Below are 40533 nucleotides of genomic sequence, written 5' to 3'. Positions count from 1 at the left end.
GGCACGTTCTGGAGCGCGAGCAGCGTCTGGAACAGCGGCGTGTGGCTGAGGCTGCGCGTCGGCTGCAGGACCTCCACCAGCTTTTCGAACGGCACCTCCTGGTGCTCGTACGCGTCCAGCACCGTGGCGCGCACCTGCTGAAGCAGCGCCTGGAAGGATTGGCCCTCGTCCACCTTCGCGCGCAGGACGAGCGTGTTGACGAAGAAGCCGATGAGGCCTTCCGTCTCCGCACGCGTGCGGCCGGCAATGGGCGAGCCCACGCTGATGTCCTGCTGGCCCGTGTAGCGCGACAGCAGGCCCTGCCATGCCGCGAGCAGCACCATGAAGAGCGAACCGCCTTCACGGTGGCCCAGGCTCCGCAGGGCTTCCGTCAACTCACGCGACAGGGTGAAACCGAGGGTCGCACCCGAAGTGCTCCGGACCGCAGGACGCGGCCGGTCCGTGGGCAGCTCCAGCACGGCCGGAGCGCCGGAGAGCTGCTCTTCCCAGTAGGCCAGTTCCTGCCGCAGCGTCTCGCCTGAAAGCGTGCGGCGCTGCCAGTCCGCGTAGTCCGCGTACTGCACGGGAAGCGCAGGCAGGGGCGACGGCTGTCTCGCGGAGAAGGCCGCGTAGAGGGCAGTGACTTCACGCACCAGCACACCCAGCGACCAGCCGTCGGAGACGATGTGGTGCAGGGTGACGACGAGCACGTGCTCGTGTTCGGCCAGCTTGAAGATCAGCGTGCGGATGAGCGGGCCGGTGCGCAGGTCGAAGGGCCGGCGCATCTCCTGTTCCACCTGGAAGCGTGCCTCGGGCTCGCGCTGCGCCTCCGGCAGATCCGAGAGGTCCACGAGCCCCAGGGGCACCGGACTGTCGGGGTGGATGCGCTGGACCGGCTCTCCGTCCACCTGGGTGAAGGTGGTGCGCAGGGCGTCGTGTCGGCGCACGACTTCCTGCAGGGCACGTTCCAGTACATCCGTGCGCAGGTGGCCTTCCAGTCGGACGGCGACGGGCACGTTGTAGAGGGGGCTGCCCGGTTCGAGCTGATCAATGAGCCACAGCCGCTGCTGGGCGAAGGACAGCGGCAGCGGACCGTCATGCGAGACGCGGGTGAGCTTCGGAGCCTGGGAAGTGGCGCTTCCGTGCAGCCGCCCGGCGAGCGCCTCCACGGTGGGGGACTCGAAGAGCGCGCGCAGGGGCAGTTCCACGTTGAACTCCGCGCGGACGCGCGACACCACCTGGGTGGCCAGCAGTGAGTGCCCGCCCAGCTCGAAGAAGGAGTCCTTCACGCCCACCTGGGGCAGGCGCAGGACTTCCGCCCAGATGGAGGCCAGCTTCGCTTCGACTTCGGTGCGAGGCGCTTCGTAGGTATTGCCGGACTGGGGCGCCTCCGGCTCCGGCAGTGCCTTGCGGTCCACCTTGCCATTGGAGTTGAGAGGCAGGGCGTCCATCACCACGAAGGTGGCGGGCACCATGTACTCAGGGAGCCCCTGACGCAGATGCGTCTTGAGGGCCTCCACCTCCAGGGAGGTCTCAGCCTTGGGAGTGACGTAGGCGACGAGGCGCTTGTCGGCGGCTTCACCCTTGGCGACGACGACGGCGTCCTTGAGACCTGGAGCGCGACGAAGGGCTGCTTCGATTTCGCCCAGTTCGATGCGGAAGCCACGCACCTTCACCTGGAAGTCGATGCGGCCGAGGTACTCCAGGCGCCCGTCGAGGCGGTAACGGACACGGTCGCCCGTGCGGTACATGCGGCCGCCCGGAGGACCGTAGGGTTCCGGCACGAAGCGCTCCGCTGTGAGTTCCGGGCGCAGCAGGTAGCCACGAGCCTGGCCTTCACCGGCGAGGTACAGCTCGCCTGCGACACCCACGGGCACCGGCTGGAGAGACGCGTCCAACACGTAGGTACGCGTCGCGGGGAGCGGGCGGCCAATGAGGGGCACTTCGTCACGGCCGACGAGGGAGGCAGTGGAGTAGGTGGTGTCCTCGGAAGGCCCGTAGAGGTTGAAGAGCTTCTGCACCGTGGGGACGGCGTAGACCTGCTTCGCCAGCGTCTCCGGCAGGGCTTCACCGGCGAGGTTGATGACACGCACGGAGGGCGGCACCGCGCCAAGACGCAGCAGCTGCGCCATGGCGGAGGGCACGGTGTTGACGAGGGTGACGTGGGAAGCGGTGCTCAGCTCCGCCAGATGCAATGCGTTGCGAGCCACCACCACCGCGCCACCACTGCTCAACGGAGCGAAGAGCTCGAAGACGGAGAGGTCGAAGTTGAGGCTCGTCGCGGCGAGGGTGCCCTTCAACTCCTCCGGCGAGAAGGTCTCCAGGGCCCAGTGGAGGAAGGAGACAGCGTTGCCATGGGAGATGGCGACGCCCTTGGGACGGCCGGTGCTGCCGGAGGTGTAGATGAGGTAGGCGAGGTGGCCGGAGTGGATGCCCACCTCGGGCTTCGTGGTGGGCTGCTTCGCCAGCTCCACGTCCGAGTCGAGGCACACCGGCGTGGCGGATGTCTCCGGTAGCGCTGAGAGCAGATGGGAGTGCGCGACAAGGGCAGGACCCTGAGCGTCCTCCAGCAGCCAGCCCAATCGCTCGCGCGGATAGCTGGGGTCCAGCGGTACGTAGGCGCCACCGGCCTTGAGGATGCCGAGGGCACCAATGACGAGGTCTTCGGTGCGCTCGACACACAGGCCGACGCGGACTTCAGGCCCGACACCCAGGCCGCGCAGGCGGTGCGCGAGTTGGTTCGCCTTCGCGTCCAGCTCCCGGTACGTCAGCTGCCGCTCGGGCGTGATGATGGCCATGGCATCCGGTGTGCGATGCACCTGCGCCTCCACCATCGCGGGGATGCTGGACTCCTTCGCCACCTGCGATGCAGGCGGATTCCACTCGACGAGGAGTTGCTGGCGCTCGGGGTCGGTGAGCAGCGGCAGGTCACCCAGTCGGGTGTCCGGCTTCTTCGCGATGGCCTCCAGCAACACGCCGAAGTGCCCGGCCATGCGCTGGATGGTCTCGGCATCGAACAGGTCCGTCGCGAAGTCGAATGAACCGACGAATCCGTCCCGGCCTTCACGCAGACCCAAGGAGAGATCGAACTTGGCGAAATGCGCTTCCAGCGGCAGGGCCTGGAAGGACAGACCCGGCAGACGCAGCGCCTCATTCGGCGTGTTCTGCAGGACGAACATGGCCTGGAAGAGCGGACTGCGGCTCAGGTCGCGTGTGGGCTGCACGGCTTCCACCAGCTTCTCGAACGGCAGGTGCTGATGTTCGAAGGCCGCGAAGGTCGTGCCGCGCACTTGAGTCAGCAGTTCACGGAACGTTGCACGCGAATCCAACTGGGCGCGCAGGACGAGCGTGTTGATGAAGAAGCCAATCAGGCCTTCGGTCTCCGCCTGGGTGCGGCCGGCGATGGGCGTGCCCACGCTGACGTCATCCTGTGCGGAGTAGCGCGACAGGAGCACCTGGAACGCCGCCAGCAACGTCATGAACGGCGTGGCACCTTCCCGTTGTGCCAAGGCCTTGAGCGCGTGAGAGATCTCCGAGGGGATGCGCACGTCCACCGTTGCGCCTCGGTGCGACTGCACGGGCGGGCGCGGGCGGTCCGTGGGCAACTCCAACGCCGCGGGTGCTCCGGAGAGCTGCTGCTTCCAGTAGTGGATCTGCGCGTCCAGGGCCTCGCCCTGGAGCCAGTTCCGCTGCCAGGCGGCGAAGTCCGCGTACTGCACGGACAGCGGCGCGAGATCCGGCGTGCTGCTCGTGGAGAAGGCCTCGTAGAAGGCCACCATCTCCCGGACGAGGACGCCCATGGACCAGCCGTCGGAGACGATGTGGTGCATCGTCACGAGCAACAGATGTGAGTCCTCGGCCAGCCGCACCAACGTGGTGCGCAGCAGCGGTCCCCTGGCGAGGTCGAACGGCTTCCGCGCTTCCGCGTTGGCCAGTCGCCGCGCCTCTTCTTCTCGCAGCGTCTCAGGCCGTGTGGAGAGCTCCACGAGCGGCAGTGTCCAACCACTGGGCGCGTGGATCGTCTGGATGGGCTGATCCTGGTGCTCGTGGAAGGTGGTGCGCAGGGCCTCATGGCGCTGGACGAGCGCCTCGAAGGCACGGCGCAGGGCCTCGACGTCCAGGTGCCCCGAGAGCTGGAGGGCAGTAGGGATGTTGTACGACGCGTCGCCGGGCTGGAGCTGATCCAACAGCCATAGCCGTTGCTGAGCGAAGGACAGCGGCAGCGGACCGTCATGCGAGACGCGGGTGAGCTTCGGAGCCTGGGCGGTGGCGCTCCCGTGCAGTCGCCCGGCGAGCGCCTCCACGGTGGGGGACTCGAAGAGCGCGCGCAGGGGGAGTTCCACGTTGAACTCCGCGCGGACGCGCGACACCACCTGGGTGGCCAGCAGTGAGTGCCCGCCCAGCTCGAAGAAGGAGTCCTTCACGCCCACCTGGGGCAGGCGCAGGACTTCCGCCCAGATGGAGGCCAGCTTCGCTTCGACTTCGGTGCGAGGCGCTTCGTAGGTGTTGCCGGACTGGGGCGCCTCCGGCTCCGGCAGGGCCTTGCGGTCCACCTTGCCATTGGAGTTGAGGGGCAGGGCGTCCATCACCACGAAGGTGGAGGGCACCATGTACTCGGGAAGGCCCTGGCGCAGGTGGGCCTTGAGGGCCTCCACTTCCAGGGAGGTCTCAGCCTTGGGCGTGACGTAGGCGACGAGGCGCTTGTCGGCGGCCTCACCCTTCGCGACGACGACGGCATCCTTGAGACCTGGAGCGCGACGGAGGGCTGCTTCGATTTCGCCCAGCTCGATGCGGAAGCCGCGCACCTTCACCTGGAAGTCGATGCGGCCCAGGTACTCCAGGCGCCCGTCGAGGCGGTAACGGACACGGTCGCCCGTGCGGTACATGCGGCCGCCCGGAGGACCGTAGGGTTCCGGCACGAAGCGCTCGGCGGTGAGTTCCGGGCGCAGCAGGTAGCCGCGCGCCTGGCCTTCGCCGGCGAGGTACAGCTCACCTGCGACACCCACGGGCACCGGCTGCAATGAGGCGTCCAGCACGTAGGCGCGCGTCGCGGGTAGCGGGCGGCCGATGAGGGGCACTTCGTCACGGCCGACGAGGGAGGCGGTGGAGTAGGTGGTGTCCTCGGAAGGCCCGTAGAGGTTGAAGAGCTTCTGCACCGTCGAGACGGCGTACACCTGCTTCGCCAGCGTCTCCGGGAGGGCTTCACCGGCGAGGTTGATGACACGCACGGAGGGCGGCACGGCGCCCAGGCGCAGCAGCTGCGCCATGGCGGAGGGCACGGTGTTGACGAGGGTGACGTGGGACGCGGTGGGCAGCTCCGCCAGATGCAATGCGTTGCGAGCCACCACCACCGCACCACCACTGGAGAGCGGCGCGAAGAGCTCGAAGACGGAGAGGTCGAAGTTGAGGCTCGTCGCAGCGAGCGTCCCCTTCAACTCCTCCGGCGAGAATGTAGTCAGGGCCCAGTGGAGGAAGGAGACGGCGTTGCCATGGGAGATGGCGACGCCCTTGGGACGGCCTGTGCTGCCGGAGGTGTAGATGAGGTAGGCGAGGTGTCCGGCGTGGATGTCCACAAGCGGAGACGTCGTCGGCTGCTTCGCCAGTTCTGCATCCGAGTCCAAGCACACCGGCGTGGCACTGGTTTCGGGCAGCGCCGAGAGCAGATGGGAGTGCGCGACGAGGGCTGGGCCCTGGGCGTCCTCCAGGAGCCAGCCCAAGCGCTCACGCGGGTAGCTGGGGTCCAGCGGTACGTAGGCGCCACCGGCCTTGAGGATGCCGAGGGCACCAATGACGAGGTCTTCAGTGCGTTCAACGCACAGTCCAACGCGGACTTCGGGCCCGACGCCCAGGCCGCGCAGACGGTGCGCGAGTTGGTTCGCCTTCGCGTCCATCTCCCGATACGTCAGCTGTCGCTCGGGAGTGATGATGGCCAGGGCATCCGGAGTGCGGCGCACCTGCGCTTCCACCAACGCGGGGATGCTGGACTCCTGCGGCACCTGCGACGCGGGGGGATTCCAATCGACGAGGATCTGTTGGCGCTCGGAGGCGGTGAGCAGCGGCAGGTCACCCAATCGGGTGTCCGGTTTCGTCGCGAGGGCCTCCAGCAACACCCCGAAGTGTCCAGCCAGGCGCTGGATGGTCGCCACGTCGAACAGGTCGGTCGCGAAGTCGAATGAACCGACGAATCCGTCCCGGCCTTCACGCAGGCCCAGGGAGAGGTCGAACTTGGCGAAGTGTGATTCCAGCGGCAGGGCCTGGAAGGACAAGCCCGGCAGGCGCAGCGCCTCGGTGGGCGTGTTCTGCAGGACGAACATGGCCTGGAACAGCGGGCTGCGGCTCAGGTCGCGCGTGGGCTGCACGGCCTCCACGAGCTTCTCGAACGGCAGGTGCTGATGGTCGTAGGCCGCGAGCGTCGTGTCTCGCACCTGGGCCAGCAGCTCCCGGAACGTCGCGCGCGGGTTCAGCTGGGCGCGCAGGACGAGCGTGTTGATGAAGAAGCCGATGAGGCCTTCGGTCTCCGCCTGGGTGCGGCCGGCAATGGGTGAACCCACGCTGACATCGTCTTGCGCGGAGTAGCGCGACAGCAGCACCTGGAACGCCGCCAGCAACGTCATGAACGGCGTGGCGCCTTCCCTCTGTGAGAGCGCCTTGAGGGCATCCGCGATGTGCTTGGGAATGCGCACTTCCACCGAGTCACCCCGGTGCGACTGCACGGGCGGGCGCGGGTGGTCCGTGGGCAGCTCCAACGCCGCGGGTGCTCCGGAGAGCTGCTGCTTCCAGTAGTGGATCTGCGCGTCCAGTGCCTCTCCCTGGAGCCAGTTCCGCTGCCACGTCGCGAAGTCCGCGTACTGCACGGGCAACGGCGGGAGCGAGGGCGACTGGCCCGTGGAGAAGGCCGCGTAGAAGGTCGCCACTTCCCGGACGAGGACGCCCATGGACCAGCCGTCGGAGACGATGTGGTGCATCGTCACCAGCAGCAGGTGGGAGTCCTGGGCCAGCCGTACCAGCGTGCTGCGCAGCAGCGGACCCCTGGCGAGGTCGAAGGGCCTCCGCGCTTCCTCGTCGGCCATCCGCCGCGCCTCTTCTTCCCGAAGGGCTTCAGGCCGGGCGGAGAGGTCCACGAGCGGCAGCATCCAACCGCCGGGAGCGTGGATGTTCTGGATGGGCTGATCCTGGTGCTCGTGGAAGGTGGTGCGCAGGGCCTCGTGGCGCTGGATGAGCGCTTCGAAGGCACGGCGCAGGGCTTCCACGTCCAACTGCCCAGAGAGCTGGAGCGCGGTGGGGATGTTGTACGACGCGTCCCCGGGCTGGAGCTGATCCAACAGCCACAGCCGCTGCTGAGCGAAGGACAACGGCCGCGGGCCGTCCGCGTGCGTCTGGGTGGGCGCGGGCAGGTGGAGGTTCGGCGTGGCCGTCTGGAGCCGCTCCGCGAGCGCGGCCACGGTGGGCGCTTCGAAGAGGGCCCGCAGCGGCAGCTCCACGCGGAACGTGGCTCGGACGCGCGAGACGAGCTGGGTCGCCAGCAGCGAATGACCGCCGAGCGCGAAGAAGTCGTCGTGTACGCCCACGCGCTCCACACGCAGCACCTGAATGAAGAGGGCCGCGAGCTGCTCCTCGGTGGCGGTGCGCGGCGCGACGTAGGTGGACCCGAGCGCCGTGCCCTGGGGGGCGGGCAGTGCCTTGCGGTCCACCTTGCCGTTGGTGTTGAGCGGCAGGGCCTCCAGCACGAGGAACGCGGAGGGCACCATGTACTCGGGCAGGTTCTGCTTGAGGAAGGTGCGCAGCTCGGTGGAGTCCAGGGACTCTCCCGCCTCGGGGACGAGATAGGCGACGAGCCGCTTGTCTCCGGGCACGTCCTCGCGGGCGAGGACAACGGCTTGATGCACGGCGGGATGTCCCAGCAGGCAGGACTCGATCTCACCCAGTTCGATGCGGAAGCCGCGGACCTTCACCTGGAAGTCAGCGCGGCCCAGGTAGTCGAGCATCCCGTCCGCACGCCAGCGCACCACGTCGCCCGTGCGGTAGAGGCGTGCACCGGGCGTGGAGGAGAAAGCATCCGGGATGAAGCGGTCCGCCGTCAGCTCCGGCCGGTTGAGGTAGCCGCGCGCGACGCCCTCACCACCGATGAAGAGCTCCCCGGCGACGCCCACGGGCACGGGGCGCAACGTGCGGTCGAGCACATAGACGCGGACGTTGGGCAGGGGCCTGCCGATGGTGGGAGTCGGAGACGCATCGAAGGCGCAGGCGGTGGCGTCGACGGTGCACTCGGTGGGGCCGTAGACGTTGAAGACGCGCGGGCGCGGGGCCTGGGCGAGGTGGCGCCAGGTGGCGGGGTCCACGGCTTCACCGCCCACGAGGACGCGGTGGGGGATGGTCTTGCGCTCCAGCAGGCCTTCATCCACCAGCAGGCGCAGGTGGGCCGGAGAGCAGTCGAGGACGTCGAGGGCGTCCTGGGCAATCCGGTTGACGAGTTCGCCGACGTCAGCGCGTGCCTCGTCGGGAACAATGCAGAGGGTGTGGCCGTCGAGCACCTGGATGAGCTGCTTGACGGAGGCGTCGAAGGAGAGCGGAGCGTTGACGCTGACACGCTCCCCTGGCCGGGCGTCCGCGTGCACCGTAGCGGCGAGGGCGACGCGCAGGTTGAGCACGGAGCGGTGCTGAATCATCACGCCCTTGGGGCGGCCAGTGCTGCCGGAGGTGTAGATGATGTACGCCAGATGCTCCGGCGTGACATGCGTCACAGGCGCGTGCGCGGGCTCACGTGAGAGGTCCGCGGAGTCGGAGTCCAGGCAGAGGGTGTGCGCGGAGTGCGGAGGAAGAGAGTCGCGCAGGCGCTGCTGGGTGAGGACGACGGGAGCGCCAGTGTCCTGGAGGACGTGGGCGAGCCAGTCGCGCGGGTAGCTGGGGTCGATGGGGACGTAGGCGCCGCCAGCTTTGAGAGTGCCGAGGATGCCGACGAGGGCCTCCACGGAACGCTCCACGCAGAGCACGACGCGCACGTCGGGGCCGACGCCCAGCTTCACCAGCCGGTGCGCGAGCTGATTGGCGCGCGTGTCCAGCTCACGGAAGGTGAGCTGTTCCTCGCGGCAGATGACGGCCAGCGCGTCAGGCGTGCAGAGTGCCTGGGCGCTGAAGGCGTCATGAATGCAGAGGTCACGCCGGAACTCAGCGCTAGAGCCATTCCAGTCCACGAGGAGCCGCTGCCGCTCCGGAGCGGTGAGCAGGGGCAGGCCCGCGAGCGTCGCGTCCGGCTGGGCGGCGATGGCCTCCAGCAGCACGCCCAGGTGTCCGGACATGCGCTGGACCGTCGAAACATCGAAGAGGTCCGTCGCGTACGTCAGCAGTCCGACGAAGCCCTGGGGTGACTCGCCGAGGGTGAGCGTGAGGTCGAACTTGGAGGACCGGGTGTCCACCGGGACGCTCTGGAAGGACAGCCCGGACACTCGGAGCGCTTCGGTGGGCGTGTTCTGCAGGGAGAACATCGCCTGGAAGAGCGCGCTGCGGCTCAGGTCTCGCGAGGGCTGGAGGACCTCCACCAGCTTCTCGAAGGGCAGGTGCTGGTGCTCATAGGCCGCGAGCGTCGTGCGGCGCACCTGCGCGAGGAGCTCACGGAAGGTCGCTTGCGGCTGCACGTGGGCGCGCAGCACGAGCGTGTTGACGAAGAAGCCGATGAGGCCCTCGGTCTCCGCCTGGGTGCGGCCCGCGATGGGCGTACCCACGCTGATGTCGTCCTGCGTGGAGTAGCGCGACAGGAGCAGCTGCCAGGCCGCGAGCAGCAGCATGAAGGGCGTGGCGCCTTCATCCTGGGCCAGGGCCTTCAAGGACTGGGAGACCTCCAACGGGATGCGCACGTCCACCGTGGCGCCTCGGCGTGACTGCACCGGCGGACGCGGGCGGTCCGTGGGCAGGTCCAGCGCGGAAGGTGCCCCCCCGAGCTGCTTCTTCCAGTAGCCCAGCTGCGCGTCCAGCGCCTCACCCTGGAGCCAGCCTCGCTGCCACATGGCGAAGTCCGCGTACTGCACGGGCAGCGGCGGGAGCGAGGGCCACTGGCCCGCGACGAAGGCTTCGTAGAAGGCCGCCACTTCCCGGACGAGGATGCCCATGGACCAGCCGTCGGAGACGATGTGGTGCATCGTCACGAGCAACAGGTGCGAATCCTGTCCCAGCCGCACCAGCGTGCTGCGCAGCAACGGGCCCGTGGTGAGGTTGAAGGCACGCCGGGCTTCCGTGGCCGCTGCGCGCTGGGCTTCCTCCTCACGCTGCGACTCAGGCAGGAACGTCAGGTCGATGAGGGGCAGCTCCCAGTTGGAGGGCTCCTGGATGCATTGCGACGGCTCCTCCTGCGACGTGGAGAGCGTGGTGCGCAGCGATTCGTGGCGCTCCACCAGCGCTTCGAAGGCGCGGCGCAACGACTCCAGGTCCACCGGGCCCGTCAGCCGCAGGGCGGTGGGGATGTTGTACGAGATGTCTCCCGGCTGGAGCTGATCCAATAGCCACAGGCGCTGCTGCGCGAAGGACAGCGGAATGGCGCCTTCTCGTGGCATGGGCCGCAGCGGCGGTGCGCGGAGCCCGGTGGTCTGTGCCTCCTCGAGCTTCGGCGCGAGGCGTTCGACGGTGGGCGCCTCGAAGAGGGCCCGCAGCGGCAGCTCCACCCGGAAGGTGGAGCGCACGCGCGAGACGAGCTGGGTGGCCAGCAGGGAGTGGCCTCCCATGGCGAAGAAATCGTCCCGCACGCCGATGCGCTCCACGCGGAGGACCTCGGCGAAGAGCGTGGCCAGTTGCTCCTCGGTGGCGGTGCGCGGCGCGACGAAGACGGTGCTCCGAGGCGTGTTCCCCGGCTCCGGCAGGGCCTTGCGGTCCACCTTGCCGTTGGCGTTGATGGGCAGCGCGTCCAGCACCATGAATGCAGACGGCACCATGTACTCGGGCAGCCGCTGCTTGAGGCCTGCCCGGAGCGTGTCCGGGGTCGGCGCATGGCCCGCGCGCGCGGTGACGTAGCCGATGAGGCGCTTGTCCGCGCCGGTGCCCCGCGCCACGACGATGGCTTCGTTGACGCCGGCGGCGGAGCGCAGCGCGGTCTCGATTTCGCCCAGCTCGATGCGGAAGCCACGCACCTTCACCTGGAGGTCGACACGTCCCAGGAAGTCGAGCGTGCCGTCCTCCCTCCAGCGGGCCTGGTCTCCCGTGCGGTAGAGGCGCTCGCCCGGACTGGAGGCGAAGGGGTGGGGGATGAAGCGCTCCGCGGTCAGGTCCGGGCGGTGCAGGTATCCCCAGGCCAGGCCCTGGCCGCCGACGTACACCTCGCCGGCAATGCCCACGGGCACCGGGTGCAGGTTCGCGTCGAACACGTAGACCGTGGAGTTGGAGGGCGGCCGGCCGACGGGGATGGCGCCTTCCACGCGCGAGCCATGCCCCATGGCGAACGTGGTGGCGAGGGTGGTGCTCTCCGTGGGGCCGTAGGCGTTGTGGAAGCTGGCGCCTTCGGGGATGCGGGCCAGGTGCTCGCGCACGCGGTCCGCGGGCAGCACGTCGCCACCGGAGAGAATCTGGCGCACGCCCGCGAGCGCTTCGCCCTGGTGCAGGGCCATCTGCTCGAAGAGGGCGGTCGTCAGGAACAGCGTCGTCACGCCGTGGTGGCGCAACAGCGCGGCCAGTTCCTCCAACGACAGCGAGTGGGGCGGCGCGAGGACGAGCTTCGAACCATTCAGCAGCGCGCCCCAGATTTCGAGCGTGGAGGCGTCGAAGGCGATGGGGGCGACATGCAGCCAGACCTCATCCGCGCCGAGGCGCATGAAGGTGCTGCCGACCACCATTCGCGTGATGCCCCGGTGCGGAATGCAGACGCCCTTGGGGCGGCCGGTGCTCCCGGAGGTGAACATCACGTAGGCCATGGCCTCGCCGTCCACGCGGACGTCGGGGGCGTGGGTGGGCCGCGTGGCGATGACGTCGCGCTGCGCATCCAGCCAGACGCGGGTGCCGGTGGCGGGCAGCAGTGACGCGAAGGGCTGGTGGGTGACGACGAAGTGGACGTCCGCGTCCTCCAACAGGGACGCGATGCGCTCCACGGGCGCATTGCGGTCCACGGGGACGTAGGTGGCACCCACCTTGAGGATGGCGAGGAGCGCCGCGACCAGCTCGAAGGACCGCTCGACGGCGAGACCGACACGCGCACCCGGAACGATGCCGAGGTCGCGCAGGTGGTGGGCCAGTTGGTTCGCGCGAGCGTCCAGCTGCGCATACGTCAGCGAGGCCTCCCCCATGACGAGGGCGATGGCCCCGGGCGCGCGCTGCGCCTGCCGCGCGAAGTGGACGTGGACGGGGATGTCCGTGGGGCTGGCGACGGCGGTGTCGTTCCACTCCACGAGGATGCGCTGCCGCTCCTCGCTGGAGAGGAGGGACAGCCCGGACACGGACTGCTCGGGACTGGCGGCCACGGCCTCCAGCAGCGTGAGCAGCTGGCGGGCCATCCGCTCCACGGTGCCGCGCTTGAAGAGAGCGGTGCTGTACTCCAGCGAACCCACGAAGCCCTGGGGCGAGTCCTGCATCGCCAGGTTGAGGTCGAACTTCGCGGAGCGCCCTTCGGTGATGACCTGCTGGAAGGTGAGGCCGCGAACGCGCAGGTCTCCCACCGGGGCGTTCTGGAGGGCGAACATCACCTGGAACAGCGGGCTACGGCTCGCGTCCCGCACGGGCTGGAGGACCTCCACCAGCTTCTCGAAGGGCAGGTGCTGGTGCTCGTAGGCCGCGAGCGTCGTGCCGCGCACCTGGGCGAGCAGCGTCCGGAAGGAGTCCTCCGGCGCCACGCGCGTGCGCAGGACGAGCGTGTTGACGAAGAAGCCGATGAGGCCCTCGGTCTCCGCCTGCGTGCGGCCCGCGATGGGCGAGCCTACGGTGATGTCGTCCTGCGCGGCGTAGCGCGACAGGAGCACCTGGAAGGCCGCCAGCAGCACCATGAAGGGCGTGGCGCCTTCACGCTGGGCCAGGGCCTTGAGCGCGTCGGACGTCGCCTGGGGAATCCGGACGGAGACGGCCGCGCCCTGGTGGGACTGGATGGCCGGACGCGGATGGTCGGTGGGCAGCTCCAGCGCGAACGCCGCGCCCGCGAGCTGCTGCTTCCAGTAACCCAGCTGCGCGTCCAGCGCCTCGCCCTGGAGCCACTGGCGCTGCCGTTCCGCGAAGTCCGCGTACTGCACCGGCAGCGGGGCCAGCGTGGGCGCCTGGCCGGAGGTGAAGGCCTCGTAGAAGGTGATCAGCTCGCGGACGAGCACGCCCATGGACCAGCCGTCGGAGACGATGTGGTGCATCGTCACGAGCAGGAGGTGGTCCTCCTCCGCCAGCCGCACCAGCGTCGTGCGCAGGAGCGGTCCGCGCTCCAGGTGGAAGGGCTGGTTTGCTTCCTTCGCGATGCGGCGCTGGGCCTCGGCTTCGCGCTGCGCGTCGGGCAGCGCGGACAGGTCCACGAGCGGCAGTGTCCACGCGTCCGGCAGGTGGATGTGCTGCGTGGCCTGGCCTTCATGCTCATGGAAGGTGGTGCGCAGGGATTCGTGACGCGCGACCAGGGACTCGAAAGCGCGGCGCAGCGATGCCACGTCCACCGGCCCCTGCAGCCGGAGCGCGGACGGAATGTTGTACGACGCATCCCCCGGCGTGAGCTGATCCAGGAACCAGAGGCGCTGCTGGGCGAAGGAGAGCGGAATGGCTCCCTTGCGTGAGGTGGGCCGGAGCGGAAGAGCCCCTCGGGCCGCGGCGGGCCGCGCGTCCGCGAGCTTCAGCGCGAGGGCGGCGACGGTCGGCGCATCGAAGAGGGCCCGCAGGGGCAGCTCCAACCCGAGCGTGGTCCGCACGCGCGAGACGAGCTGGGTGGCCAGCAGCGAGTGGCCTCCCAACGCGAAGAAGTCATCGTGGAGGCCCACCTGCTCCACCCGGAGGACTTCGGCGAAGAGGGCCGCCAGCTGCTTCTCCGTGGCGGTGCGCGGCGCGACGTAGGCGACGGCGCGCGCGGTCTCCTCCGGCTCCGGCAGGGCCTTGCGGTCCACCTTGCCGTTGGCGTTGAGAGGCAGCGCGTTCAGCACCACGAAGACCGACGGCACCATGTACTCCGGCAGGCTCCGCCGGAGATGGGCCTTGAGCGCGTCCGAGTCCAGCGAGTGGCCTTCGCTCGCGCTGACGTAGCCGATGAGGCGCTTGTCCGCGTCCGAGCCCCGGGCCACGACGACGGCCTCGTTGACGCCCGAGAAGGCGCGCAGCACGGCTTCGATTTCACCCAGCTCGATGCGGAAGCCCCGCACCTTCACCTGGAAGTCGACGCGACCCAGGAAGTCGAGCGTGCCGTCCGCCTTCCAGCGGGCCTTGTCGCCCGTGCGGTAGAGGCGCTCGCCCGGCGTGGACGCGAAGGGATGGGCGACGAAGCGTTCCGCGGTCAGGTCGGGGCGGTTCAGGTAGCCCCAGGCCAGACCCTGGCCTCCGACGTACACCTCACCCGCGACGCCCTCGGGCACCGGGCGCAGGTTCGCGTCGAGCACGTAGACGGTGGAGTTGGAGAGCGGCCGGCCGATGGACACCGAACCGCCCACCACCGAGTCGCGATGCATGGCGAAGGTGGTGGAGAAGGTCGTGTTCTCCGTGGGGCCGTAGCCGTTGATGAAAGTGGAGCCTTCCGGCAGGCGGGCCAGGTGCTCGCGAACGCGGGAGGCGGGCAGCACGTCGCCACCCGCGAGGACCTGGCGCACGCCCGCGAGCGCTTCGCCCTGGTGCAGGGCCATCTGCTCGAAGAGGGCGGCGGTGAGCCAGAGCGACGTCACGCGGTGGTGGCGCAGTTGCGCGGCCAGTTCCTCCAGCGACAGGGAGTGCGGCGGAGCGAGGACGAGCTTCGCGCCGTGCAGCAGCGCGCCCCAGATTTCGAGCGTGGACGCGTCGAAGGCAACAGGGGCGGCCTGGAGCCAGACTTCATCCGGCCCGAAGCGCATGAAGGTGTTGCCGAGCACCAGGCGCGTGATGCCCCGGTGCGGTGCGCAGACGCCCTTGGGGCGGCCCGTGGAGCCCGAGGTGAACATCACGTAGGCCAGGGCTTCACCGTCCACGCGGACGTCCGGCGCATGCGTGGGGCGCGCGGCGATCTCCGCGGCCTGGGTATCCAACCAGACGCGGGTGCCGGAAGCGGGCAGCAGTGACGCGAAGGGCTGGTGCGCGATCGTCACGCTGACGTCCGCATCCTCCAGCAGTGCGGCGATGCGCTCCACGGGCGCATTGCGGTCCACGGGGACGAAGGCCGCGCCCACCTTGAGGATGGCGAGGAGCGCGGTCACCAGCTCGAAGGACCGCTCGATGGCGAGGCCGATGCGTGCACCAGGGACGATGCCCAGGGCGCGCAGGTGATGGGCCAGCTGGTTCGCGCGTGAATCCAACTGGGCATATGTCAGCGAGTCATCCCCCAGCACCAGGGCCACCGCGTCGGGCGTGCTCTGGGCCTGCTGGGCGAAGTGGACGTGGACTGGCACGTCCGTCGGGCTAACGGCGGCCGTGTCATTCCACTCCACGAGGACGCGCTGATGCTCTTCGCTGGAGAGGAGGGACAGCCCGGCCACGGGCTGCTCGGGCTTCGCGGCCACGGCCTCCAGCAGCGTGCGCAGATGGTTGCCCATCCGCTCGAGGGTGCTCCGCTCGAAGAGCGCGGTGCTGTACTCCATCCAGCCGGTGAAGCCCTGCGGTGAGTCCTGCAACGTCAGGGTGAGATCGAACTTGGCGGAGTGGCCCTCGGCGACGACCTGCCGGAAGGTGAGGCCCGGCACGCGCAGCGCTTCTCCCGGGGCGTTCTGGAGGACGAACATCACCTGGAAGAGGGGGCTGCGGCTCGTGTCCCGCACGGGCTGGAGGACCTCCACCAGCTTCTCGAAGGGCACGTGCTGATGCTCGTACGCAGCGAGCGTCGTGCCGCGCACCTGGGCGAGCAACTGGCGGAAGGAACTCTCCGGCGTCACGCGCGTACGCAGGACGAGCGTGTTGACGAAGAAGCCGATGAGTCCTTCGGTTTCCGCCTGGGTCCGGCCCGCGATGGGCGAACCCACGGTGATGTCGTCCTGGCCTGCGTAGCGAGACAGGAGCACCTGCCAGGCCGCGAGCAGCACCATGAAGGGCGTGGCACCTTCGCGCTGGGCCAGGGCCTTGAGCGCGTCGGACGCAGCCTGGGGAATCCTCACGGCGTGGGTCGCGCCCGCGTGGGACTGGATGGCCGGGCGGGGATGATCCGTTGGCAGCTCCAGCGTGGCCTGAGCCCCTCCGAGCTGCTGCTTCCAGTAGCCCAGCTGCGCGTCGAGCGTCTCGCCCTGGAGCCAGTCGCGCTGCCACGCCGCGAAGTCCGTGTACTGCACCGGCAGCGGGGCCAGCGCGGGCGCCTGACCGGTACTGAAGGCTTCATAGAAGGCCACCAGCTCGCGGACGAGCACGCTCATGGACCAGCCGTCGGAGACGATGTGGTGCATCGTCACGAGCAACAGGTGTTCTTCCGCCGCCAGCCGCACGAGCGCGGTGCGCAGCAGCGGACCGTTCCGCAGGTCGAACGGCTGACGTGCGTCCGCTTCGACCGTCCGCTGTGCTTCGTCTTCGCGCCGCGCCTCGGGCAGCGTGGAGAGGTCGGTGAGCGGCAACGCCCACGTGCCGGGCGTGTGGATGTGCTGGGTGGCCTGCCCCTCGCTGTCGCGGAAGGTGGTGCGCAGGGCGTCGTGACGAGCGACCAGCGCTTCAAACGCGCGGCGCAGCGACTCCACGTCCACCTGCCCCGTCAGCCGGAGCGCCGTGGGGATGTTGTAGGACGCATCGCCCGGCGTGAGCTGATCCAGGAACCAGAGCCGCTGCTGGGCGAAGGACAGGGGCTGAGGCCCGTCCACCTCGGTCCGGGTGAGCGGCGGGAGGCGGAGGCTCGGCGTCTGGGATCGGAGTCGCTCGGCGAGCGTGGCCACGGTGGGTGCTTCGAAGAGGGCCCGCAGCGGCAGCTCCGCGCGGAAGGTGGCGCGGATTCGAGAGACGAGCTGGGTGGCCAGCAGGGAGTGGCCTCCGAGCGCGAAGAAGTCGTCGTGGATGCCCACGCGCTCCACGCGCAGCACCTGCGTGAAGAGGGTGGCGAGCTGCTCCTCGGTGGGAGTGCGCGGCGCGACGTAGGTGGAGGCGAGCGCGGTGCCCTGGGGCGTGGGCAGTGCCTTGCGGTCCACCTTGCCGTTGGTGTTGAGCGGCAGCGCCTCCAGCACGAGGAGCGCCGAGGGGCGCATGTGTTCCGGCAGGAACTGCTTGAGCCAGTCCTTGAGGACCTCGGGCGTGGGCGCGGACTCCGTGCCTTCCGGAGGCACCACGTAGGCAACGAGCCGCTTGTCGCCGGGCACGTCCTCGCGCGCCAGCACCACGGCGGCGTGCACCTGAGGATGCTTGAGGAGCGCGGCTTCGACTTCACCCAGCTCGATGCGGAAGCCGCGGATCTTCACCTGGAAGTCAGCGCGGCCCAGGTAGTCGAGCATCCCGTCCGCACGCCAGCGCACCACGTCGCCCGTGCGGTAGAGGCGGGCACCGGGCGTGGAGGAGAAGGCATCCGGGATGAAGCGGTCCGCCGTCAGCTCCGGGCGATTGAGGTAGCCGCGCGCGACGCCCTCACCACCGATGAAGAGCTCACCCGCGACGCCCACGGGCACGGGGCGCAGCGTGCGGTCCAGCACGTAGACGCGCACGTTGGGCAGGGGCCGGCCAATGGTGGGAGTCGGAGACGCATCGAAGGCGCAGGCGGTGGCGTCGACGGTGCATTCGGTAGGGCCGTAGACGTTGAAGACGCGAGGGCGCGGGGCCTGGGCGAGGTGGCGCCAGGTGGCGGGGTCCACGGCTTCACCGCCCACGAGGACGCGGTGGGGGATGGTCTTGCGCTCCAGCAGGCCTTCATCCACCAGCAGGCGCAGGTGCGCGGGAGAGCAGTCGAGGACGTCCAGCGCGTCGTGACCGATGCGCTTCACCAGTTCACCGACGTCGGCGCGTGCCTCGTCGGGGACGATGCAGAGGGTGTGGCCGTCGAGCACCTGGATGAGCTGTTTGACGGAGGCGTCGAAGGAGAGCGGAGCGTTGACGCTGACGCGCTCCCCGGGCTGGGAGTCCGCGTGCACGGTGGCGGCGAGGGCGACGCGAAGATTGAGCACGGAGCGGTGCTGAATCATCACGCCCTTGGGGCGGCCAGTGCTGCCGGAGGTGTAGATGATGTACGCCAGATGCTCCGGGGTGACTGACGTCACCGGAGCGTCCTGGGACTCAAGAACGAAGTCCGCGGAGTCGGAGTCCAGGCAGAGGGTGTGCGCGGAGTGCGGAGGCAGCGAGTCACGCAGGCGCTGCTGGGTGAGGACGACGGGAGCGCCGGTGTCCTGGAGGACGTGGGCGAGCCAGTCGCGCGGGTAGCTGGGGTCGATGGGGACGTAGGCGCCGCCAGCTTTGAGAGTGCCGAGGATGCCGACGAGGGCCTCCACGGAGCGCTCCACGCAGAGCACGACGCGCACGTCGGGGCCGACGCCCAGCTTCACCAGCCGGTGCGCGAGCTGATTGGCGCGCGTGTCCAGCTCACGGAAGGTGAGCTGCTCCTCGCGGCAGATGACGGCCAGCGCGTCAGGCGTGCGGAGTGCCTGGGCGCTGAAGGCGTCATGGAGGCAGAGGTCGCGAGGGAACTCGGCGCTGGGGCCATTCCAGTCCACGAGAAGCCGCTGCCGCTCCGGAGCGGTGAGCAGCGGCAGGCTCGCGAGCGTCGCGTCCGGCTGGGCGGCGATGGCCTCCAGCAGCACGCCCATGTGGCCCACCAGGCGCTGCATGGTCGAGGCATCGAAGAGGTCGCTGCTGTACTCCAGGACGCCCACGAAGCCCTGGGGCGAGTCCTGCATCGTCAGCGTCAGGTCGAACTTCGCGGAGTTCGATTCGAGCGGAAGCTGCTCGAACGACAGGCCCGGCACGCGCAGCGCTTCCATGGGCGTGTTCTGCAAGGAGAACATCGCCTGGAAGAGCGCGCTGCGGCTCAGGTCGCGAACGGGCTGGAGGGTCTCCACCAGCTTCTCGAATGGCACGTGCTGGTGCTCGTAGGCCGCGAGCGTCGTTCCACGCACCTGGGCCAGCAGTTGGCGGAAGGTCGCCTGCGGCTGCATGTGGGCGCGCAGGACGAGCGTGTTGACGAAGAAGCCGATGAGGCCTTCGGTCTCCGCTTGCGTGCGGCCGGCGATGGGCGTGCCCACGCTGATGTCGTCCTGCGTGGAGTAGCGCGACAGGAGCAGCTGCCATGCCGCGAGCAGCAGCATGAAGGGCGTGGCGCCTTCACGCTGGGCCAGGGTCTTGAGGGCGTCGGAGAGTTGCGCGGGGACGCGCATGTTTACCGCGGCGCCCCGATGCGACTGCACGGGCGGACGCGGACGGTCCGTGGGCAGGTCCAGCGCGGCGGGCGCTCCCGAGAGCTTCTCCCTCCAGTAGGCGAGCTGGGTCTCCAGCGTTTCGCCCTGGAGCCATGATCGCTGCCAGACGGAGAAGTCCGCGTACTGCACGGGCAGCGGCGCGAGGGTGGGCAGGTGATCCGTGTGGAACGCCGCATAGAGCGCGGTGAGCTCACGGACGAGGACGCTCATGGACCAGCCGTCGGAGACGATGTGGTGCATCGTCACCAGCAGCAGGTGCTCCGCGTCGCCCAGGCGCACCAGCGACGTGCGGAGGAGCGGGCCGGCTTCCAGGTCGAAGGGACGCCGGGCCTCCAGGTTCGCGAGGCGGCGCGCCTCTTCTTCCCGCCGGGCCTCGGGCACCGAGGACACGTCGAGCAGGGGCAGCGTCCACGTCCCAGGCGAGTGGATGCGCTGCGCGGGCTCGCCCTGGTGCTGGAAGAAAGTGGTGCGCAGCGTTTCATGCCGTGCGACCAGCGTCTCGAAGGCACAGCGCAGGGACTCCACGTCCACCTGGCCCTTCAGGCGAAGGGCCGCGGGGATGTTGTACGCGGCGCTGCCCGGCTGGAGCTGATCCAACAGCCACAGCCGCTGCTGCGCGAAGGACAGGGGCGGCGGGCCCTCGTGGGTGGCGACAGGGAGTGGCGGGAGTCGGGAGCCAGCGGCGGAGGTGCGCAGGCGCTCGGCGAAGGCGGCGACGGTGGGGGCCTCGAAGAGGGCTCGAAGCGGCAGCTCCGCACCGAAGGCCGCGCGGACGCGGGAGACGAGCTGGGTGGCCAGCAGGGAGTGGCCACCGAGTGCGAAGAAGTCATCGTGGACGCCCACGCGCTCCACGCGCAGGACCTGGGCGAAGACGTCCGCGAGCTTCTCTTCGGTGGCGTCGCGAGGAGCGACGAAGTCCGCGAGCGGTGAAGCGTCAGGGACGGGCAGTGCTTTCCTGTCCACCTTGCCATTGGGGCTGAGGGGAAGGGCCTCCATGACGACGAAGGCGGCGGGTACCATGTACTCGGGCAGCCGCTCCTTGAGGAACGTGCGCACCGCCGAGGTGTCCAGTTGCTGGCCCGAAGTGGGCGCGACGTAGGCGACGAGGCGCTTGTCCCCGGGGACGTCCTCACGAGCGAGGACGGCGGCTTCGTGCACGGAAGCGTGCGCGAGGAGGGAGGCCTCGATTTCGCCCAGCTCGATGCGGAAGCCGCGGACCTTCACCTGGAAGTCGAGCCGCTGGAGGTAGTCCAGCTGGCCGTCGGCGCGCCATCGCACGACGTCGCCCGTGCGGTAGAGGCGGGCACCCGGCGTGGAGGAGAAGGGGTGCGGGATGAAACGCTCAGCGCTCAGGGCCGGCTGACCCAGATAGCCCCACGCAAGGCCCTCACTGGCAAGGAAGAGCTCACCGGAGACACCCACGGGCACCGGCTGCAAGTGGGCATCGAGGACGTAGGTGCGGGTGTTGGCGATGGGGCGACCGATGGGAGGCCGCGTGCCGTCGTCGCGCGAGGAGGCAGCGACGGGGGTGAAGGTGGCGACGACGGTGCTCTCAGTGGGCCCGTAGTGGTTGAAGAGGGCAGCGGGCACCGAAGGAGGCGGGCCGTGGTGCAGGGCGTCTCCGCCCGTCAGCAGGGCACGCAGGGCGATGGGGCGAGGCCACTCCTCACGCAGCACGGCCTCGGCCAGGGGCGTCGGCATGAAGCAGGTGGTGATGGCTTCGCGGGCCAGCCACTGAAGCAACTGGGAGGGCTCCGCACGCACGGCTTCGGGAGGGACGACGAGGCTGGCGCCAGAGGCGAGGGAGGGCCACACCTCCCAGGTGGAAGCGTCGAAGGCGACGCCCGCGGTGAGTGCCGTGGAGTCCTGCGCCGTCAGCGAATAGGTGCGCTGGTGCCAGGAGACGAGGTTCATCAGCGCGCGGTGGTGGACGGCGACGCCCTTGGGCCGTCCGGTGCTGCCGGAGGTGTAGATGACGTAGGCCAAATCCTCCGGGCCCACGGGCATCACCAGCAGCGGCTGCTGCGTTGCCCTCGTTTCCATCTCCAGCGAGAGGACGCGAACGGAGAGGGGCGGCAGCGAGTCGCGCAGGTGCTGCTGGGTGAGGAGGACGGAAGCGCCGCAGTCCTCCAGCATGAAGGCCAGACGCTCCGGAGGGACGCCCGGAGAGACGGGGACGTAGGCGGCGCCCACCTTGAGGGCGGCGAGGAGGCCCGCCACCAACTCCGGAGAGCGCTCAGCAAGGACGGCGACGCGGCTGCCACGGGAGACACCGGCCGCGTGCAGTTGGACGGCAAGGCCATGTGCCCATGTGTCGAGGCCCGCGTAGCTGACGCTTCGCTCACCCACGCGCACGGCGACAGCATCAGGCGTGCGTCGAGCGTGCTCCGCGACGACGTGGTGGATGCAGGTGTCGCGCGGGAAGGCGACGTCCGTTTCATTCCACTCGACGAGCAGTTGCTGCTGCTCCGCTGCCGTCATGAGGGACAGTGCGGAGACACGGGCATCCGGCTGGGCGGCGAGGGAGGAGAGAAGGACGCCGAAGTGGCCCATGAGGCGTTGGGCGGTGGAGGCGTCGAAGAGGTCGGAGCTGTACTCAAGGAAGCCGGTGAGGCCCTGAGGCACTTCGAAGAGGGTGAGGGCCAAATCGAAGCGGGAGGAGTTGCCCTCCAGGGGAATGGGCTGGAAGGCCATGCCCGGCACGCGCAGCGCTTCTGCGGGTGCGTTCTGCAGGACGAGCATGACTTGGAAGAGCGGGCTGCGGCTCAAGTCACGAGAGGGCTGGAGGACCTCCACCAGCTTCTCGAAGGGGACGTGCTGGTGCTCATAGGCCCCGAGAGTGGTGGCCTTCACCTGGGAGAGCAGCTGGCGGAAGGAGTCCTCCGGGCGTACGTGGGCGCGCAACACCAGCGTGTTGACGAAGAAGCCGATGAGGCCCTCGGCCTCGGAGTGGGTGCGGCCCGCGATGGGGGAGCCGACGCTGATGTCGTCCTGGCCGGAGTAGCGCGACAGCAGCAGCTGGAAGGCGGAGAGCAGCAGCATGAAGGGAGTAGCGCCCTCCCGCTGAGCCAGGCTGCGAAGGGAGTCCGTCAGCTGCGACGGGAAGTGCACGGGCACCGTGGCACCGCGGCGGGACTGCACGGCCGGACGATGCCGGTCCGTGGGCAACTCCAGCGCTGCTGGTGCACCCGCCAACTGCTGCTTCCAGTAGCTGAGCTGCGACTCCAGCGGCTCCCCCTGGAGCCACTGGCGCTGCCAGAGGGCGAAGTCCGCGTACCGCACGGGCAGCGGTGGCAGGGAGGGAGCCCGGCCGCCACTGAAGGACTCATAGAGGTTTGCCAGTTCGCGGACGAGGACGCCCATGGACCAGCCGTCGGAGACGATGTGGTGCATCGTCGCGAGGAGGACGTGGGAATCCTCTGAAAGCTTGAGGAGGGCTGTGCGCAGCAAAGGCCCGTGGACGAGGTGGAAGGGCTGCCGGGCCTCACGGGTGGCAAGCCGCAGCGTCTCCGCCTCGCGCGCGGACTCCTCCAGGGAAGAGAGATCTTCCACCGGGAGCGCCCATGCGGCCGGGGCATGGATGCGCTGGAAGGGCTGGCCCTCCTCCTCGAAGAAGGTGGTGCGCAGCGCTTCGTGCCGCGCCACCAGCGCTTCGAAGGCACGGCGAAGGGCCTCCACGTCCAGCCGGCCCAGGAGGCGCAGCGCGACGGGCAGGTTGTAGGAGGCGTCATCCGGGGTCAGCTGATCGAGGAACCAGAGGCGCTGCTGAGCGAAGGAGAGAGGCAGGTGGCCTTCGGTGCGCGTGCGCGTCAGGGAGGGCAGACGCGTGCCGGTCGTGGTGCGCTGGAGGCGTTCAGCCAGGGCAGCGATGGTGGGGGCCTCGAAGAGGGCACGAAGCGGCAACTCCACGTCGAGTGCCGCACGCACGCGGGCCACCAACTGCGTGGCGAGCAGCGAGTGGCCACCCAGTTCGAAGAAGTTGTCCGCGCGGCCGACAGTGGGCACGCGAAGCACTTCGCTCCAGAGGGCCGCGAGCTTCTCCTCCAGCGGCGTCGCCGGGGCCTCGTAGGCGTGCGAAGCCCGAAGCGCGCTCGCGTCCGGAGCAGGGAGCGCCTTGCGGTCCACCTTGCCGTTGGACGTCAGCGGCAGCGCGTCCAAAGGGACGAAGGCGGCGGGCACCATGTACTCGGGCAGGTGCTGCTTGAGGTGCGCGCGGAGCGCGGTGACGTCGAGCGTGTCACCCACGACATAGGCCACCAACCGCTTGTCACCCGGAGCGTCCTCGCGGGCGAGAACGACGGCGCCCTTCACGGCAGGGGCTGCGCGCAGGGCGTTCTCGACTTCACCCAACTCGATGCGGAAGCCACGCACCTTCACCTGCGCGTCGATGCGGCCGACGAAGTCCAGCTGGCCGTCAGCCCGCCAGCGCACCACGTCGCCCGTGCGGTAGAGACGGGCGCCCGGAGTGGAGGAGAACGCGTCCGGAATGAAGCGCTCGGCGGTGAGGCCCGGGCGTCCCGCATAGCCTCGCGCCACGCCGACGCCACCGATGTGCAACTCACCGCGCACGCCCACGGGCACCGGCTGGCCGTGCGGGTCCAGGACATAGACGTGTACGTTCGCCAGCGGCTTGCCGATGGACGGCACTTCACCATCCGCCACCACCTCACCGAAGGTGGCGATGACGGTGGCTTCGGTGGGGCCGTAGGTATTGAGCAGGCGCCGTCCCGGGGCCCAACGCGCGACGACGTCCGCGGGCAGGGCCTCACCGCCAGAGATGACGGTGCGCACCTTGGGGAGTCCCTCGGACGACGTGGCTGCCAGTGCCGCGGGGGTGAGGCTGACGACACTCAACTCCTGCTCGCGCAGCAGCACGGGCAGCGGCGCGCCCGGCATCAGCTTCTCCAGCGGCGCGAGCACCAGCGTGGCGCCGTTGCAGAGCGTGGTGAAAATCTCCTCCACGGAGAGGTCGAAGCTGAGGCTGGCGAACTGCAACACGCGGCTGCCGGGACCGATGCCGTAGGCCACCGCCTCGTGGGTGACGAGGTTGGCGACGCTGCGGTGCTCCACCGCAGTGCCCTTGGGCGTACCCGTGCTGCCCGAGGTGTAGAGCAGGTACGCCATGTTCGCGGGCGTCACGCCCGTCACGGGCGCATTCGTCGGCTCCTCGGCCAGCGATTCGCGCTCGGTGTCCAGGCAAAGCGCGCGTGCATGCAGTGCTTCGGGGAAGCGGTCCACCAGCGCGTGCTGGGTGACGAGCACCTGGGCCGCGCTGTCCTCCAGCATGAAGGCCAGACGCTCACGAGGTAGGAGCGGATCCACGGGCACCCAGGCACCACCAGCCTTCAGGATGCCAAGCAGACCGATGACGACATCGAGGGAGCGCTCGACACTGAGTGCAACGCGGACCTCGGGCCCCACGCCACGACGGCGAAGGGCATGGGCGAGCTGATTGGCACGCGCATCCAGCTGCGCGTACGTCAGTTGCGTCCCCTCGAACACAGCAGCCAGTGCCTCCGGCGCGCGTCGCACCTGCTCTTCGAAGAGCGAATGCATGCACGCTTCGGGGAACGGCGCGCGCGTGGCGTTCCACTCCACCAGCATTTCGCGCCGCTCAACGGTGGTCAGTAGCGGCAATCGGGCGACTGACTCATTCGGCTGAGCGACGGCCTCCTGAAGGAGCACACGCAGGTGCTCGGCCATGCGTGCGGCGGTGGAGGCTGTGAAGATGTCGGTGGTGTACTCGAGGTAGCCCTTGAGGCCAGCGTCGGTCTCCAGCACCTGGAGGGTGAGGTCGAACTTGGCGGAGAAGGTGTCGAGTTCCAGGGCCTCCAGCTTCACGCCTTCAACGGAGGCGGAGCCGCGGAAGGAAGCCTGGTAGGTGAGCATCACCTGGAAGAAGGGAGTGCGTCCTGGGATGCGCTCGGGCTTCAACTCCTCCACGAGGCGCTCGATGGGAAGCTCCTGGTGCTCCTGCGCCCCCAGCACCGTCTCCCGTACCTGACGCAGCAGCGTGCGGAAGGACGCCGTGTCCGTCACCCGCGTGCGAAGCACCTGGGCGTTGACGAAGAGTCCGATGAGGCCTTCCACCTCACCACGCGTGCGGCCCGCCATGGGGGAGCCGACGGTGACGTCTTCCTGGCCGGAGTAGCGGGCCATCAGCATCTGCCAGCCCGTCAGCAGCGCCATGTAGAGAGAGGCGCCTTCCTGCTGGGCGAGGGCCTTGAGCGCGTCCGTCAATTCGCGCGGCAGCAGCACGTCATGCCGGGCGCCTCGGCCGTCGCGGGTGGCGGGGCGGGGGAAGTCGGTGGGCAACTCCAGCGCGGAGGGCACTCCGGCCAGCTGCCGCTTCCAGTAATCGAGCTGCTTCTCCAGCCGAGGGCCCTGCATCCACTCGCGCTGCCAGACGCCGAAGTCCGCGTACTGGATGCCCAGCGGCGGCAGGGGAGCTGCCTGTCCTCGCGCAAAGGCTCCGTAGAGCAGCGCCACTTCGCGCACCAGCAGCGTCATGGACCAACCGTCGGAGACGATGTGGTGGACCACCACGACGAGCAGGTGCTCTCCCGGTGCCGACGTCAGCAGCAACGCGCGCAGCAGCGGGCCCTTCGCGAGGTCGAAGGGCTGGGCCGCGGCTTCACGCGCCAGGCGCCACGCTTCCTCCGGCGGTGAGCCCGTGAGGTCCTTGCGCTCCAGGGTGAGCATCGGCTCCGGGGACACCACCTGCACGGGGCCGGAGACGTCCTCGCGGAAGGTGGTGCGAAGCACCTCATGACGGCGCACGACTTCTCGCAGCGCGCGCTCCAGCACGGCCACGTCGAGCGCACCCTCCAGGCGCACCGCCATGGGCACGTTGAAGAGGGAGGTGCCGGGTTGAAGCTGATCAATGAACCAGAGGCGCTGCTGCGCGAAGGACAGCGGCAGCGGACGCGTTCGGTCCTGCACCGGGATGAGACCCTGCGCGGAGGTGCCCGCGATGGCCTTCTGCGCGGCCATCTTCTTGAGCAACTCGGCGCGCTTTTCCGGTGAGAGGTTGGCGATCCGCTTCGACAGATCCTGGCTCATCTCGTGTACTCCGCACTGGGGGATGCCATGGCGCACGAGGACCACCCGGGACGGTGGCCCTCGTGAGATCTCAGACTGCTGCTGTTGCTGGATTGCCGTCCTGAACCGCGCTCACGGGGGAAGCGCGGCAGTGGGCAAATTCGCGGTGGTTACATTATTCGGTAACGACATGGCGTGTCATGAGGCCGGCCCTGCGCTCCTGAGGCACACCCTGGGGATGAATAAATCCCTGTGTTTACAGACCCCACCATAGGAGGCGGCTCTGACGCCGGCGTGACCGCTCGACCGCAAAAGCCGGATCTCAGGTTCGGGGGCCCGCGAATTCTGGACGCCAACGAACCCGGAGGAGTGATCCGTGCGGCGCGCCTGGCTTCCTGGAGCTGAAGCCCCGCGCCTGAACAGGCTGGCGCGGGGCGGACGGACTTCAACTTCCCGTGGGTGCGCGCGACTCGCTGCTCGACGCACGGGCGAGGATCAGCCGCAGTCGCTCCACGATGGGCTCGAGGTGCGTGTCCTGCAGCAGCTCATGATGGCTGCCGGGGACGTCGTGCACTTCCAGGCCGCCACGGACGAGAGGCTCCCAGCCGCGGTGACGTGGAAGCCCGGCCGCGGCCTCGCTGGCGCTCAGCAGCAGGGCGGTGCCGTCGTACGGCCGGGGCACGTACTTCTCCTGCGCGAAGAGGTTGGCCTGGAAGACGCGGAAGAGGGCGCGCAGCTGGGCGGCCCCGGAGTGCGCGTCGAGGATGCTCGCCCGGGCGCCTTCCTGGAGCAGGTGGTCCAGCATCGCGTCGTCGTCGCCTTGTGCCAGCGCTTCGGCCGAGACGGAGAGCTCCTGGCCGAAGGCGGTGGCCGTGGTCTGGGCGAAGGCGATCCTCACTCGGGCTTCGGAAGAGAATTGGGGCTCTGTTTCGGAAGGCGGCGTGATGCCGGGCGCATGGGCATCGATGAGTGCGAGCAGATCCACGGCTTCACCCGCCTCGCGCAGGCGGCGTGCCATCTCGTAGGCGATGACGCCGCCCAGGGACCAACCTCCCAACTGGTAGGGGCCCTGCGGCTGCACGGTGCGGATCGCTTCGATGTAGAGGGTGGCCATCTCCTCGATGGACTCGACGACGGGGCGCCCGTCGAGGCCGCGAGACTGGAGTCCGAAGACGGGCAGTGAAGGCCCGAGCCTGCGCGCCAGCTCCGAGTAGGCCAGGACGTTGCCGCCACCAGGATGGACGAGGAAGAGGGGCCGGTGACCAGGCTCTCCGCGCTCCAGGGGAACGAGGGGCATCCAGGCCCGCGAGTCGTCGCGGAGCACCTGCGCGAGTTGCTCGACGGTGGGCTGCTGGAAGAGGACGGAGAGAGGGAGGCTGAGGCCGAGACGCTCACGGATGGACGCGAGCATGCGCACGGCGAGCAGGGAGTGGCCACCCAACTCGAAGAAGCTGGAGCGGACGCCGACGGAGCGGACGCCGAGGACGTCCTCCCAGATGCGAGCGAGCTGCATTTCGAGCGCATCGCGGGGAGCGACGAAGTCCCGGGCCTCGATGGCGTGGGCATCGGGTTCGGGCAGCGCCTTGCGGTCGACCTTGCCGTTGGAGTTGAGGGGCAGGGCGTCCATCACCACGAAGGTGGCGGGCACCATGTACTCGGGGAGGCCCTGACGCAGATGGGCCTTGAGGGCTTCCACCTCCAGTGAGGCCCCGGCCTTGGGCGTGACGTAGGCGACGAGGCGCTTGTCGGCGGCCTCACCCTTCGCGACGACGACGGCGTCCTTGAGGCCCGGGGCGCGGCGGAGCGCGGCTTCGATTTCGCCCAGCTCGATGCGGAATCCACGCACCTTCACCTGGAAGTCGATGCGGCCGAGGTACTCCAGGCGCCCGTCGAGGCGATAACGGACACGGTCGCCCGTGCGGTACATGCGGCCGCCGGGAGGCCCGTAAGGCTCGGGCACGAAGCGCTCCGCTGTGAGTTCCGGGCGCAGCAGGTAGCCGCGCGCCTGGCCTTCACCCGCGAGGTACAGCTCACCTGCGACACCCACGGGCACCGGTTGCAGCGAAGCGTCCAGCACGTAGGCACGCGTCGCGGGTAGCGGGCGGCCGATGAGGGGCACTTCGTCACGGCCGACGAGGGAGGCGGTGGAGTAGGTGGTGTCTTCGGACGGGCCGTAGAGGTTGAAGAGCTTCTGCACCGTCGGGACGGCGTACACCTGCTTCGCGAGCGTCTCCGGGAGGGCTTCACCGGCGAGGTTGATGACACGCACGGAGGGCGGCACCGCGCCCAGGCGCAGCAGCTGCGCCATGGCGGAGGGCACGGTGTTGACGAGGGTGACGTGGGAAGCGGTGCTCAGTTCCGCCAGGTGCAGGGCGTTGCGTGCCACGACCACTGCGCCACCACTGCTCAACGGAGCGAAGAGTTCGAAGACGGAGAGGTCGAAGTTGAGGCTCGTCGCGGCGAGGGTCCCCTTCAGTTCCTCCGGCGAGAAGGTCTCCAAGGCCCAGTGGAGGAAGGAGACGGCGTTGCCATGGGAGATGGCGACGCCCTTGGGACGGCCGGTGCTGCCGGAGGTGTAGATGAGATAGGCGAGATGGCCGGGGTGGATGTCCACCGCGGGTGCCGTCGTCGGCTGTTTCACCAGCTCCACGTCCGAGTCGAGGCACACTGGCGTGGCAGTGGTCTCCGGCAGCGCCGAGAGCAGATGGGAGTGCGCCACGAGGGCAGGACCCTGCGCGTCCTCCAGCAGCCAGCCCAGGCGCTCACGCGGGTAGCTGGGGTCCAGCGGCACGTAGGCACCACCGGCCTTGAGGATTCCAAGGCTGCCAATGAGAAGATCCTCGGTGCGCTCGACGCACAGGCCGACGCGGACTTCAGGCCCGACGCCAAGTCCGCGCAGACGGTGCGCGAGTTGGTTCGCCTTCGCGTCCAGCTCCCGGTACGTCAGTTGCCGCTCGGGCGTGATGACGGCGAGCGCATCCGGCGTGCGACGCACCTGGGCCTCCACCATCGCGGGGATGCTGAGTTCGCGCGGCACCTGCGAGGCAGGAGGATTCCACTCGACGAGGAGCTGCTGGCGCTCGGAGCCAGTGAGCAGCGGCAGGTCCCCGAGTCGTGATTCAGGCTTCTTCGCGATGGCCTCCAGCAACACGCCAAAGTGTCCGGCCATGCGCTGGACGGTCGCGGCGTCGAACAGGTCCGTCGCGTACTCCAGCGAACCGACCAGTTCCCCCTGGACCTCTTGCAGGGCGAGGGAGAGATCGAACTTGGCGAAATGTGCTTCCAGCGGCAGGGCTTGGAAGGACAGTCCCGGCAGACGCAGCGCCTCGGTGGGCGTGTTCTGCAGGACGAACATGGCCTGGAACAGGGGGCTGCGGCTCAGGTCGCGCGTGGGCTGCACGGCCTCCACGAGCTTCTCGAAGGGCAGGTGCTGGTGCTCGAAGGCCGCGAAGGTCGTGCCTCGCACCTGGGCCAACAGCTCGCGGAACGTCGCGCGCGGGCTCAAGTGGGCGCGCAGGACGAGCGTGTTGACGAAGAAGCCGATGAGGCCTTCGGTCTCCGCCTGGGTGCGGCCGGCGATGGGTGAACCCACGCTGATGTCTTCCTGCGCGGAGTAGCGCGACAGGAGCACCTGGAACGCGGCGAGCAGCACCATGAAGGGCGTGGCCCCCTCGCGTCCCGCGAGCGCCTTGAGCGCACGGGCGACGTCCCCGGGGATGCGAACCTCCATCGTGGCGCCCCGGTGGGACTGCACGGGCGGCCGCGGACGGTCCGTGGGCAGCTCCAGCGCGGCGGGAGCTCCGGAGAGCTGCTGCTTCCAGTAGTGGATCTGCGCGTCCAGTGCCTCACCCTGGAGCCAGTTCCGTTGCCAGGCCGCGAAGTCCGCGTACTGCACGGGCAGCGGCGTGAGGCCAGTCTCCTTGCCGTCATGGAACGCGGAGTACAGCGAGATGAGTTCGCGGACGAGCACGCCCATGGACCAGCCGTCGGAGACGATGTGGTGCATCGTCACCAGCAGCAGGTGTGAATCCTCGCGCAGCCGCACCAGCGCACTGCGCAGCAGGGGACCCGTGGCGAGGCGGAAGGGTCGCCGGGCCTCCTCGTCGGCCAGCTTCCGAGCCTCCTTCTCCCGCTCCTCTTCGGGCAACGAAGAGAGGTCCATGAGCGGCAGCGTCCATGCCGCCGGAGCCTGGATCCGCTGCGTGGGCTGCCCCTGATGTTCGTGGAAGGTGGTGCGCAGGGCTTCGTGACGGGCGACGAGTGCCTCGAAGGCACGGCGCAGGGCTTCCACGTCCAGGTGGCCCGAGAGCTGGAGCGCGACCGGAAGATTGTAGGACGCATCCTCGGGCTGGAGCTGATCCAGCAACCACAGCCGCTGCTGCGCGAAGGACAGAGGCAGCGGGCCGTCGTGCGGGGTTCGGGTGAGCTTCGGAGCATGGGCGCTCGCGCTTCCGTGAAGCCGCGCGGCCAGGGCTTCCACCGTGGGGGACTCGAAGAGGGCGCGGAGGGGCAGCTCCACGCCCAGGTCCGTGCGCACGCGCGAGACCACCTGGGTGGCCAGCAGCGAGTGCCCGCCCAGCTCGAAGAAGGAGTCCTTCACGCCCACCTGGGGCAGGCGAAGGACTTCCGCCCAGATGGAGGCCAGCTTCGCTTCGGCTTCCGTGAGAGGCGCTTCGTAGGTGTTGCCGGACTGAGGTGCCTCCGGCTCCGGCAGTGCCTTGCGGTCCACCTTGCCGTTGGAGTTGAGGGGCAGGGCGTCCATCACCACGAAGGTGGCGGGCACCATGTACTCGGGGAGGCCCTGACGCAGATGGGCCTTGAGTGCCTCCACTTCCAGGGAGGTCTCAGCCTTGGGCGTGACGTAGGCGACGAGGCGCTTGTCGGCGGCCTCACCCTTCGCGACGACGACGGCGTCCTTGAGGCCTGGAGCGCGGCGGAGCGCGGCTTCGATTTCGCCCAGCTCGATGCGGAAGCCACGCACCTTCACCTGGAAGTCGATGCGGCCGAGGTACTCCAGGCGCCCGTCGAGGCGGTACCGGACGCGGTCGCCCGTGCGGTACATGCGGCCGCCGGGAGGCCCGTAAGGCTCGGGCACGAAGCGTTCCGCTGTGAGTTCCGGGCGCAGCAGGTAGCCACGAGCCTGGCCTTCACCGGCGAGGTACAGCTCGCCTGCGACACCCACGGGCACCGGCTGGAGAGACGCGTCCAACACGTAGGCACGCGTCGCAGGGAGCGGGCGGCCAATGAGGGGCACTTCGTCCCGACCGACGAGGGAGGCAGTGGAGTAGGTGGTGTCCTCGGAAGGCCCGTAGAGGTTGAAGAGCTTCTGCACCGTGGGGACGGCGTAGACCTGCTTCGCCAACGTCTCCGGCAGGGCTTCACCGGCGAGGTTGATGACACGCACGGAGGGCGGCACCGCGCCAAGACGCAGCAGCTGCGCCATGGCGGAGGGCACGGTGTTGACGAGGGTGACGTGGGAGGCCGTAGGCAGCTCCGCCAGGTGCAAGGCGTTGCGAGCCACCACCACCGCGCCACCACTGCTCAACGGAGCGAAGAGTTCGAAGACGGAGAGGTCGAAGTTGAGGCTCGTCGCGGCGAGGGTGCCCTTCAACTCCTCCGGCGAGAAGGTCTCCAAGGCCCACTGGAGGAACGTCACTGCGTTGCCATGGGAGATGGCGACGCCCTTGGGACGGCCGGTGCTACCGGAGGTGTAGATGAGGTAGGCGAGGTGGCCCGAGTGGATGTCCACTGCGGGTGCCGTCGTCGGCTGCTTCGCCAGCTCCGTGTCCGAGTCGAGGCACACCGGCGTGGCGGATGTCTCCGGCAGCGCCGAGAGCAGATGGGAGTGCGCCACGAGCGCAGGGCCCTGGGCGTCCTCCAGCAGCCAGCCCAAGCGCTCACGCGGGTAGCTGGGGTCCAGCGGCACGTAGGCACCACCGGCCTTGAGGATGCCGAGAGCGCCGATGACGAGGTCCTCGGTGCGCTCGACACAGAGGCCGACGCGGACTTCAGGCCCGACACCCAGGCCGCGCAGGCGGTGCGCGAGCTGGTTCGCCTTCGCGTCCAGCTCCCGGTACGTCAGCTGCCGCTCCGGCGTGATGACGGCGAGCGCATCCGGCGTGCGGCGCACCTGTGCCTCCACCATCGCGGGGATGCTGGACTCCGGTGGCACCTGCGAGGCAGGAGGATTCCACTCGACGAGGAGTTGCTGGCGCTCAGCATCCGTGAGCAGAGGCAGGTCACCCAGTCGGGTGTCCGGCTTCTTCGCGATGGCCTCCAGCAGTACGCCGAAGTGCCCGGCCATGCGCTGGATGGTCTCGGCATCGAACAGGTCCGTCGCGAAGTCGAATGAACCGACGAATCCGTCCCGGCCTTCACGCAGACCCAAGGAGAGGTCGAACTTGGCGAAGTGTGCTTCCAGCGGCAGGGCCTGGAAGGACAGTCCCGGCAGACGCAGCGCCTCGGTGGGCGTGTTCTGCAGGACGAACATGGCCTGGAATAGCGGGCTGCGGCTCAGGTCGCGCGTGGGCTGCACGGCCTCCACGAGCTTCTCGAAGGGCAGGTGCTGGTGCTCGAAGGCGGCGAAGGTCGTGCCTCGCACCTGGGCCAACAGCTCGCGGAACGTCGCGCGCGGGCTCAAGTGGGCGCGCAAGACGAGCGTGTTGACGAAGAAGCCGATGAGGCCTTCGGTCTCCGCCTGGGTGCGGCCCGCGATGGGGGAACCCACGCTGACGTCATCCTGTGCGGAGTAGCGCGACAGGAGCACCTGGAACGCCGCCAGCAACGTCATGAACGGCGTGGCACCTTCCCGCTGTGCCAGGGCCTTGAGCGCGTGAGAGACCTCCGAGGGGATGCGCACGTCCACCGTTGCGCCCCGGTGGGACTGCACGGGCGGTCGCGGGCGGTCCGTGGGCAGCTCCAGCGCGGCGGGAGCTCCGGAGAGCTGCTGCTTCCAGTAGTGGATCTGCGCGTCCAGTGCCTCGCCCTGGAGCCAGTTCCGCTGCCAGGCGGCGAAGTCCGCGTACTGCACGGGCAGCGGCGCGAGGCCAGTCTCCTTGCCGTCATGGAACGCGGAGTACAGCGAGATGAGCTCGCGGACGAGCACACCCATGGACCAGCCGTCGGAGACGATGTGGTGCATCGTCACGAGCAACAGATGTGAGTCCTCGGTCAGCCGCAACAACGTGCTGCGCAGCAGCGGTCCCCTGGCGAGGTCGAACGGCTTCCGTGCTTCCTCGTTGGCCAGCCTGCGCGCCTCGTCTTCCCGCAGCGTCTCAGGCCGGGTTGAGAGGTCCACGAGCGGCAGCGTCCAACCGCTGGGCTCGCGGACGGTCTGGATGGGCTGGTCCTGATGCTCGTGGAAGGTGGTGCGCAGTGCGTTGTGACGGGCGACGAGCGCCTCGAAGGCACGGCGCAGGGCCTCGATGTCCAGGTGTCCCGAGAGCTGGAGCGCCGTGGGGATGTTGTACGACGCGTCCCCGGGCTGGAGCTGATCCAACAGCCACAGTCGCTGCTGCGCGAAGGACAGAGGCAGCGGGCCGTCGTGCGGGGTTCGGGTGAGCTTCGGAGCATGGGCGCTCGCGCTTCCGTGCAGCCGCGCGGCCAGGGCTTCCACCGTGGGGGACTCGAAGAGCGCGCGCAGGGGCAACTCCACGCTGAACTCCGCGCGCACGCGAGAGACCACTTGCGTGGCCAGCAGCGAGTGCCCGCCCAGCTCGAAGAAGGAGTCCTTCACGCCCACCTGGGGCAGGCGCAGGACTTCCGCCCAGATGGAGGCCAGCTTCGCTTCGACTTCGGTGCGAGGCGCTTCGTAGGTGTTGCCGGACTGAGGTGCCTCCGGCTCCGGCAGTGCCTTGCGGTCCACCTTGCCGTTGGCGTTGAGGGGCAGGGCGTCCATCACCACGAAGGTGGCGGGCACCATGTACTCGGGGAGGCCTTGGCGCAGGTGGGCCTTGAGGGCTTCCACCTCCAGCGACGCATTCACCTTGGGGGTGACGTAGGCGACCAGCCGCTTGTCGGCGGCCTCACCCTTCGCGACGACGACGGCGTCCTTGAGACCTGGAGTGCGACGGAGCGCGGCTTCGATTTCGCCCAACTCGATGCGGAAGCCACGCACCTTCACCTGGAAGTCGATGCGGCCCAGGTACTCCAGGCGCCCGTCGAGGCGGTAACGGACACGGTCGCCCGTGCGGTACATGCGGCCGCCGGGAGGACCGAAGGGCTCCGGTACGAAGCGCTCCGCGGTGAGTTCCGGACGCAGCAAGTAGCCGCGCGCCTGGCCTTCGCCCGCGAGGTACAGCTCGCCTGCGACACCCACGGGCACCGGCTGGAGAGACGCGTCCAGCACGTAGGCCCGCGTCGCGGGTAGCGGGCGGCCGATGAGGGGCACCTCGTCACGACCGACGAGGGATGCGGTGGAGTAGGTGGTGTCCTCGGACGGGCCGTAGAGGTTGAAGAGCTTCTCAACCGTGGGCACGGCGTACACCTGCTTCGCCAGCGTCTCCGGGAGGGCTTCACCGGCGAGGTTGATGACACGCACGGAGGGCGGCACCGCGCCCAGGCGCAGCAGCTGCGCCATGGCGGAGGGCACGGTGTTGACGAGGGTGACGTGGGACGCGGTGGGCAGCTCCGCCAGGTGCAAGGCGTTGCGGGCCACCACCACCGCGCCACCACTGCTCAACGGAGCGAAGAGCTCGAAGACGGAGAGGTCGAAGTTGAGGCTCGTCGCGGCGAGGGTCCCCTTCAGTTCCTCCGGCGAGAAGGTCTCCAAGGCCCAGTGGAGGAAGGAGACGGCGTTGCCATGGGAGATGGCGACGCCCTTAGGACGGCCGGTGCTGCCGGAGGTGTAGATGAGGTAGGCGAGGTGTCCGGCGTGGATGTCCACAAGCGGAGCCGTCGTCGGCTGCTTCGCCAGCTCCGCGTCCGAGTCGAGGCACACCGGCGTGGCGGATGTCTCCGGCAGCGCCGAGAGCAGATGGGAGTGCGCGACGAGTGCAGGGCCCTGGGCGTCCTCCAGCAGCCAGCCCAAGCGCTCACTCGGGTAGCTGGGGTCCAGCGGCACGTAGGCACCACCTGCCTTGAGGATGCCGAGAGCGCCGATGACGAGGTCCTCGGTGCGCTCGACGCACAGGCCGACGCGGACTTCGGGCCCGACGCCAAGTCCGCGCAGTCGATGCGCGAGCTGGTTCGCCTTCGCGTCCAGCTCTCGGTACGACAACTGCCGCTCCGGCGTGATGACGGCGAGCGCATCCGGCGTGCGGCGCACCTGGGCCTCCACCATCGCGGGGATGCTGGACTCCCGCGGCGCCTGCGAGGCCGGCGGATTCCACTCGACGAGGAGCTGCTGGCGCTCAGCATCCGTGAGCAGGGGCAGGTCGCCAAGCCTCGTGTTCGGCTCTGATGCGATGGCCTCCAGCAGTACGCCGAAGTGTCCGGCCATGCGTTGGATGGTCGCCGCGTCGAACAGGTCCGTCGCGTACTCCAGCGTGCCCGTGATGCCCGTGGGGGCCTCCCTCAGTCCCAGGGAGAGATCGAACTTCGCGGAGCGGGTCTCCAGCGGCAGCGTCCGCATGGACAGCCCCGGCACGCGCAGCACCTCGCCCGGCATGTTCTGCAGGACGAACATGGCCTGGAACAACGGATTGCGGCTCAGGTCGCGCGTGGGCTGCACGGCCTCCACGAGCTTCTCGAAGGGCAGGTGCTGGTGCTCGAAGGCGGCGAGCGTGGTGTCGCGCACCTGGACCAGCAGCGCCCGGAACGTCTTGCGCGGATCCACGTGGGCGCGCAGGACGAGCGTGTTGACGAAGAATCCGATGAGGCCCTCGGTCTCCGCCTGGGTGCGGCCCGCGATGGGGGAACCCACGCTGATGTCATCCTGCGCGGAGTAGCGCGACAGGAGCACCTGGTAGGCCGCCAGCAGCACCATGAAGGGCGTGGCGCCTTCCTGCTGGGCCAGGGCCTTGAGGGACTCCACGAGGGGGGCGGGAATCCGCACCTCCACCGTGGCACCCCGGTGCGTCTGCACGGGCGGACGGGGACGGTCCGTGGGCAGCTCCAGCGCCGCCGGCGCACCCGCCAACCGCCGCTTCCAGTGAGCCAGCTGCGCGTCCAGGACCTCTCCCTGGAGCCAGTCGCGCTGCCACGTCGCGAAGTCCGCGTACTGCACCGGCAGCGGCGGGAGGGCCGGCGTGCTGCCCGTGCTGAAGGCCTCGTAGAAGGCGGCCATCTCGCGCACGAGGACGCCCATGGACCAGCCGTCGGAGATGACGTGGTGCATGGTCACCAGCAGCACGTGCTCCTCCGCTCCCAGGCGCACCAGCAGCCCTCGCAGCAGCGGTCCCGTGGCGAGCTGGAACGGACGGCGGGCCTCCTCGGCCACGATGCGCCAGGCTTCTTCCTCGCGCTGCTCCTGGGGCAGCGCGCTCAGGTCGACGACGGGCAGCTCCCACGCCGCGGAGGTGTGGACTCGCTGCGACGGCGCCTCGTGGGACGCGGCGAGCGTGGTGCGCAGGGACTCGTGGCGGGCGATGAGCGCCTCGAAGGCGCCTCGCAGTGCCGCCACGTCCACCCGGCCCGACAGCCGCAGCGCGGTGGGGACGTTGTATGACGAATCACCCGGCTGGAGCTGATCCAACAGCCACAGGCGCTGCTGGGCGAAGGAGAGCGGCAGGGCCCCCTCGCGGGACACGGGCCTCAGCGGCGGAGCACGAAGCGCGGAGGACGGGGCCTCGTCGAGCTTCGGCGCGAGGGCTTCGACGGTGGGCGCTCCGAACAGGGCTCGCAGCGGCAGCTCCACGCCGAACGCGGCGCGCACGCGCGAGACGAGCTGGGTGGCCAGCAGCGAGTGGCCACCGAGGGCGAAGAAGTCGTCGTGGAGGCCCACGCGCTCCACGCGCAGCACCTCCGCGAAGAGGGCCGCGAGCTGCTCTTCGGTGGCGGTGCGCGGCGCGACGAAGGAGGCCGCGAGCGGTGCGTCCCCCGGTTCGGGCAGGGCCTTGCGGTCCACCTTGCCGTTGGCGTTGAGGGGCAGGGCCTCCAGGACCAGGAGCGAGGCAGGCACCATGTACTCCGGCAGCCGCTGCCGCAGGTGGGCCCGCAGCGCCTCCACGTCCAAGGTGTGGCCTTCGTGCGCGGTGAGATAGCCGATGAGGCGCTTGTCCGCGTCCGAGCCCCGGGCCATGACGACGGCCTCGTTGACGCCCGGGAAGGCGCGCAGGGCGGCTTCGATTTCACCCAGCTCGATGCGGAAGCCGCGCACCTTCACCTGGAAGTCGACGCGGCCCAGGAAGTCGAGCGTGCCGTCCTCCCGCCAGCGGGCCTTGTCACCCGTGCGGTAGAGCCGCTCTCCCGGAATGGAAGCGAAGGGATGGGGGACGAAGCGCTCCGCGGTCAGGTCGGGGCGGTGCAGGTAGCCCCAGGCGAGGCCCGGGCCTCCGACGTACACCTCGCCCGCGACGCCCACGGGCACTGGATGGAGGTTCGCATCGAACACATAGGCGGTGGAGTTCGGGATGGGACGGCCAATGGAGACGGGACCCTCCACGCGCGTGTGGCGGTGCAACGGCAGCGTGGTGGAGAAGGTCGTGTTCTCCGTCGGGCCGTAGGCGTGCACCAGCGTCGCGCCTTCGGGGAGCCGCGCCAGGTGGTCGCGCAGACGCGCCCAGGGCATCAGCTCACCGCCCGTGAGGACCTGGCGCACCTCCGCCAAGGCTTCGCCCTGGTGCAGGGCCATCTGCTCGAAGAGAGCGGTGGTGAGCCACAGCGACGTCACCCGGTGGCGCCGCAGTTGCTCAGCCAGTTCTTCCAGCGACAGGGCATGCGGCGGAGCAAGGACGAGCTTCGCGCCGTGCAGCAGCGCACCCCAGATTTCGAGCGTGGAGGCGTCGAAGGCAACCGGTGCAGCCTGGAGCCAGACTTCATCCGGCCCGAAGCGCATGAAGGTGCTGCCGAGCACCAGGCGGGTGATGCCCCGGTGCGGCACGCTGACGCCCTTGGGACGGCCGGTGCTGCCGGACGTGAACATGACGTAGGCCAGGGACTCGCCCTCGACGGAGACGTCGAGCGCGTGCGTGGGCAGTGCGGCCAGGACGTCCTGCTGCGCGTCCAGCCAGACGCGGTTGCCGGAGGCGGGCAGCTTGGAGGCGAAGGGCTGATGGGTGAGGACGACGCCAACGTCCGCGTCCTCCAGCAGCATCGCGATGCGCTCCACCGGCGCATTGCGGTCCACGGGCACGAAGGCGGCGCCAGCCTTGAGGATGGCGAGGAGCGCCGTCACCAGCTCGAACGAGCGCTCGATGGCGAGGCCCACGCGCGCGCCGGGCACGATGCCGAGGCCGCGCAGATGCCAGGCCAGTTGGTTGGCGCGGGCTTCGAGCTGGGCGTACGTCAGCGACGCCTCCCCCAGCACCAGGGCCACCGCGTCGGGCGTGCTGAGGACCTGCCGCGCGAAGTGGACGTGGACCGGGACGTCCAGGGGGCTGGCGACGGTGGTGTCGTTCCAGTCCACGAGGATGCGCTGTCGCTCCTCACGGGAGAGCAGCGACAGCCCGGCGACGGACTGCTCGGGCCTTGAGGCCACGGCCTCCAGCAGGATGCGCAGGTGGCTGGCCATCCGCTCCATCGTGCTTCGTTCGAAGAGGGCGGTGCTGTACTCCAGCCAGCCCACGAAGCCCTGCGCCGAGTCCTGCAACGTCAGGGTGAGGTCGAACTTGGCGGAGCGTGCTTCGGCGGCCACCTGCTGGAAGGTGAGGCCCGGGATTCGCAGGTCCCCGGTGGGCGCGTTCTGCAGCGCGAACATCACCTGGAACAGCGGGCTGCGGCTCGCGTCCCGCACGGACTGCACGGCTTCGACGAGCTTCTCGAAGGGCAGGTGCTGATGCTCGAACGCCGCGAGCGTGGTGTCGCGCACCTGCGCGAGCAGCTCGCGGAAGGTCGCGCGTGGATTCACCTGGGCGCGCAGGACGAGCGTGTTGACGAAGAAGCCGATGAGGCCCTCGGTCTCCGCCTGGGTCCGGCCTGCGATGGGCGTGCCTACGCTGACGTCGTCCTGGCCTGCGTAGCGTGACAACAGGAGCTGGAAGCCCGCGAGCAGCACCATGAAGGGCGTGGCCCCCTCGCGCCGGGCCAGCGCCTTGAGGGCCTGGGTGGTTTCGGGCGGAAGCTGGACGGTGAGGGCCGCGCCCGCGTGGGACTGGATGGACGGACGGGGATGATCCGTCAGCAGCTCCAGCGCGGCGGGCGCGCCCGCGAGCTGCTGCTTCCAGTAGCGCAGCTGCGCGTCGAGCGTTTCGCCCTGGAGCCACTGCCGCTGCCACGCCGCGAAGTCCGCGTACTGCACCGGCAGGGGGCTGAGGGCCGGCGCCGTGCCCTGGGTGAATGCCGCGTAGAACGTCACGAGCTCGCGCACGAGCACGCCCATGGACCAGCCGTCGGAGACGATGTGGTGCATCGTCACCAGCAGCAGGTGCTCCTCTTCGCCCAGCCGGACGAGCGCCGTGCGCAGGAGCGGTCCGTGTTCCAGGCGGAACGGATGACGGGCATCCTCCGCGACCCGGCGCCGGGCCTCGGCTTCGCGCTGCGCTTCCGGCAGGCTGGACACGTCCATGAGCGGCAGGGCCCATGCTCCGGGGGCGTGGATGTGCTGGGTGGCCTGGCCCTGATGCTCCTGGAAGGTGGTGCGCAGGGAGTCGTGGCGGGCGACCAGCGCTTCGAAGGCGCGGCGCAGGGACTCCACGTCCACGCGGCCCGTCAGCCGCAGCGCCGTGGGGATGTTGTACGACGCATCGCCCGGGGTGAGCTGATCCAGGAACCAGAGCCGCTGCTGCGCGAACGAGAGCGGCACGGCACCTTCATGCGCGACGGGCCGCAGCGGCGGCAGGTAATGCCCGGAGCCATGGGCGCTGTCGAACTTCGCCGCGAGCGACTCCACCGTGGGCGCTTCGAAGAACCCGCGGAGCGGCAACTCCACGCCGAACGCGGCGCGTACGCGCGAGACGAGCTGCGTGGCCAGCAGGGAGTGGCCTCCGAGCGCGAAGAAGTCGTCGTGAATACCGACGCGCTCCACGCGGAGGACTTCGGCGAAGAGGGCCGCGAGCTGCTCCTC

2 protein-coding genes are annotated in these 40533 nt (G+C 69.4%); both read right to left on the bottom strand.

What is annotated here, in order from left to right; genetic code table 11:
• The coding region (locus GTZ93_RS41605) for a non-ribosomal peptide synthase/polyketide synthase (RefSeq protein ID WP_161663365.1) at positions 1 to 26453 on the bottom strand (26453 nt) is incomplete at its 3' end.
• Positions 26454 to 26877: 424 nt separating this feature from the next.
• Positions 26878 to 40533 (bottom strand): non-ribosomal peptide synthetase (locus tag GTZ93_RS41600; RefSeq protein ID WP_161663364.1); only part of this gene is annotated, 13656 nt, incomplete at its 5' end.

The organism is Corallococcus exiguus, assembly GCF_009909105.1.
GTDB classification, from domain to species: domain Bacteria; phylum Myxococcota; class Myxococcia; order Myxococcales; family Myxococcaceae; genus Corallococcus; species Corallococcus exiguus.
The sequence above is the reverse complement of the archived record's forward strand: the minus strand, read 5'-3'. Positions and strand labels throughout refer to the sequence as shown.